This window comes from Burkholderia sp. BCC0398 (genome assembly GCF_902833245.1).
Taxonomy (GTDB): Bacteria; Pseudomonadota; Gammaproteobacteria; order Burkholderiales; family Burkholderiaceae; genus Burkholderia; species Burkholderia sola.
Genome location: NZ_CADFEM010000002.1, coordinates 113,913 through 168,003 on the forward strand (window position 1 = coordinate 113,913; position 54,091 = coordinate 168,003).

General features: G+C 67.2%; 59 protein-coding genes, 1 tRNA gene, 1 pseudogene and 1 riboswitch (2 of these 62 only partly in view). Of the genes and pseudogenes, 30 read left to right on the plus strand and 31 right to left on the minus strand.

All coding sequences use genetic code 11. The annotated features are described in order from the left end of the window. The 3 genes in view from HWX76_RS04350 to HWX76_RS04360 are tightly spaced (at most 28 nt apart) and all read right to left on the minus strand, a layout consistent with a single transcriptional unit that may run on beyond the window. On the minus strand, positions 1 to 401 hold the 5' end (the start) of the coding sequence (locus tag HWX76_RS04350) for an aromatic acid/H+ symport family MFS transporter (RefSeq protein WP_050011725.1). The gene continues 958 nt to the left of window position 1, outside the view; only the first 401 of its 1,359 coding nucleotides appear in the window; its start codon is at positions 399 to 401; the stop codon falls past the left edge of the window. After that, complete coding sequence (locus HWX76_RS04355) at positions 398 to 628, minus strand: DUF2783 domain-containing protein (RefSeq protein WP_050011726.1); 231 nt, start codon at positions 626 to 628, stop codon at positions 398 to 400. The genes HWX76_RS04350 and HWX76_RS04355 overlap by 4 nt, the downstream gene beginning before the upstream one ends. A gap of 28 nt (positions 629 to 656) precedes the next feature. After that, complete coding sequence (locus tag HWX76_RS04360; protein WP_176015555.1) at positions 657 to 2,309, minus strand: FAD-dependent oxidoreductase; 1,653 nt, start codon at positions 2,307 to 2,309, stop codon at positions 657 to 659. Between the two features lie 361 nt (positions 2,310 to 2,670). Here HWX76_RS04360 and HWX76_RS04365 point away from each other — a divergent pair, with 361 nt between their 5' ends. Continuing rightward, positions 2,671 to 3,474 carry an EAL domain-containing protein gene (locus HWX76_RS04365; RefSeq protein WP_050011728.1) on the plus strand — a complete coding sequence of 268 codons (804 nt, stop codon included), beginning with the start codon at positions 2,671 to 2,673 and terminating at the stop codon, positions 3,472 to 3,474. 175 nt (positions 3,475 to 3,649) lie between these two features. Here HWX76_RS04365 and HWX76_RS04370 read toward each other — a convergent pair whose 3' ends face one another. Beyond that, a complete protein-coding gene (locus HWX76_RS04370) occupies positions 3,650 to 4,060 on the minus strand; it encodes a GFA family protein (RefSeq protein WP_050011729.1) in 411 nt (136 codons plus the stop codon). A gap of 145 nt (positions 4,061 to 4,205) precedes the next feature. Further along, positions 4,206 to 4,997 carry an IclR family transcriptional regulator gene (locus tag HWX76_RS04375; RefSeq protein WP_050011730.1) on the minus strand — a complete coding sequence of 264 codons (792 nt, stop codon included), beginning with the start codon at positions 4,995 to 4,997 and terminating at the stop codon, positions 4,206 to 4,208. 176 nt (positions 4,998 to 5,173) lie between these two features. Between HWX76_RS04375 and HWX76_RS04380 the strand changes: the two genes are divergently transcribed. Then, positions 5,174 to 6,361: an acyl-CoA dehydrogenase gene (locus HWX76_RS04380; RefSeq protein ID WP_050011731.1), complete on the plus strand. Its 1,188-nt coding sequence runs from the start codon at positions 5,174 to 5,176 to the stop codon at positions 6,359 to 6,361. A 122-nt stretch (positions 6,362 to 6,483) separates the two neighbouring features. On the opposite strand, the gene HWX76_RS04385 is transcribed toward HWX76_RS04380, so the two are convergent. Further along, positions 6,484 to 7,122, minus strand: a complete 639-nt coding sequence (locus tag HWX76_RS04385) for a peroxiredoxin (RefSeq protein ID WP_006476788.1) — start codon at positions 7,120 to 7,122, stop codon at positions 6,484 to 6,486. Between the two features lie 317 nt (positions 7,123 to 7,439). Between HWX76_RS04385 and HWX76_RS04390 the strand changes: the two genes are divergently transcribed. From HWX76_RS04390 to HWX76_RS04400, 3 genes are all read left to right on the plus strand, one after another. Beyond that, the gene (locus tag HWX76_RS04390; RefSeq protein WP_006494044.1) at positions 7,440 to 7,742 is read left to right on the plus strand and encodes a YqjD family protein; all 303 of its coding nucleotides are present in this window, start codon (positions 7,440 to 7,442) and stop codon (positions 7,740 to 7,742) included. 120 nt (positions 7,743 to 7,862) lie between these two features. Continuing rightward, positions 7,863 to 8,252 carry a phage holin family protein gene (locus HWX76_RS04395; RefSeq protein WP_050011732.1) on the plus strand — a complete coding sequence of 130 codons (390 nt, stop codon included), beginning with the start codon at positions 7,863 to 7,865 and terminating at the stop codon, positions 8,250 to 8,252. 43 nt (positions 8,253 to 8,295) lie between these two features. Then, on the plus strand, positions 8,296 to 8,739 hold the full coding sequence (locus tag HWX76_RS04400; protein WP_050011733.1) for a DUF3318 domain-containing protein: 444 nt from the start codon (positions 8,296 to 8,298) through the stop codon (positions 8,737 to 8,739). Between the two features lie 52 nt (positions 8,740 to 8,791). Here the strand turns inward: HWX76_RS04400 and HWX76_RS04405 are convergent, their stop codons facing one another. The 7 genes from HWX76_RS04405 to glyA all read right to left on the minus strand — a co-directional run bounded on the left by HWX76_RS04405 (position 8,792) and on the right by glyA (position 13,586). After that, positions 8,792 to 9,238 carry a type IV pilin protein gene (locus HWX76_RS04405; RefSeq protein WP_124593900.1) on the minus strand — a complete coding sequence of 149 codons (447 nt, stop codon included), beginning with the start codon at positions 9,236 to 9,238 and terminating at the stop codon, positions 8,792 to 8,794. Next, positions 9,235 to 9,762 (minus strand): pilus assembly protein, encoded by a 528-nt coding sequence (locus HWX76_RS04410; protein WP_176015610.1) that lies wholly within the window; start codon positions 9,760 to 9,762, stop codon positions 9,235 to 9,237. Before HWX76_RS04410 ends, HWX76_RS04405 begins: the two co-directional genes overlap by 4 nt. 143 nt (positions 9,763 to 9,905) lie before the next feature. Then, entirely contained in the window at positions 9,906 to 10,739 is an 834-nt protein-coding gene (locus HWX76_RS04415) for a PilW family protein (RefSeq protein WP_089488189.1), read from the minus strand. Next, positions 10,729 to 11,130 carry a hypothetical protein gene (locus HWX76_RS04420; RefSeq protein WP_080334150.1) on the minus strand — a complete coding sequence of 134 codons (402 nt, stop codon included), beginning with the start codon at positions 11,128 to 11,130 and terminating at the stop codon, positions 10,729 to 10,731. The genes HWX76_RS04415 and HWX76_RS04420 overlap by 11 nt, the downstream gene beginning before the upstream one ends. 5 nt (positions 11,131 to 11,135) lie before the next feature. Then, positions 11,136 to 11,699 (minus strand): GspH/FimT family pseudopilin, encoded by a 564-nt coding sequence (locus HWX76_RS04425; RefSeq protein ID WP_050011737.1) that lies wholly within the window; start codon positions 11,697 to 11,699, stop codon positions 11,136 to 11,138. Positions 11,700 to 11,852: 153 nt separating this feature from the next. Next, entirely contained in the window at positions 11,853 to 12,332 is a 480-nt protein-coding gene (gene nrdR / locus HWX76_RS04430; protein WP_050011738.1) for a transcriptional regulator NrdR, read from the minus strand. Between the two features lie 6 nt (positions 12,333 to 12,338). Further along, entirely contained in the window at positions 12,339 to 13,586 is a 1,248-nt protein-coding gene (gene glyA, locus HWX76_RS04435; RefSeq protein ID WP_050011739.1) for a serine hydroxymethyltransferase, read from the minus strand. Between the two features lie 137 nt (positions 13,587 to 13,723). Continuing rightward, a riboswitch (ZMP/ZTP riboswitch) is annotated at positions 13,724 to 13,824 on the minus strand. A 180-nt stretch (positions 13,825 to 14,004) separates the two neighbouring features. Between glyA and HWX76_RS04440 the strand changes: the two genes are divergently transcribed. From HWX76_RS04440 to HWX76_RS04480, 9 genes are all read left to right on the plus strand, one after another. Continuing rightward, a complete protein-coding gene (locus tag HWX76_RS04440; protein ID WP_050011740.1) occupies positions 14,005 to 14,751 on the plus strand; it encodes an SDR family NAD(P)-dependent oxidoreductase in 747 nt (248 codons plus the stop codon). A gap of 108 nt (positions 14,752 to 14,859) precedes the next feature. Continuing rightward, a complete protein-coding gene (gene ybgC, locus HWX76_RS04445; RefSeq protein ID WP_050011741.1) occupies positions 14,860 to 15,345 on the plus strand; it encodes a tol-pal system-associated acyl-CoA thioesterase in 486 nt (161 codons plus the stop codon). A gap of 144 nt (positions 15,346 to 15,489) precedes the next feature. Then, positions 15,490 to 16,167, plus strand: a complete 678-nt coding sequence (tolQ, locus tag HWX76_RS04450; protein ID WP_006476795.1) for a protein TolQ — start codon at positions 15,490 to 15,492, stop codon at positions 16,165 to 16,167. Positions 16,168 to 16,177: 10 nt separating this feature from the next. After that, on the plus strand, positions 16,178 to 16,627 hold the full coding sequence (gene tolR / locus HWX76_RS04455; protein ID WP_050011742.1) for a protein TolR: 450 nt from the start codon (positions 16,178 to 16,180) through the stop codon (positions 16,625 to 16,627). Beyond that, entirely contained in the window at positions 16,624 to 17,679 is a 1,056-nt protein-coding gene (tolA, locus tag HWX76_RS04460; RefSeq protein WP_050011743.1) for a cell envelope integrity protein TolA, read from the plus strand. Before tolR ends, tolA begins: the two co-directional genes overlap by 4 nt. A gap of 109 nt (positions 17,680 to 17,788) precedes the next feature. Next, positions 17,789 to 19,084, plus strand: a complete 1,296-nt coding sequence (gene tolB, locus HWX76_RS04465; RefSeq protein WP_050011744.1) for a Tol-Pal system beta propeller repeat protein TolB — start codon at positions 17,789 to 17,791, stop codon at positions 19,082 to 19,084. Between the two features lie 17 nt (positions 19,085 to 19,101). After that, on the plus strand, positions 19,102 to 19,614 hold the full coding sequence (gene pal / locus HWX76_RS04470; protein WP_050011745.1) for a peptidoglycan-associated lipoprotein Pal: 513 nt from the start codon (positions 19,102 to 19,104) through the stop codon (positions 19,612 to 19,614). 19 nt (positions 19,615 to 19,633) lie between these two features. Then, a complete protein-coding gene (ybgF, locus tag HWX76_RS04475) occupies positions 19,634 to 20,383 on the plus strand; it encodes a tol-pal system protein YbgF (protein WP_006484965.1) in 750 nt (249 codons plus the stop codon). Between the two features lie 108 nt (positions 20,384 to 20,491). Next, positions 20,492 to 20,568: transfer RNA gene (locus tag HWX76_RS04480), tRNA-Lys, on the plus strand. Between the two features lie 128 nt (positions 20,569 to 20,696). Here the strand turns inward: HWX76_RS04480 and HWX76_RS04485 are convergent. The 7 genes from HWX76_RS04485 to yiaA all read right to left on the minus strand — a co-directional run bounded on the left by HWX76_RS04485 (position 20,697) and on the right by yiaA (position 26,870). Beyond that, positions 20,697 to 21,644 (minus strand): fatty acid desaturase family protein, encoded by a 948-nt coding sequence (locus HWX76_RS04485; RefSeq protein ID WP_050011746.1) that lies wholly within the window; start codon positions 21,642 to 21,644, stop codon positions 20,697 to 20,699. Beyond that, positions 21,641 to 22,246, minus strand: coding sequence for a phosphatase PAP2 family protein (locus HWX76_RS04490; protein ID WP_235356142.1), 606 nt, complete (start codon positions 22,244 to 22,246; stop codon positions 21,641 to 21,643). The genes HWX76_RS04485 and HWX76_RS04490 overlap by 4 nt, the downstream gene beginning before the upstream one ends. An 8-nt stretch (positions 22,247 to 22,254) precedes the next feature. After that, entirely contained in the window at positions 22,255 to 23,412 is a 1,158-nt protein-coding gene (locus tag HWX76_RS04495; protein ID WP_176015556.1) for a hypothetical protein, read from the minus strand. Continuing rightward, positions 23,409 to 24,158, minus strand: a complete 750-nt coding sequence (locus HWX76_RS04500; protein ID WP_050011749.1) for a hypothetical protein — start codon at positions 24,156 to 24,158, stop codon at positions 23,409 to 23,411. The genes HWX76_RS04495 and HWX76_RS04500 overlap by 4 nt, the downstream gene beginning before the upstream one ends. After that, entirely contained in the window at positions 24,155 to 25,162 is a 1,008-nt protein-coding gene (locus tag HWX76_RS04505) for a hypothetical protein (RefSeq protein ID WP_176015557.1), read from the minus strand. The genes HWX76_RS04500 and HWX76_RS04505 overlap by 4 nt, the downstream gene beginning before the upstream one ends. 61 nt (positions 25,163 to 25,223) lie before the next feature. Then, positions 25,224 to 26,288, minus strand: coding sequence for a glycosyltransferase family 2 protein (locus tag HWX76_RS04510; RefSeq protein ID WP_089488622.1), 1,065 nt, complete (start codon positions 26,286 to 26,288; stop codon positions 25,224 to 25,226). A 138-nt stretch (positions 26,289 to 26,426) separates the two neighbouring features. After that, positions 26,427 to 26,870, minus strand: a complete 444-nt coding sequence (gene yiaA / locus HWX76_RS04515) for an inner membrane protein YiaA (protein ID WP_050011812.1) — start codon at positions 26,868 to 26,870, stop codon at positions 26,427 to 26,429. A 271-nt stretch (positions 26,871 to 27,141) separates the two neighbouring features. Between yiaA and HWX76_RS04520 the strand changes: the two genes are divergently transcribed. The 5 genes and pseudogenes from HWX76_RS04520 (at position 27,142) to HWX76_RS04540 (ending at position 30,890) form a co-directional block, all read left to right on the plus strand. Continuing rightward, a complete protein-coding gene (locus HWX76_RS04520; protein ID WP_027788276.1) occupies positions 27,142 to 27,471 on the plus strand; it encodes a carboxymuconolactone decarboxylase family protein in 330 nt (109 codons plus the stop codon). Between the two features lie 201 nt (positions 27,472 to 27,672). Beyond that, positions 27,673 to 28,506: a class II glutamine amidotransferase gene (locus tag HWX76_RS04525; protein ID WP_050011751.1), complete on the plus strand. Its 834-nt coding sequence runs from the start codon at positions 27,673 to 27,675 to the stop codon at positions 28,504 to 28,506. A 572-nt stretch (positions 28,507 to 29,078) separates the two neighbouring features. After that, positions 29,079 to 29,642, plus strand: coding sequence for an adenylyl-sulfate kinase (gene cysC, locus HWX76_RS04530; protein ID WP_050011752.1), 564 nt, complete (start codon positions 29,079 to 29,081; stop codon positions 29,640 to 29,642). Between the two features lie 85 nt (positions 29,643 to 29,727). Continuing rightward, positions 29,728 to 29,889 (plus strand): annotated as a pseudogene (locus tag HWX76_RS04535) (mannose-1-phosphate guanylyltransferase/mannose-6-phosphate isomerase); the annotation flags it as partial. Positions 29,890 to 30,077: 188 nt separating this feature from the next. Next, positions 30,078 to 30,890 (plus strand): mechanosensitive ion channel family protein, encoded by an 813-nt coding sequence (locus HWX76_RS04540; RefSeq protein WP_050011753.1) that lies wholly within the window; start codon positions 30,078 to 30,080, stop codon positions 30,888 to 30,890. A gap of 89 nt (positions 30,891 to 30,979) precedes the next feature. Here the strand turns inward: HWX76_RS04540 and HWX76_RS04545 are convergent, their stop codons facing one another. After that, entirely contained in the window at positions 30,980 to 31,663 is a 684-nt protein-coding gene (locus HWX76_RS04545) for a DedA family protein (protein ID WP_050011754.1), read from the minus strand. Positions 31,664 to 31,846: 183 nt separating this feature from the next. Between HWX76_RS04545 and mutL the strand changes: the two genes are divergently transcribed. Together mutL and miaA are read left to right on the plus strand one after the other, a co-directional pair. Continuing rightward, a complete protein-coding gene (gene mutL / locus HWX76_RS04550) occupies positions 31,847 to 33,865 on the plus strand; it encodes a DNA mismatch repair endonuclease MutL (protein WP_050011755.1) in 2,019 nt (672 codons plus the stop codon). Then, the gene (miaA, locus tag HWX76_RS04555; protein WP_176015558.1) at positions 33,862 to 34,836 is read left to right on the plus strand and encodes a tRNA (adenosine(37)-N6)-dimethylallyltransferase MiaA; all 975 of its coding nucleotides are present in this window, start codon (positions 33,862 to 33,864) and stop codon (positions 34,834 to 34,836) included. Before mutL ends, miaA begins: the two co-directional genes overlap by 4 nt. 4 nt (positions 34,837 to 34,840) lie before the next feature. Here miaA and tetR read toward each other — a convergent pair whose 3' ends face one another. Further along, positions 34,841 to 35,473: a tetracycline resistance transcriptional repressor TetR gene (gene tetR / locus HWX76_RS04560; RefSeq protein WP_050011757.1), complete on the minus strand. Its 633-nt coding sequence runs from the start codon at positions 35,471 to 35,473 to the stop codon at positions 34,841 to 34,843. A gap of 56 nt (positions 35,474 to 35,529) precedes the next feature. On the opposite strand from tetR, the gene tet reads away from it, so the two are divergent. Further along, a complete protein-coding gene (gene tet, locus HWX76_RS04565; protein ID WP_204383848.1) occupies positions 35,530 to 36,729 on the plus strand; it encodes a Tet(A)/Tet(B)/Tet(C) family tetracycline efflux MFS transporter in 1,200 nt (399 codons plus the stop codon). Positions 36,730 to 36,824: 95 nt separating this feature from the next. Here tet and purM read toward each other — a convergent pair whose 3' ends face one another. Further along, positions 36,825 to 37,880: a phosphoribosylformylglycinamidine cyclo-ligase gene (gene purM / locus HWX76_RS04570; protein ID WP_050011759.1), complete on the minus strand. Its 1,056-nt coding sequence runs from the start codon at positions 37,878 to 37,880 to the stop codon at positions 36,825 to 36,827. Between the two features lie 253 nt (positions 37,881 to 38,133). Between purM and hda the strand changes: the two genes are divergently transcribed. Genes hda through panB form a run of 6 tightly spaced genes read left to right on the plus strand, consistent with a single transcriptional unit; the run spans position 38,134 to position 43,233 of the window. Then, on the plus strand, positions 38,134 to 38,868 hold the full coding sequence (gene hda / locus HWX76_RS04575) for a DnaA regulatory inactivator Hda (protein ID WP_034200992.1): 735 nt from the start codon (positions 38,134 to 38,136) through the stop codon (positions 38,866 to 38,868). An 11-nt stretch (positions 38,869 to 38,879) separates the two neighbouring features. Continuing rightward, the gene (locus tag HWX76_RS04580) at positions 38,880 to 39,557 is read left to right on the plus strand and encodes an HAD family hydrolase (RefSeq protein WP_050011760.1); all 678 of its coding nucleotides are present in this window, start codon (positions 38,880 to 38,882) and stop codon (positions 39,555 to 39,557) included. A 5-nt stretch (positions 39,558 to 39,562) separates the two neighbouring features. Beyond that, positions 39,563 to 41,113: a polynucleotide adenylyltransferase PcnB gene (pcnB, locus tag HWX76_RS04585; protein WP_050011761.1), complete on the plus strand. Its 1,551-nt coding sequence runs from the start codon at positions 39,563 to 39,565 to the stop codon at positions 41,111 to 41,113. A gap of 35 nt (positions 41,114 to 41,148) precedes the next feature. Then, complete coding sequence (gene folK, locus HWX76_RS04590; protein ID WP_034187173.1) at positions 41,149 to 41,691, plus strand: 2-amino-4-hydroxy-6-hydroxymethyldihydropteridine diphosphokinase; 543 nt, start codon at positions 41,149 to 41,151, stop codon at positions 41,689 to 41,691. Beyond that, positions 41,688 to 42,374, plus strand: a complete 687-nt coding sequence (locus tag HWX76_RS04595) for a deoxynucleoside kinase (protein ID WP_050011762.1) — start codon at positions 41,688 to 41,690, stop codon at positions 42,372 to 42,374. The genes folK and HWX76_RS04595 overlap by 4 nt, the downstream gene beginning before the upstream one ends. A 43-nt stretch (positions 42,375 to 42,417) precedes the next feature. Continuing rightward, complete coding sequence (gene panB / locus HWX76_RS04600; RefSeq protein WP_089488184.1) at positions 42,418 to 43,233, plus strand: 3-methyl-2-oxobutanoate hydroxymethyltransferase; 816 nt, start codon at positions 42,418 to 42,420, stop codon at positions 43,231 to 43,233. A 437-nt stretch (positions 43,234 to 43,670) separates the two neighbouring features. Here the strand turns inward: panB and HWX76_RS04605 are convergent, their stop codons facing one another. The 5 genes from HWX76_RS04605 to grpE all read right to left on the minus strand — a co-directional run bounded on the left by HWX76_RS04605 (position 43,671) and on the right by grpE (position 50,083). Next, complete coding sequence (locus tag HWX76_RS04605) at positions 43,671 to 45,596, minus strand: bifunctional anthranilate synthase component I family protein/class IV aminotransferase (RefSeq protein WP_176015559.1); 1,926 nt, start codon at positions 45,594 to 45,596, stop codon at positions 43,671 to 43,673. 4 nt (positions 45,597 to 45,600) lie between these two features. Beyond that, positions 45,601 to 46,737, minus strand: a complete 1,137-nt coding sequence (gene dnaJ, locus HWX76_RS04610; protein WP_050011765.1) for a molecular chaperone DnaJ — start codon at positions 46,735 to 46,737, stop codon at positions 45,601 to 45,603. A gap of 253 nt (positions 46,738 to 46,990) precedes the next feature. Then, positions 46,991 to 48,943, minus strand: a complete 1,953-nt coding sequence (gene dnaK / locus HWX76_RS04615) for a molecular chaperone DnaK (protein ID WP_089488182.1) — start codon at positions 48,941 to 48,943, stop codon at positions 46,991 to 46,993. A 161-nt stretch (positions 48,944 to 49,104) separates the two neighbouring features. After that, positions 49,105 to 49,527, minus strand: coding sequence for a thioredoxin family protein (locus HWX76_RS04620; protein WP_089488181.1), 423 nt, complete (start codon positions 49,525 to 49,527; stop codon positions 49,105 to 49,107). Between the two features lie 10 nt (positions 49,528 to 49,537). After that, positions 49,538 to 50,083, minus strand: coding sequence for a nucleotide exchange factor GrpE (grpE, locus tag HWX76_RS04625; RefSeq protein ID WP_050011768.1), 546 nt, complete (start codon positions 50,081 to 50,083; stop codon positions 49,538 to 49,540). A gap of 353 nt (positions 50,084 to 50,436) precedes the next feature. Between grpE and HWX76_RS04630 the strand changes: the two genes are divergently transcribed. After that, positions 50,437 to 50,598 carry a hypothetical protein gene (locus tag HWX76_RS04630; protein WP_162838112.1) on the plus strand — a complete coding sequence of 54 codons (162 nt, stop codon included), beginning with the start codon at positions 50,437 to 50,439 and terminating at the stop codon, positions 50,596 to 50,598. Here the strand turns inward: HWX76_RS04630 and HWX76_RS04635 are convergent. The 3 genes from HWX76_RS04635 to hrcA all read right to left on the minus strand — a co-directional run bounded on the left by HWX76_RS04635 (position 50,570) and on the right by hrcA (position 53,341). Further along, complete coding sequence (locus HWX76_RS04635) at positions 50,570 to 50,977, minus strand: RNA-binding S4 domain-containing protein (RefSeq protein ID WP_043189537.1); 408 nt, start codon at positions 50,975 to 50,977, stop codon at positions 50,570 to 50,572. The two genes, HWX76_RS04630 and HWX76_RS04635, sit on opposite strands and share 29 nt — an antisense overlap. Before the next feature lie 135 nt (positions 50,978 to 51,112). Next, complete coding sequence (gene hemH, locus HWX76_RS04640; RefSeq protein ID WP_176015560.1) at positions 51,113 to 52,177, minus strand: ferrochelatase; 1,065 nt, start codon at positions 52,175 to 52,177, stop codon at positions 51,113 to 51,115. A 141-nt stretch (positions 52,178 to 52,318) separates the two neighbouring features. Further along, positions 52,319 to 53,341, minus strand: a complete 1,023-nt coding sequence (gene hrcA, locus HWX76_RS04645) for a heat-inducible transcriptional repressor HrcA (RefSeq protein ID WP_011544637.1) — start codon at positions 53,339 to 53,341, stop codon at positions 52,319 to 52,321. Between the two features lie 131 nt (positions 53,342 to 53,472). Between hrcA and HWX76_RS04650 the strand changes: the two genes are divergently transcribed. Then, on the plus strand, positions 53,473 to 54,091 hold the 5' portion of the coding sequence (locus tag HWX76_RS04650) for an NAD kinase (protein ID WP_050011770.1). 284 nt of this gene lie beyond the right edge of the window; only the first 619 of its 903 coding nucleotides appear in the window; its start codon is at positions 53,473 to 53,475; its stop codon lies off the right edge, out of view.

A 54,091-nucleotide genomic window follows, 5' to 3' on the forward strand; every position in this document is an offset into this window, starting at 1 on the left:
GGCATGATGCAGCCGAGGCCGAGGCCCGTGACGAAGCGCAGCGCCATCAGCACGGGGATCGAGCTCGCGAACGGTGTCGCGAGCATCGTCACCGCGAAGAACAGCGTCGAGCCGATCAGCACCGGGCGCCGCCCGATCCGGTCGGCCAGCACCGACAGCCCGAGCGCGCCGAGCAGCATCCCGAACAGGCTCGCGCTGAACACGGGGCCGAGCGCCTGCTTCGGCACGCCCCATTCGGCGATCACGCTCGGCGCGACGTAGCCCATCGCCTGCGCATCGAAACCGTCGATCACGAGGCACAGCCCGCACAGCGCGAGCAGCATCGCGTGAAAGCCCGGGCGATGGGTCTCGTCGATCACGCGCTCGACTTCGAGCACGCGCGTATCGGCCGCCGCGCTCATTGCTCGACCTCGGCGGCCGGATGCACGGGCGGCGTCACGCCCTGGCGCGCGAGCGCCATCGCTTCGCGCAGCACGTCGGCGTCGCCGACCTGGTTCGCGAGCAGCAGGATCAGCTTCGCGTTGACGAGCTGGCTGTCGGCATCCGACAGGTCGCGATGCATGTCGATCAGCGCTTCGTAGAACGCGTCGGGGTCGGCCAGGCGCGGGCGGGTGTCGAGTGGGGGCATGACGGTGTCTCCGGTGTCTTTATCGTATTCAGCGTGCGCAGGTCGCGCGCGCCAGTGCGTCGGCGATCGCCTGACGGTCGAGCGTGCGCGTGCGTGCGCACACGTGCTGGTCGGGACGCAGCAGGTAGAACGTGCCGGGCTGCGCGTCGTAGCGCCGCGCGGCGAGGCCGTCGACGTCCTCCACGACGTCGATGCCGGCCACCGGCTGCGCGTGCCCGGCCGGCACGACGAGGACCGGCCGCACCGGCAGCGCGAGGCCGTCGACGGCCTGCGCGAGCGCGGCCGCGTCGCCCGGCAAGCCGAACAGCACGCCGGTAAAGCCACCGCACAGATGCTGCAGCAGCCAGCCCGGCGCACCCTGCACGCGCACCGGCGCATCGGCCGCCGCCGCGCCCGGCCGCATCGCGCCTGCAAACGTGTCGCCGTTGCGGTCCGGCGTGTTGAGCGGCGAATCGGCCAGCACGGCCGGCACCGACAGGCGCCCGCTGTTCACCAGCTTGCGCGCGAACTCGCAGTCGCGCGCAAGCTTCAGCGTCGCATCGCGGAACACGCGCGACACCGCGCTCTTCGGCGTGATGAAGTCGGTCGAGCGCGTCGAGTTGCGGATGTTCTCGTCGGCCGCGAACTCGCGCTCGCTTGCATAGGTGTCGAGCAGGCGATCGTGTGCACGGCCGTCGAGCACCAGCTTCAGCTTCCACGCGAGGTTGTCCGCATCCTGCACGCCGCTGTTCGCGCCGCGCGCGCCGAACGGCGACACGCCGTGCGCGGAATCGCCCGCGAACAGCACGCGGCCGTGGCGGAACGTGTCCATCCGCTGGCAGCGGAACGTGTAGACGCTCACCCACTCGAGCTCGAACTCGACATCCGGCCCGAGCAGCGCCCGCACGCGCGGAATCACGCGCTCCGGCTGCTTCTCGGCGACCGGATCGGCATCCCAGCCGAGCTGGAAGTCGATGCGCCACACGTTGTCCGGCTGGCGATGCAGCAGCACCGACTGGTTGCGGTGAAACGGCGGATCGAACCAGAACCATCGCTCGGTCGGAAACTCCGCCTTCATCTTCACGTCGGCGATCAGGAAGCGGTCCTTGAACGTGCGGCCGCGGCTTTCCAGGCCCATCATCGTGCGCATCGGGCTGCGCGAGCCGTCGGCCGCGATCACGTACTGCGCGCGCAGCGTCGCGACGCCGTCCGGCGTCTCGATCGTCAGCACCGCGTGTTCGGCCGACTGGTCGACGCCCGTCACCTTGTGCTTCCAGCGGATGTCGATGTTCGGCAGTTCGAACGCGCGATCGGCCAGATAGCCTTCGACGTAGTACTGCTGCAGGTTGATGAACGCCGGGCGCGCATGCCCTTCCTCGGGCAGCAGGTCGAACGCGTAAAGCTGCTCGTCCTGCAGGAACACCTTGCCGACGTGCCAGCTCACGCCCTTGTCGACGAAGCGCTCGCCGCAGCCGAGCCGGTCGAAGATCTCGAGCGTGCGCTTCGCGAAGCAGATCGCGCGCGAGCCGGTCGACAGCGTGTCGTCGTCGTCGAGCAGCACGACCGGCACGCCGTGCTGAGCGAGATCGATCGCGGCCGCGAGGCCCACCGGGCCCGCGCCGACGACGATCACCGGGTGGACGGCCGCGTCGTGCACGCGGGCGCGGTACTCGAATTTCAGCGTCTGGTAATCGATGCTCATGGTCGCCATCCGCGCGTCAACCGCGCCGTGCGCGCACCGCCGCGCCCGTCGTCCCGTCCGTCTGCCGCCGGCGCGTGCGCCCGCCTGTCCTGTCAACCGCCACGTCTCGCTCCTTGCTCCTGTTGATTCTTGAACGGCGCCGTTTCTCGGCGCCTGCCTGCCGCGTTTCTTGATCGGCGACAAATCCTGGATTTACGAATAGTAAAACCAATTACGAATAGTGAAATCAACGTAAACCCTGATCGCGCGCTCGGGAACGGGATAACCATATGAGTGAAACGGCAAGCCGAGCGCGGCGCGCACTGCTAATATCAAGTCAACGAGGCGGCCCTTTCGGCCGCCATTTTTCCTTTTCACGCCGATGATTCCGCCTACCATCCCCGAGCTGGTCACCCGTGCCGGGCAACTGCCGTATCTGCGGGAGCACCTCGCGCTTGCAGAAGGCGGGACCGCGTGCGCGAACCTGCCCGAGCGCACGCTCGCCAGCGCGTACGAGCCGATCTACGACGTGACGATGCCCGGCTCGCCGCAATCGACGTCGTTCGCCGACGCGATCGAGCGCTACGGCGACGAGCTCGGCTTTCAGGCCGTCACGCTCGTCACCGGCGCGCAGCACGATCCGGTCGACGCGGCCGTCGACGACCAGACGCTGGTCGCGATCGACCGCCTGTCGCGCGCGCTGCACGCGATCAATTTCTTCGGCGCGCAGCGCCACGGGCTGCTGTTCCTGCGCGTGCACGAGCGGCTGCTCAAGAGCGTGAAGTACGACCACGGCAAGCATTTCTCGTCGGTGCTGCAGCGCTTCGGGCTGCCGACCGAGCGGATCGTGATCGAGCTGCCGGCGGTCGCGGTCGCCCACAAGACGTTCCTCGGCTACCTGACGCGCAGCTACCAGCATCACGGTTTCAAGGTCGCGGACAAGCTGCCCGACCCCGGCCGCATCCTCGCGGTCGAATCGGATATGGCGCGCCCCGACTACATCAAGATGGATGCGGGCATCGCATTGCGCGACGGGATGGTCAAGGCGCTCGTCGCCTATGCGCAGCGCGTGCGGATTCCGCTGATCTTCGACGGCGTCATCGACGAGACGCAGTGCGAGCTGCTGCGCCAGCACGACGTGCGGTTCATGCAGGGGCCGGTGTTCGCGAAGGTCGTGACGGTCTGAGGGATCGGCGGGGAAGGCGCCCGGGAGCGGCACGCCGGATGGCGGACTCCGGTGTCGTGTTGCTCAGGGAACCGGGTTTCAGCACGTAACGTGGCGCGGCGGCCAGTTCCTTGTTCGTTCGTTCACGCAGAAAGGTCGAAGGCGCTTGTGCGCGCGCTCGACACCGATGTGCGGCCTATTCTCTACCACCGTCGTCGTACTTCGGTAGATCGTCGTCGATCCCGATGCCCGGGAAACGGTCGCCGTACCAGACGTGCCACGCCGGACGCAGCCGCGACGGCTCGTCGAGCGTCGCGTAATTGATCTCGACCGTCCGCGGCGCGTCGGCGCGCCGGTATTCGAGCTGCGCGCCGCAACGGCCGCAGAAGCGCCGCTCGCCCCATGCGCTCGACGCGTAGACGGCCGGTTCGCCCTGCAGGTATTCGAATGCGTCGATCGGCACCGATGCCGATGCGACGACCGCCGCGCCGGTCGTGCGCTGGCAGAGCCGGCAGTGGCAAAAGCCGGCATCGGTCGGAACGTCGGCGATACGGTAGCGGATCGCGCCGCACGCGCATCCGCCTTCCATCGGTTCGGGGTGCGCCATGGCAGGCCTCGTCGTCGGGAAGCAGGCGAACGATGATGAGCGCGGTTCGCCCGTCGCGCAATACGCGACGGCAACGCGTCCGCTCCCCGCACTCGCCGCGAACAAACCGGTTGGCGCGCGACGGCAACACCCGCGCGATGGTTGCTCAGACCGTCTGCCCGAGCCGCTGCGCGAGCGCCTTCAGTCGCGGCCCGACCTGCATGCGAAACACGTCCTCGTCCATCGACGATGCGGGGCCGCTGCAGCTCAGGATCAGCCAGCGCCCCTCGCGCGGCTCGCGAAATGGGACGGCCGCCGCGTTCACGTCCGTATGCCACGCGCGGAACGAATAGCAGCATCCGCCTTCGGAGAACTCGGCCACCGCGTGCTGCGCGGCCACGACGAGTGCATCGGCGTCGGCCGCGCCGCCGGCCGCGCGATGCAGTTCGGCATAGAGCGCGCGGCGCACGTCCTCCGGCTGCACGGCCAGGTATGCGCGCCCCATCGAGCTCGTCAGCATCGACAGCCGCGAGCCGGGCGCGAGCCCGAGCGTCAGCGCGGTCTCGCTGCGGATCGTCTCCAGATAGATCATGTCGAGCCCGTCGCGGCAGCCGAGCGACACGGCCGCGCCGATTTCGCGCGCGAGCGCCTGCATGTGCGGCCGCGCGAGATCGATCGTCCCCGAGCCCGACAGCAGCGCGTAGCCGAGCGACAACACGCCGGCGTCCAGCGCATACTTTCCGAGCGTCTCGTCGTAGCGCAGATAGCCGAGCACGGTCAGCGTATAGGCGAGCCGGTTCACCGTCGCCTTCGGCAGGCCCGTGCGTTCCGCGAAATCGCGGTTGCCCAGCATCGTCTCGCCGGGCCGGAAGGCGCGCAGCAGGTCGAGCCCGCGCGCGAGCGCGACGACGAACTTGCGCTCGTCGATGGGGGTGTCGTCGATGGTTGAAAGTGTCATCCGGTGCTACACTGAGGTCGATTTGCAAAACATTGTTCCGCATAGCGGAACGCAAGTCAAGCGAACTTCAGGTATCAGCCCGGAGCAAGCGCCGAAGCGCCAACTCGGGCCGACCGCAAAGCATGGGGCCCGAGTAAGCGCTGAAGCGCTAACTCGGGCCGACAGGAGATGAGACGATGAGTGCTGCAACTTTTCATTGGGACGATCCGCTGCTGCTCGACCAGCAACTGACCGAAGAAGAGCGGATGGTCCGCGATGCCGCGCAAGCGTACGCACAGGACAAGCTCGCGCCGCGCGTCACCGAAGCGTTCCGCCACGAACGCACCGACGCGGCCATCTTTCGCGAAATGGGCGAGGTCGGCCTGCTCGGCCCGACGATTCCCGAGGAATACGGCGGCCCCGGCCTCAACTACGTGAGCTACGGGCTGATCGCGCGCGAAGTCGAGCGCGTCGATTCGGGCTACCGGTCGATGATGTCGGTGCAGTCGTCGCTCGTGATGGTGCCGATCTTCGAATTCGGCTCCGACGCGCAGAAGCAGAAATACCTGCCGAAGCTCGCGACCGGCGAATGGATCGGCTGCTTCGGCCTGACCGAGCCGAACCATGGCTCCGATCCGGGCAGCATGGTCACGCGCGCGAAGAAGGTGCCGGGCGGCTACTCGCTGTCCGGCGCGAAGATGTGGATCACCAACTCGCCGATCGCCGACGTGTTCGTCGTGTGGGCGAAGCTGGAAGAGAACGGCAAGGACGCGATCCGCGGCTTCATCCTGGAGAAGGGCTGGAAGGGCCTGTCGGCGCCGGCGATCCACGGCAAGGTCGGGCTGCGCGCGTCGATCACCGGCGAGATCGTCCTCGACGAGGTGTTCGTGCCCGAAGAGAACCTGATGCCGAACGTGAGCGGCCTGCGCGGCCCGTTCACCTGCCTGAACTCGGCGCGCTACGGGATCGCATGGGGTGCGCTCGGCGCGGCCGAGTCCTGCTGGCACACCGCGCGCCAGTACGTGCTCGACCGCCAGCAGTTCGGCCGGCCGCTCGCCGCGAACCAGTTGATCCAGAAGAAGCTCGCCGACATGCAGACCGAAATCACGCTCGGCCTGCAAGGCGTGCTGCGCCTCGGCCGGATGAAGGACGAAGGCACGGCGGCCGTCGAGATCACGTCGATCATGAAGCGCAATTCATGCGGCAAGGCGCTCGACATCGCGCGGCTCGCGCGCGACATGCTCGGCGGCAACGGCATCTCCGACGAATTCGGCGTCGCGCGCCATCTCGTGAACCTCGAAGTGGTCAACACGTACGAAGGCACGCACGATATCCACGCGCTGATCCTCGGCCGCGCGCAGACGGGCATCCAGGCATTCTTCTGACGATCCGGCCATCACGCGGACGGCGGCGATGCCGCGCACGCGCCGCCAGGTAAAAGGCCCGCCCGGCATCGCTGCCGGGCGGGCCTTATGTCATCGGAGCCGCGGCTCCGGGCCGCCGATGCTTACTTGTTCGGCTGCGGCGTCAGGCGCAGATACGGACGCACCGCGTTGAAGCCCTTCGGGAAGCGTTTCTTCAGCTCTTCAGGATCCTGCAGCGACGGCACGATCACGACGTCATCGCCATCCTTCCAGTTGCCGGGCGTCGCGACCTTGTAATTGTCGGTCAGTTGCAGCGAATCGATCACGCGCAGCACTTCGTCGAAGTTGCGCCCCGTGCTGGCCGGATAGGTGATCGTGAGCCGCACCTTCTTGTTCGGGTCGATCACGAACAGCGAACGCACCGTCAGCGTTTCGTTCGCGTTCGGGTGAATCATGTCGTACAGCTGCGACACCTTGCGGTCCGCGTCGGCGATGATCGGGAAGCCCACGACCGTCGACTGCGTTTCGTTGATGTCGTTGATCCAGCCCTTGTGCGATTCGACGCCGTCGACCGACAGCGCGATCACCTTCACGTTGCGTTTCTCGAATTCGCCCTTCAGCTTCGAGGTCAGCCCGAGTTCGGTCGTGCACACCGGCGTGTAGTCGGCCGGATGGGAGAACAGCACGCCCCAGCTGTTGCCGAGCCACTCGTGAAACTTGATGGTGCCCAGGCTCGATTCCTGCTCGAAATCCGGTGCGATGTCACCAAGACGCAGACTCATGATGTTCCCTCCTCGAACGATGCTGGTTGAAACCGCGCGCCGGACAGCGCGGGGCAGTCCATCAGCTTACGGGAAGCCATGGGTCGTGCGAACGAATATTCCGTTTGATATTCATACTTTTTTGTCATTTTTACCCGGCGTCGTGGCAGGACGGTGGGCGGCAAGGGAAACTTTTCAATCCTTTGTCGCTCTGTTCATGATTACAAGTCGTTTACCATGCAGTCTTGCGCGGCCGCCGTGTGTCTTCCCGGCTCGCCAGCAGGCAGGGGTTTCGCTACGATGTGAACCTGCAGCATGACAGCACGAAGGGAGTTGCAATGTCGGAAATCAACAAGGAGAAACTGATGTCGGATATCAAAACCGTTCTCTCGGACGCCGAAGACCTGCTCAAGCAAGCAGCGAGCAGCACGGGCGACCGTGCGGCCGAGCTGCGCGAGAAGGCCATGTCTCGCCTGAAGCAGGCCAAGGAAAAGGCTGCCGACGTCCAGGTCGTGGTGGTCGAGAAAGGCAAGAAGGCCGCGCGCGCGACCGACGACTACGTGCACGAGCATCCGTGGACGTCGATCGGCGTGGCCGCCGGCGTCGGCGTGCTGATCGGCTTGCTGATCAACCGCAAGTAACGCGCTCTGCGCCGTTTCGTCCCGCGGGCCGCGTCGCGCGGCCCGCGGGCGTCGAAGCCAGCCGGCCTGCGCCGGCCGGCTTGGTCCTAGCTGCTTAGTGCACGCGCAAGCCTCTCATCCATGACGACAGACACCTCCTCGCAGCCGTCCGGTCAAGGACCGCTGCGCCGCCTCGTCGGCTCCGCGATCGGCCTTCTGCAGACGCGCCTCGAACTGGTGGGCATCGAGCTTGCCGAGGAGAAGGAGCGCCTGATGGGCGTGCTGTTCCTCGGCCTCGCCGCGATGATGCTCGCGACGATGGCGCTCATCAGCCTGACCGTGTTGATCGCGATCGCGTTCTGGGATACCTACCGCTGGCAGGCGCTCGCCGCGATCACCGCGCTGTATGCCATTGGCGGCATCGCATGCGCGCTGAAGGCGCGCTCGGGCCTGCGCGACGCGCCGACCGTATTCGAGGCGACGCTCGCCGAGCTCGAGAAAGACCGCGACCTGTTCCGCGGCAAGCCGTGAGCGCCCTCGCGCTCGTCCCTTCCACCTACTTCGCCGACGCGCCATGAGCCAGAACATCACGGGCAATCCCTCCCGCTCCCATTCGTCGCGATCGAACTGGAGCGCGTCGCAGCACCGCGCGCTCCGCAAGGAATTGCTGATCCTGCGATCCGAAGTCGAGCGGCTCGAATTTGCGGAGGCCGCCGCCGAAATGCGCCACGCCGTCACGCGCTTCAGCTGGCTCAAGGTGTTCATCCCCGGGTTGTCGACCAGCAGGTTCGGCCAGTCGGCCAAGAACCTGAACGCAAGCCTCGGCCAGCTCGTCAACCAGTATCCGATGCTGAGTTCGCTCGCATCGCTCGTGCTGGCGAAACCCGTTCGCTCGCTGCTGCGCGCGAGCACGGGCCCCGCGTTGAAGTGGGGCACGCTCGGCTTCGCCGCATGGGAGGTCTACCGGATCTGGAAGCAGTCCCGCGACGAGCGCGGGCTCGACCCACGCGACGACTGACCGTCGGCATCCCGCGCGCGGCCATGCGCCGCTGCGCACCCTCCTGGCGAACTCAGCGCAGGCCCCAGCAGACAGCGCCCGGTTCGTCGACACCTTCGCTTCCTGCATTGCCTTTCGTCCCGTCCGAGCGCAGCGTGAACGTGCCGCATGCATCGTCGCGCATCGGCCCGGTGTCGAGCGGCGTCGCCGCCAGTTCGTAGCTCACCGGCGAGTCGTCGCCATCCGGCCGCCCGAGCGTCAATCGATACACGGCATGCCCGTCCGGCGGCGCCTGCGCGAGCGCGTCCGGCAACGCCGCGGGCGGCGCGCCGTCCAGCGTTTCAAGATATTGGGCCGCACGGTACAGCGCGGACACCGCCGACGCGCGGTGAACCCGCACGACATGCTCGCGATACGACGGGATACCCCACCCGGCCAGCACCGCGACGATCGCGAGCACGATCATCAGCTCGATCAGCGTGAAGCCGGCCGCTCGGCACAGCGGCAGGCGGCCGTTCATCGAAGCACCGCCGCGACACGACGCCAGCGCAGCACGACGACGTGGCCGTCGCGTATCGCGACCTGGTGTTGCAGCCACACGGCGCTCGACGCGTGCGCGCCGACGCCACGCGCGGTGACAAGGTAAGCGCGGTCGCCGGCCTGCGCTGACGGACGCCGCCACGCCTCGATCAGGCATCGCGGCGGTTGCGCGGCCATCGGCCATTCGGCGAAAGGCGCGAACGCTTCGGCAGCCGCCAGCGGCGGCATGCGCCGCCAGGCGTCGGGCTCCGCATGCGAGTCGCTTTCGTTCACGTACGGTGCCGAGCTGCGCAACAATCGCGCGGTGCACGCGGCCAGCGCGGCATCGGCCGCGTGGAATGCGATCAGCCGATCCGACAACGCACGGGTGCGGCGCGACTCCGTCAATGCGGCGTCGAACCATGTGCCGGTCAGTGCCGCGACTGCTGCGCCGACCGCGATCACCGCGGGCAATGCAAGGCCTGCATCGCGACGCCACGCGCGGCGAGCGGGCCGGAAACGCATATGGGGCTCGCGCGGGGTCATCGCCTGAACGCCGACGCATGCGGCCTGCTGCGGGTCGCCTCCGCTCGCGACGGTGCGCTCGGGCGCGTGGCCTCTCTCGATGCATCGCGAGATGTCGTCCCGCACGCACTGTGCTGCGCCGCTCATCGCGCCACCTCGCTTGCTCGGGTTGCATCATGTAACGCAGCGTCGGGTGCGAGCGCGACGTTCCGCAACGCGACGATGCGATCGAGCGTCAAACGTGCGCGGCCGTCCGATGCAACGGCGGCGCGGCCGTCGCAGTCGATATGCGGCGTCGGTTCGCGCATCGGCTCGCCGCGCGCCCGCACGCAGACATGCACGGCCACGACCTCGCGCCAGTCGTCCGCACGCATCGCATCGGCGTCGACGAACTGCGTGGCGCCGCGACGCAAATAGCGCAGGCGCAACTGATCGATTCCCGCCGCGACAGGCTGCGGCGTGCCCGGACGGCCGCTTCCTTCGCAATACAGTTCGGGCTCGCCCGTCGACGGGCTGACATGCGCATCGAAGCGATTCTCCACCGGCGCAGCTTCGCCCGGCTCGCCGACACCCTGCCCGAGGCAATCCGACGTCTGGCCGTTCACCGTCGTCCACGTCGATACCGCATCGCCGACATACCGGACCAGCAACGCGTCCGACGACAGGCGCACGGGCTCGCAGCGCACCTGTGCGCCGCTACCCCGCACGCGCGCCGCCGAACACCCGAACACCGGCGGCAACGACGATGGCGCTTGTGCATCGAGCGGCAGGAATCCTGCCATCTGGATCTGTTGACCGATCAGCATCAGCGCGGTCGCTGCCGCGTCGCGCATCCTGAACCCGTCTTCCGCGCGCCGCTGCGCAATGCGCTGCGCGTGGTACAGCGCACCGGCCGCCGCGAGCACGAGGAGCCCGACGGTCATCGCGATCAGCACTTCGAGCAGCGTATGGCCACGCGTACGGCGATCAGCGTTCATCGCCCGCCCGCTCGCGAAATGGAATGCGGACACACGACGGCGGCCGCGTCGACATTCCCGCGCCATCGCAGCGCGCCGACGCGCGTCCATCGCCGCCCCGCCACCGGACAACCGCGTAGCGCACACCGCCCGGCCCGCCGTCGAGCATCATCGCGCCGCCCGGCAACGAGGCGGCCGCGAGCGCCGCGAGACCGTCGCCGGCCGCCGCGGGAGCATGCAGACGCTCGATACGCGCATCGGCCAGCCACAGCGCGCGTTCGCGCCAGATCGTCGCGCGCTGCGCACGCGCCATCGCGAGCTGGCTGCCGGCCACTGCGAGCATCACGGTGGCGAGCAGCGCGATGGCCAGCGTCGCCTCGATCAACGACGTCCCGCGCATGGCATTGCGCATCGCGATCACGCCGCGTCGCAGCGGCCGGCGACCAGCCGCGCGCGACCGCCTGCCGCAATCCGCACGCAACGCGACGCGCGCGCGTCGTCGGCGCCGGACACGCTGCGCCGTGGACGCACCTCGAAACGCCGGATGCCGCCGATCGACTGACCGACCGGCGGCGCAAATGCGAGCTCATGCGCGGCGCCCGCGACGGCCACTTCGGCATCGCGCGGGTAGCGTCGCAGCACACGCGACTGCCCGTCGACTTGCCCGCTGACGATCCAGTCGCACGACCATTCGGCCGGATCGCATTGCTCACCGGCACGCAGACAGGCGCCGTTGCGCCCGGCGCGGCACAGCGTGACGCGCGCGCCGAGACGCGTTGCCTCGGCACGCGCAAACGACAGCGCACCGAGCAGCGCGCGCGAACGGGCATCCACGCGTTCGCGCATGCGCCACTGGTCGAACGTGGGCACCGCATAGAGCGCGAGCCCCGCTGCCAGCGACATGGCGACCATCAGCTCGACGAGCGTGAATCCGCCCGACCGTTGCACCACATTCTTAAAGGGTTGAGCGCCCGGTTCCATCGCAATCGTCCTCCGCCACGGTGATGCGACGACTGTAGCGGCGCGTGCGGATGTGCGCCATTGGCCGAACGGCCGACTGGCGACATGCGATCGCAACCGACACAATCGGCGCAAATCGAACCAATGGAGCAGACGATGAACGAACGCAGCGCGTCAGCGCTTACGTGGGGTCTTGGCGGGAGAGGCGCGACGGAACTCTTCGATCACGTCGGCAAATTCGGAAACGTCCTCGAACTGGCGATACACCGATGCGAAGCGCACATAGGCGATCGTATCGAGGCCGCGCAACTCGTTCATCACGAGTTCGCCCAGCTTCTCGCTACGCACTTCGCGCTCGCCAGTCGCGAGCAGTTGATACTCGATGCGGGCGACCGCCGCGTCGATCGCGTCGGCGGCAACCGGCCGCTTGCGCAGCGCGAGTTGCATGCTGGCGACGATCTTGCGACGGTCGAATTCCGTGCGGCTGCCGTCCTTCTTCACGACGAACGGCAGGGACAACTCGACCCGCTCGTACGTCGTGAAACGCTTGTCGCAAGCCGAGCAGCGCCGGCGCCGCCGAATCGCGGCGCCATCTTCGGACACGCGCGAGTCCACGACCTGCGTGTCGTCATGCCGGCAGAACGGGCAGCGCATCGGCGATCAGCGATAGACCGGGAAACGCTTGGTCAGCTCGGCGACCTGCGCGCGCACGCGTTCGATCGTCGCTGCGTCTTCCGGATTCTCGAGCACGTCGGCAATCAGGTTACCCACCTGCTCGGCTTCCGCCGGCCCGAAACCGCGCGTCGTCATCGCCGGCGAACCCAGGCGCACGCCGCTCGTCACGAACGGCTTTTCCGGGTCGTTCGGGATCGCGTTCTTGTTCACCGTGATGTGCGCCGCGCCGAGCGCCGCTTCCGCTGCCTTGCCCGTGATGTGCTTCGCGCGCAGGTCGACCAGCATCACGTGGCTTTCCGTGCGGCCCGACACGATCCGCAGCCCGCGCTTGACCAGCGTTTCGGCCAGCACGCGTGCATTCTCGACCACCTTCTGCTGATATTCCTTGAACTCGGGCGACAGCGCTTCCTTGAACGCCACGGCCTTCGCCGCGATCACGTGCATCAGCGGGCCGCCCTGGATCCCCGGGAAGATCGCCGAGTTGATCGGCTTCTCGTACTCGGCCTTCATCAGGATCACGCCGCCGCGCGGGCCGCGCAGGCTCTTGTGCGTCGTCGTCGTCACGAAATCCGCGTGCGGCACCGGGTTCGGATACACGCCCGCCGCGATCAGGCCCGCGTAGTGCGCCATGTCGACCATCAGGTATGCGCCGACCGACTTCGCGATCTTCGCCAGACGCTCGAAATCGATCTTCAGCGCGAACGCCGACGCGCCCGCGACGATCAGCTTCGGCTTGTGTTCCTGCGCGAGTTGCTCGGCCGCTTCGTAGTCGATGTCTTCGTTTTCGTTCAGGCCGTAGCTCACCACGTTGAACCACTTGCCCGACATGTTCACCGGCGAGCCGTGCGTCAGGTGGCCGCCATGCGCGAGGCTCATGCCCATGATCGTGTCGCCCGGCTTGAGCATCGCGAAGAACACGCCCTGGTTCGCCTGCGAACCCGAGTTCGGCTGCACGTTCGCGGCTTCCGCGCCGAACAGTTGCTTCACACGGTCGATCGCCAGCTGCTCGACCACGTCGACGTACTCGCAGCCGCCGTAGTAGCGCTTGCCCGGATACCCTTCCGCGTACTTGTTCGTGAGCTGCGAGCCTTGTGCGGCCATCACGGCCGGGCTCGTGTAGTTTTCCGACGCGATCAGTTCGATGTGATCTTCCTGGCGGCGGTTTTCCTGCTCGATCGCCGCAAAGATTTCGGGATCGACGTTCGCAATGGTGCTTTGGGCTCTGTCAAACATACGGTTTCCGTTAAGTGTGTACAGGTTGACCGGAGCGGCCGAGTACGGTGCGCTGCTGGCGAGACCAGCTCGACGTGGCGGAAGAATCCGTATGACGCGAGGCAGGACAGCCACCGGCGATGCACGCGACGGCGCACAACGGCTGCCCAGGCGAACGGCAAAAACGGCGCCCCGCGCTTCACGGTGGGATGCTCCACCTTGAACCCGAAGGGTTCTATCGCCAGTCACGCAGGGGTGATGAGCGCATTAGTGTATTGGATGCGTCATGAATAGGCAACCGCACGGCAGTGGCCTCCAAACAATGAGGGCCGGACTCTACGCGCCCGTGCCGGAACGCTTCGCCGTCTTGCCGCGGTGCGGCATTCTCAGTAGGCTTGCGGGATTCCACCCGCTATTCCGTTACCGACCAGGAGCAGCAATGATCGTGTTCGTCACAGGGGCGTCCGCCGGCTTCGGCGCCGCCATCTCCCGCGCCTTCGTCAAGGGCGGCCATCGCGTCGTCGCCACCGCACGCCGCAAGGATCGTCTCGACGCGCTCGCGGCCGAACTCGGCGACGCGCTGCTGCCGTTCGAGCTCGACGTGCGCGACCGCGCGGCCGTCGAAGCCGTGCCGGCCGCCCTCCCCGCCGAATTCGCCGCGCTCGACGTGCTCGTCAACAACGCCGGCCTCGCGCTCGGCGTCGAGCCGGCCCAGAAGGCGAGCCTCGACGAGTGGCAGACCATGATCGACACGAACTGCTCGGGCCTCGTGACCGTCACGCACGCGTTGCTGCCCGGCATGATCGCGCGCGGTCGCGGCCATATCTTCAATCTGGGCTCGGTGGCCGGCACCTATCCGTATCCGGGCGGGAATGTATACGGCGCGACCAAGGCTTTCGTCAGACAATTCAGCCTGAACCTGCGCACCGACCTGATCGGCACGCCGTTGCGCGTAACCGACATCGAGCCGGGGCTGTGCGGCGGCACGGAATTCTCGAACGTCCGCTTCCGCGGCGACGATGCAAAAGCGGCGAACGTCTATCAGAACGTCCAGCCGCTCACGGCCGAAGACATCGCCGACACGATCTACTGGATCGCCACGCGCCCCGCGCACGTCAACATCAATACGATCGAGATGATGCCGGTCGCGCAAGCCCCGGCCGGCCTCACGGTCCATCGCGGCTGACACGTCGCCCGCAGCCGCGGGCCCGGCTCCGGCCGGCCCGCGGTGTGCCACGACGCACTACATTCCGTTACGAATCGGTTACGAATCCCATCTTTGCCTTCCGGTAGAATGCGCGCCATGACTCAGCCTACCCGCTCCCCGGAAGCGCCGTCCGGCTTTACCTGGCCGGTGCGCGTGTACTACGAGGATACCGATGCAGGCGGCATCGTCTTCTATGCCAACTACCTGAAGTTCTTCGAGCGCGCCCGCACCGAGTGGCTTCGCGCATGCGGCGTCGACCAGCGTCGGCTCTCCGACGAGACCGATGCGATCTTCATCGTGCGCAGCACGTCGCTCGACTACCGCGCGCCGGCGCGACTCGACGACACGCTGACGATCACGAGCCGCCCCGGACGCATCGGTCGCGCATCGGTGGAATTCACGCAGGAAGCCTGGTGCGGCGACACGCTGCTCGTGGCCGGGCAGATCCGCCTCGGCTGCGTCGACCGTCACGGCATCCGGCCCGCGGCCATCCCGCCGGCCGTGCTCGACGCGCTGCAACGCGGGCCCGTCATCGACGCGGGGCAGACTGGTTTGTCAACGAAGCTCGCATGAGCGCCGTTTAGACACAGCCTATGAACTTGCCGTTCTGATTCGATACTAAGCAAGGTTCGGCGTCAGGCCTCGCCGGCGCGCCGCGCCGCACGCACACCGGACGCCCTTGCCGGGCACTCCCGAAGGGACGTTACTCAAACCTCTATGAATACTGTTCAAGACCTGTCGATCATTTCCCTCGTCCTCAACGCGAGCGTGCTGGCCCAGGCCGTGATGGGGCTGCTGCTGCTGCTGTCGCTGATGTCGTGGACCTTCATCTTCCGCAAGTGGTTCGCGATCCGCCGCGCGCGCGCGCAGACCGAACGCTTCGAGAAGGATTTCTGGTCGGGCGGCGACCTGCAGGCGCTGTATCAAAGCGCGGCCAACAACCGCCACACGATCGGTGCGCTCGAGCGGATCTTCGAATCCGGGATGCGCGAATTCCTGAAGGCGAAGGAAAAGCGCCTCAGCGATCCGGGCCTCGTGCTCGACGGTGCGCGCCGCGCGATGCGCGCGTCGTTCCAGCGTGAAATGGACGTGCTCGAAGCCAATCTCGCGTTCCTCGCGTCGGTCGGCTCGGTCAGCCCGTACATCGGTCTGTTCGGCACGGTCTGGGGGATCATGAATTCGTTCCGCGGCCTCGCGAACGTGCAGCAGGCCACGCTCGCGAATGTCGCGCCGGGCATCGCCGAGGCGCTCGTCGCCACCGCGATCGGCCTGTTCGCCGCGATTCCGGCGGTGGTCGCGTACAACCGCTACGCGCACGACATCGACCGCCTCGCGATCCGCTTCGAGACCTTCATCGAAGAGTTCTCGAACATCCTGCAGCGTCAGGCCCAGTAAGGAGCGCGCCATGGCAGGAAGTCCCATTCGATCCAGCATGCGCGGCGGCCGCTCGCGCCGCGCGATGGCCGACATCAACGTCGTGCCGTACATCGACGTGATGCTGGTGCTGCTCGTGATCTTCATGGTCACCGCACCGCTCGTCGCGCCGTCGATCATCAACCTGCCGACCGTCGGCAATGCCGCGCCGCAGGAGCAGACGCCGCCCGTCGTCGTCAACATCAAGGCCGACCGCACGATGAGCGTCAAGTACAAGGGCGACTCGGGCGCGACCCAGGAAGACACGATGACGAAGGCCGAGCTCGACAGCTTCATCACGGCCCGGCAGGCCGATCACCCTGACCAGCCGGTCGTGATCGCAGCCGACAAGACCGTGCAGTACGATGCCGTCATGACCGTGATGTCCGATCTGAAGGCGCGCGGCGTCAAGCGCGTCGGCCTCCTCGTCAAATCGCAATGAACCGGCAGCAATCCACGCGCAGGTCCGCCTACCCGCTCCAGCCTCCCCGGGAGCGCGGGACGTGGCGCGCGTTCGCGCTCGCCGCGCTGATGCACGTGCTGCTCGCGCTGTTCCTCTATCACGGCGTGCAGTGGCAGAACAGTACGCCGGCCGGCGCCGAGGCCGAGCTGTGGACCGAAGTGCCCGACGTCCCCGCGCCGCGGCCCGTCGTCACGCCCACGCCGCCCGCGAAGGTCGCTCCGCCCCCTCCGCCGGTGCGCGACGAGCAGGCCGACATCGCGCTGCAGCAGAAGAAGCGGCAGCAGGAAGCGGCCGCGCGCGCGGCGCAGCTCGAGCAGCAGCGCCGCGCGCAGCAACTGAAGGCCCAGCAGGAAGAGGAAGCCCGGCGCGCGCAGCTCGCCGCGCAACAGGCCGCCGCGCTCGCCGCCCAGAAAGCCGCGGAACGCGACAAACAGAAGCAGGCCGACAAGCTCAAGCAACAGCAGCTCGCCGAGCAGCAGAAGCTCGAACAGCAGAAACTCCAGCAGCAAAAGCAGGCGCAGCTCGAAGCGCAGCAGGCGGCGAAGGCGAAAGCCGACGCAGCCGCGAAGGCCAAGGCGGAAGCCCAGGCCAAGGCGAAGGCCGAAGCCGCGGCGCGCGCGAAGGCCAATGCGGCGGCGAACGCGAAGCTGGACCGCGAGCGCAGCGCGCGCCTCGCGCAGATGCAGGGGCTGTCGGGCGCCGGCGAAGGCGGTGGCGACGGCCTCGCGAAAAGCGGCACCGGCACGGGCTCCGGCGGCAATGCCGCGACGCCCGGCTATGCCGACAAGGTGCGCCGCCGCGTCAAGCCGAACATCGTTTGGGGCGGCGAACGGGCAGGCCTGACCACCGTCGTCAAGATTCGGTGCACGCCGTCCGGTGACGTATTGAGCGCATCGGTCTCCCGCTCGAGCGGGAATTCGGGGTGGGATCAAGCCGTGGTCAATGCGATCCACGCATCGGTCCCGTTGCCGCCCGATTCTAACGGTCGGACCCCGTCCGACATTACGATTACCTTCAAGGCAGCGGAGTGAAACGAAATGCGCTTACACTCCGGGCGTCGCTGTCGGACGGGAACGAATCGGGTATTTTTACTGTCTCTGCGGTTGCGCAGCGATCCAAGCCATACGGGAAGCAAGAAGCATGAGTTTGATGACAAAGCTAGGTTTCAGGGCACTCGTGGCCTCGTGTCTGATCACGGCGGGCAGCGCCGCTAACGCCCAGGTCAACGTGCTGATCACCGGCGTCGGGTCGACCCAGTTCCCCATTGCCACCGCGAATTTCACGAACGAGGCGAACCTGCCGCAGCAGGTCACGTCGATCGTGCGCGCCGACCTCGCCCGCAGCGGCAAATTCACCAACATCGACGCCGGCAGCACGCCCGTGCCCGAGACCGCATCGGTCGATCTCGGCGCATGGAAGGCCAAGGGCGCGAATGCGTTCGTCGCCGGCAGCGTGAACCGCGACGCGAACGGCCAGTACAAGGTCAACTTCATCCTGTACGACACCGTGAAGCAGCAAAGCCTCGGCGGCCTGTCGCTGACGGCCACCGACACCACGCTGCGCACGGCCGGCCACAAGATCGCCGACTACATCTACCAGAAGCTGCTCGGCGTGCGCGGCGTGTTCGCCACGCGCCTATCGTACGTGATCAAGACCGGCAACCGCTACCAGTTGCAGATTTCGGATTCGGACGGCCAGAACGCGCGCATCGCGCTGTCGAGCACCGAACCGATCATCTCGCCGGCGTGGTCGCCGAGCGGCACGAAGGTCGCGTACGTGTCGTTCGAGCGCAAGAAGCCGATCGTCTACATCCACGACCTGCCGACCGGCCGCCGCTACATGGTCTCCGACCAGAAGGGCAACAACAGCGCACCGGCGTGGTCGCCGGACAGCAACACGCTCGCCGTCGCGCTGTCGCTGACGGGCAATACGCAAATCTATACGGTCAACGCGAACGGCGGCGGCCTGCGCCGTCTCACGCAGAGCAGCTCGATCGACACCGAGCCGTTCTACTCGCCGGACGGCCGCTGGATCTACTTCACGAGCGACCGCGGCGGTGCGCCGCAAATCTACCGGATGCCTGCACAGGGTGAGAGCGCCGGCGCCGCGCAGCGCGTGACCTTCACCGGCAGCTACAACACGAGCCCGCGCGTGAGCCCGGACGGCAAGCTGCTCGCTTACATCTCCCGCACGGGTGGGGGCTTCAAGCTGTACGTTCAGGATCTGCAGAGTGGCGCGGCGAACGCCATCACGAATACCAATCGCGACGAATCGCCGAGCTTCGCGGCAAACGGCCAGTACCTTCTGTACGCCACCCAGTCGGGTGGCCGCAACGTGCTGGCTGCAGTGCCCTCCGACGGCAGCGCGCCGCCGCAGATCCTGTCCGTCCAGGGCGGCTCCGTTCGCGAGCCGTCGTGGGGGCCCTTCATGCAATGACCACAAGGAGAGTAACCATGATGTCGAATAAAGCTCGTCTGGCCCTGGCCGTGATGATGATCAGCGCGCTTGCAGCGTGCAAGTCGGGCGTGAAGCTCGACGACAAGGCGAACAACGCGGGCGCAATCGGCACGCAGCCGAGCGCCGACAACGTCGCGCAAGTGAACGTCGATCCGCTGAACGACCCGAACAGCCCGCTCGCGAAGCGCAGCATCTACTTCGACTTCGACAGCTATTCGGTGAAGGATGAGTACCAGCCGCTGATGCAGCAGCACGCGCAGTACCTGAAGAGCCACCCGCAGCGCCACGTGCTGATCCAGGGCAACACCGACGAACGCGGCACGAGCGAGTACAACCTCGCGCTGGGCCAGAAGCGTGCGGAAGCCGTCCGCCGTGCGATGGCCCTGCTCGGCGTGAACGACTCGCAAATGGAAGCCGTGAGCCTCGGCAAGGAAAAGCCGCAGGCAACGGGTCACGACGAAGCATCGTGGGCGCAGAACCGTCGCGCCGACCTCGTCTACCAACAGTAAGTAACGGAAGAATCGCCGTATGACGCACCGTTCAACCTGGCTGCGCGTTGCCGCAGCATTCTGCGTCGCGGGCGCGGCGTGGTCGGCCGCGCCGGCGCACGCCGGCATGTTCGACGACAACGAAGCACGCCGTGCCGTGCTCGATCTGCGCAGCAAGAGCGACAACCTGTCGAGCCAGTTGTCGGCCGCCCAGCGTACGATCCTCGATCAATCCGGCCGTATCGACCAGCTGAACCAGCAGGTCGCGACGCTGCGCGGCGAGAACGAGGATCTGACGAACCGGCTGACGACGCTCGAGCGGCAGCAGAAGGAGTACTACCAGGATCTCGACACGCGGCTCAAGAAGTTCGAGCCGCAGCAGGCGACGATCGACGGTGTCGAAGGCACCGTGCAGCCGGGTGAAACGGATGCGCTCAGCGCGGCGCAGCAGCAGTTCCGCAACGGCAACTTCAAGGCGGCGGCGGCTTCGTTCCGCGCGTTCATCGCGAAGTATCCGCAGAGCCCCTATCAGCCGACCGCGCAGTACTGGTACGGCAACGCGCAATACGCGCTGCGCGACTACCGTGGTTCGACCGCGACGTGGCAAGGGATCGTCAGCAAGTTCCCGCAACACCCGCGCGCGGCCGACGCCCTCGTGGCGATCGGCACGAACCAGCTCGAACAAGGCCAGAAGGCGGCCGCGAAGAAGACGTTCGAGCAGGTCGTGTCGCAGTACGCCGGCTCGAACGCGGCGCAGACGGCGCAGGGCAAGCTCGAAACCATCAAATAATTATCGTGACGGGTTGTTGACAGCCCTGTAACCCGTCGCTATAATCTTTTGCTCTTTAGGTCGTTGCCCAGGTTGTTGAAGCAACGAACCGACAGGTTTCAAGAACGTGGGGTGGTAACTCAGTTGGTTAGAGTATCTGACTTTTAATCAGAGAGTCGAGGGTTCGAGTCCCTCCCACCCTACCAACTATCTTTGATAGTGTAAAAAAGCCTCCCTCGCGGAGGCTTTTTTGCGTCTGTCGCCGCACCGTTCGAGCAGAATTCCCGACGATGCTCGTCACACACTCGGCCGCGCGCAACCTGAGCCCGACCGATCACCGCGCACTCACGTCCCGCAGTACCGCACCATATCCGGCATACAGATTGCCGTCGGGCAGCAACCGCAATTGCGCGAGTTGCCGATGCACGACCGGCAAGTTATGGAACGGCATCCGCGTGAACAGATGATGTTCGATATGGAAATGAATCGCATGCGGGCCGAACAGGAACGTCTGCCATGAACGCCGGACGATCGTGCGTGCGTTGCGGCTTTGATCGGCGCCGGCCGGCAACCCCGCGTGCTCGAAGATCGCGCGCACCTGCCCGGCGAACGGCAACAAGGTGACGGACGGCACGATCCACAACGCGACGTACAGCAGCGGATGTCCGGCCAGCGCGAGCGCGCCGAACAGCGCGCCGTTGCCGGCCAGCATCGACGCGATCTCCCACGCCGCATACGCACGCGATTTTTCGACCTTCGGCAACGCATGCGCGAACGCGCCGCGCGCGAGCTTCACGACGCTCGTCACGTAGCCGACGCCGCACGCATACGCGAGCAGGCGGACGATCAATCGCCCGCGCGTCGCCGGATAGTCGTGCACGCCGAACAGCAGCGCGACGGGGTCGTCCGCTTGCATCGGCGCGCGATGGTGCTTCAGATGGCCCGCCCGATACGTGCGCAGCGACAGCCATAGCGGGCCGGCCGCGAGCAGTTGCCCGAGCACGTCGTTGACGCGCCGGTTCCGTGCAAGCAACCCGTGCGCCCCTTCGTGCATCATGACCGCGAGCGCGAGCTGGCTGCGCGCGATCACGATCGCCGCGCACGCGTAGGCCAGCGGATGCGCAAACGCGATCGCAGCGGCAAACGCGGCGGCAATCATCAGCCAGTCACCCGCCAGCGCCATGCCGACACGCGCCGCGCTCACGCGAAACAGCCCCGGATCGGGTACGAACCGGGCGAGCCCGACGTTCGGTCCGGCGCGGTGAACGTGCGCCTCCGTCATGCGAGCCTCCTGCGCGGCAAACGCCGCTCGACCCACAGCGTACTGACCGCCGCGAGCACGAACCCGCCCAGCACGTCCGCGACCGTATGCTGCTTGAGCGTCAGCGTCGACGCGCAGATCAGCAGCCCGATCGCCGCCGCGACGATCCGGCGCCGGTCCACCAGCATCCGGCACGCGAGACACGTCACCGCGACATGCAGGCTCGGGAAGCCGTTGGCCGCAAGATCGAGCGCCCACATGCGCGCCAGACGCCGACGCACGAATGCATTGCCGATCTCGGCGATGTCGGGCCGCGGCACGGCTTCCGGAAACATCAGGAAGCAGGCCACGCCGAGCACGAACGCGATCAGCACGGCGTCCCTGAACGCGGCGAACGCGGACGGTCGCGCGTACGCGGCGAGCGCAATCACGAACGGAAAGAACGCGACATAGACGAACCACGACCATGCGATGAACGGAATCCGCGCATCGATCGCCGTGGCCAGCACGTAGCGCGGCGTGACGCCGCGCTCCAGCAGAAAGAAGATCGCGAGGCCCGCGACCAGGCCGAATGTCGCGGCCAGCATCTGCCGGACATCGGGCCGGCGATCGTCCTGAAACATGCGCGTATTCATCGCGGCGCTGGTGCCTCGCATCGGGTTGCCGCGTCGGCCGCTCGCGCATGCGGACCCAGCGCGAGGAGGTGCGATGTCCACGCGTCGACACGCGCACGCGCATGCTCGCGGCCCGCTCGCGTCCCCGCCGGCGTACCGGGATCGCGCATCAGTTCGATCGACGCCTGCCCGACCTCGCGCCGGAATGCCGCCGCATCGCCCCGCCATGTGACCACGCGGTGCACGAGTTGCAGCCGTGCCGCGCGCGCGGCGTTGCTCGCCTGTTCGGGCTGATCGGTCTGCACGAGCAGGATCGGACGGCGATACACGCGCGCAATCGACAACGCGGCCATGCCGGGCGCCGATACGATCAACGGCGCATGCGCGGCGCGCGTCGGCCAGTCGGCGTCGACGCCGGTCCAGCCGTCGTGTCCGGCGTAGCCCTCGCCCACGCGGTGGGCGGCGAGCCCCGCGTCGCGCATGCCGGCCGACAACGCATCGGCGAGCGCGACGTCGCGAAAGTGCGGATTCAGATAAACGGCCGCCGCAACGCGTTCGTGCGCCGGCCGTTCGGCGACGATCGGCACCGGCGTCGGCAGCCGGCGATGCCGGTGCGAGCGCGGCACATCGTCGGCGAAGCCGTACGCGAAATCGTGCTCGATACGGCCCAGCGCCGCATCGATCTGCCAGTCGACGATCCGCGCGAAAGCGCGCGCCAGCACGCGCGGCAGTCGTGCATCGAAATTCGCGGTCAACGCGCGGCGCAGGCTGCCGCCATACACGTGGACGACGCGACGCCGCCAGCCCGGCACCGCCCCCATGAACAGCAGCGCCGGATGAAACGAGTCGTTGACCACGAGATCCGCATCGCGAACGATCGCACGCAGCCGCACGATGTCGCGCAGCATGCGGGTCGGCCTGAACACGTAGTGCGCGACATTGCGATCGGTCGCGTCGCGCAGCATGTTCTGCCGCTCGTCGAACTGCACCGCGTAGTGCCGCGACAACACGTCCGCGTCGATGCCGAACGCGGCGAGAAATGCCTGCCCGGCGTCGGACGTCGTCAGCACGTCGACCTGCGCGCCGGCCGCGCGCAACGCATGCACGAGCAGTTGCGCGCGCATCAGATGGCCGCGCGCGTCGGCGGTCGCGAGATAGACGATGCGCGGCATCATGCGCGCGGACGAAGCGACTGGAGCCAGCCGGCCGCGACCATCGCCAGCGCGCCCGTCACGCCGAAACCGGCTTCGATCGCGCGGATCTCGTCCAGCAACGCGGCGAGCGACGCGGCCTCGGACGGCTCGACGAGGCGGCGCAGCGTATCGGCGCAAAGCCGGACGTGGCGCGTCTCGTCGGCGAGCACGCGCGACAGCAACGGATACAGCGGATGCGTGTCGCCGATCGTCGCGCAGTGGCGCGCGAGCACGCGCATTGCCATCTGTTCCGCGCACAGGCCGGTCGCATACGCGGGCACGAGTACGCCTTGCGCGAAATGCGGCGCGTAGCGCTGCGCCAGACGCCGCCATCGCACGATCTTGCGCCGGCTCAGCCAGTCGGGTTCGTGCGGGCCGGTCGACACGTCGACGCCGCGCCGGCGCAACGCATCGGCAAATGCGGCCGCGTGGCGGCGCTCGTCCGCGAGATGCTGGTCGATGCGCGGCGCGAGCCAGTCCGGCGGCTGTCCGGTCCAGTCCTCATGCAGCGCGCACTCGGTCGCTTCTTCGCCGATCAGGTACATGCGCAGCATCCAGCGCTCGCCATGCATGCTGCGATGCAGTTGCCGGATCGCCGCCCGCTTGATGCGATCGACGAGATACGCGCGCATCCGCGCCGTACCGCGTGGCACGGGCGCATCGAGACAATCGAAGCGCTCGCCGTGCCCGGCCTGCGACGACACCGGCAATTCGCTTGCCGCGGTCATGCCGGCTCGCCCCGCGCGGATGAAGATGGCGTCGCGGCAGCCGCCGGATCGCGACGCCAGCCGAGGATCAGGCCGACGAAGCTTTCCTGCATGAACGCATGCGCAGAGGCTGCCGCGCCCGCGAACGCTTCCTCGCGGCCATTCACGCGCAGATAGCCGCTGCCGTCGCGCGCGCCGAACTCGATCCGGTCGTTCTTCCGAAAGCCGCGCTCGCGCACGTCCTTCACGAGTGCGCTGCCATCGAGGCCGAACAGGAACAGCTCGCGCTGTGCGACCCACACCGGAATGCGATTGCTCAGCGCGTCGAAGCGGATCGACCACGTGCCGGACGCGAGCGCGCGATCGACGTCGGCATCGTGCGGCGCGTTCGACGTGAAGCTCGCGCGCGCGACCGCCTTCGTCAGGCCGCCGACACCGAGCGCGATCGTGATGTCGTCCGCCAGCGGCTGCTTCGGATCGGTCGCACTCACCTTCACAAGATGGCGCGCCAGCCGCGAAGCGAGCGACGGATGCGCGAACAGCGCAAGCGTTTCGTCCGGCGTGAGCACGTCGCGCTCACGATCGCCGTCCTTCACGCGCACACGATACGGATCGATCCGCACATCGGTGAACGAGCCGTGCACGGGCGCATGGACGTACACGTCGCGGTCCCATTTCCGGCCGTCGCGACGCAGCAGAACGTGCACGCTCAACGGCACGCGCCGCCCGTCGGCATCGACGCCCGTGCCTTGCAGCAGCACGTCGCCGAACACGTCCTTCGTGCGGCGGTTCGCATCGCTCGAGAAGACGATCGCATGCGCATCGGTGTCGATGCTCGCGTGACCGTCGGGCGCATCGAGCGCGATGCGATTGCAGTCCGACGCGGCCGCATTCGCGAACGGGCAGCCGCTTCGCGACATGAAGTGATAAATCCCGCGCCCCGCACGATCGACCGGTGCGGCATTGGCGCCGACGCTGGCGGCAAGCAGGGCGAGACAGGCAATGCGAGTGGCGAGTGAGGGCATGGTCGTCGTCGGAACAGAATCAGGATGTCGAAGTGTCGTGGCCGCGAGGCGCGGCGCCGTTTCAATGACGGTGATAGGACAGCGCATCGAGATCGCGCCGGGTCGATGCGCGTCCCGTGAGCCCGAAACCGCGCGCGAGCGCGCCGAGCGTATCGACGGCGGACGCGGCGATCGTGACGCCGGCAGCCGCGAGATAGCGCGCGGCGCCCAGTCGCGGCAACTGCTGGCGATCGAGCGCGCGCAGGCTGTAGCCGAGCCGCATCGCCATCACGCAGAACGGGCCGAGCGGGCCGCTGCGGCCGAGCCACTGCCATCGACGCGGCAGGTACGCGTGCACGAGATACGGCGTCAACCCGACGCTGTCCTCGCCGCGCATCCAGCGCAGCTTCAGCGACTCGCGATGCGTGTCCGGCAGCCGATGCTCGGTATGCGCGGCCGGCGCGAATTCGACGGCCACGCCGGCCGCCTGCATCCGCAGCCCCATCACCTGGCAATGCGCGCGATAGACGCCGTCGAGCGGCTCGTAGCGGAACTGCGCGAACACGTCACGCCGGAACGCGACGTTGTTCGCGTAGAAGTTGCGCGTCGCGCCATCACGCAGCGGGCTCGGGAAATACATGAAATCGATCGACGTCAGCGCGATGCCGAGCACGTTGGGCGCGTAGCTGGTCCGCCCCGCCACCGCGACGGGCGCGTCGCCCGCGTCGCGCGCGAACGGCGCGAGCAGGTGCTCGAGCCAGTCGTCGGCCGGCCGGCAATCGGCATCGCCGAATACGACGATGTCGCAGCGATCGGCATCGACGCGATCGAAGCCGTCGTTCTTCGCATCGTAGTAGCCGGTGCTCGCGCCGATCTCGACGAAGTCGATCGGGCGGTCGGCCAGCGCGGCGATTTCCGCGCACGCGTCGGCGGGCAGGCCGTCGTGCGTGATGATCCATTGCGCAAGGGCGGCCGGCGGCACGGTCTGTTTCGACAGCGCCGCCACCAGGCGTTTCAGGCTGCCGACGGCCTGCGCAAGGCCCGCGCCGCCGCGCAGGTTGTTGGTCTCCAGCACAAGCGCGGCCCGCGCGGCTACGGAACGGGCGGTCGCGTGCGTCCGCGCTGCGGTGTCGGTCAGGTTCGGCATCCGGAATATCTCCATCGTCATGCGCGACGACATGGACAAAACGAAAGGACGGCGGGTCTGCGGCACGCCGGCGAATGCGGGCGGCGCGGACATCGTCGCGCAGCGGGCGGCCTCGGCGGGCGCCCGCTGCGCGTGCCGTCACTCCTGGATCGACGGCGCGGAATCGGCGTCGGTATAGCGCGGCTTCGCGTTCTGCAAGTCGCGCGTGTTCTTCTGCACGGCCACCGAGCCGAACAGCGCGAGCACGAACGACATCGCGTAAAAGCCCTTTTCGCTCAATTGCAGCGTCGCGTTGAAGAGACCGACGATCAGGAGCGCGATCGACAGCAGCAGCGCGATCCAGCTGAGACCGTAGTAGATGCCGGTGACGGGAATGCCTTCGGCGCGGTCGCGCACGCTCTTCTGCAGCGAGATCGCCGCATAGAGGCCGAACACCAGCACGGTGAAGTAGTAACCCTTCTCGTTGAGCTGCATGCCGGCGTTCCAGAGCCCGATCAGGAAGGCCGCGAAACCGGCGATCAGCGCGGCCCACGATGCGGCCACGAACGCGAACGACGGCTGCTGGATGGTGGTCTGGTTCATTGCGTTGCCCTCTCTTTCTTGTTGTTCGAAATCGTTGTCATTGACCTGCGTTTTGCGCATGGTAGCAGCTTTGGCGCGCGTCACGACGGCCCCGCCGCACATTCGCCGCAAGCGCGAGCCGCGGTTGATGCAATGCATCCGTGAGACGATTGCGCTGAAAATTGACACCCTGACGTATCCACACTCTCCTCGACAGCGATCAGAATAGCGTTGCATCGCCCGAGATCGCGGCGCCCGCCGCCCTCCTCACTCTTCTCGACAAGGACGCATCATGCTGAACTGGAACGAATACCGGAAGGAACTCTCGACGCGTATCGGCGACATCGCCAAGCTGTCGCCCGATACGCTGGCCGGCTACCAGGCGCTGGCCGGCGCCGGCGCCAAGACGGGCCATCTCGACGCGAAAACGCGCGAGCTGATCGCGCTCGCGGTGGCCGTCACGACGCGCTGCGACGGCTGTATCGCCGTGCATACGGCCGAAGCGGCCAAGCATGGCGCGACCAAGGAGGAAGTGGCGGAAGCGCTCGGCGTCGCGATCGCGTTGAATGCGGGCGCGGCGCTCGTCTATTCGGCGCGCGTGATGGACGCGCTCGGCGACTGAGCCGGCGCGGTGCGGCACGATCGTCGTGCCGCACCCCATTCATTGTTGCGTTGCGCTGCGTGGCGCCCGGCCGCCGGCTGGGCGATTGCGCATCGCGCGTACGGGCCTGCCATGTGTGACGAATGTGGCGACTCGCGTGGACGCGTAAGCGTCGCGGAGTCGGCTACCATGCGCGAACGATACATCGTGAAGGAGCGCTCCATGTGCCGCTGGCTCGCTTATACGGGTAATCCGATCCATCTGGAAACCGTGCTGTTCCGCGCGAAGCATTCGCTGATCGACCAGAGCCTGCATTCGGAGCTGGGCGCGACGACCACCAACGGCGACGGCTTCGGCATCGGCTGGTACGGGCATCCCGACGAACTTCCGTTCCGCTATCGCTCCGTGCATCCCGCCTGGAACGACCGCAACCTGCGCGAGGCCGCGCGTGCGATCCGCTCGCCGATGTTCATCGCGCACATTCGCGCGGCGACCGACACGCCCGTGCAGGAAACCAACTGCCATCCGTTCCGCCACGGCCGCTGGCTGTTCGCGCACAACGGGCTGATCCGCGACTTCCACAAGCTGCGCCGCGACCTGACGATGAAGGTCGATCCCGCGCTGTTCCCGACGCTCGAAGGCTCGACCGACTCCGAACTGATGTTCCGCCTCGCGCTGACGTACGGTCTCGAGCAGGCGCCGCTGCCGGCGCTCGAACGGATGGTCGGCGTGGTGGAGGAAACCGCCGCGCGGCATCGCGTCGCCGATCCGCTCAACATGACGATCTGCGCGACCGACGGCGAACGGATCGTCGCGGCGCGCTATTCGAGCGAACGGCAATCGCGCTCGCTGTTCCACAGCACGTCGTTCAAGCACCTGCACGCGCTGTATCCGCATAACCCGCGCATCGCGGAAGCCGGCGACGATGCGTTCATGGTCGTGTCGGAGCCGCTCGTCGACCTGCGCGGCGCGTGGGAGGAAGTGCCGGAGGGCATGGCGATCGTCGCGCACGGCGCCGATGTGCAGCAGCGGCCGTTCGGGCCGCGGCACAAATGACGTGCCGCAGTCCTGACGAAATCCAGCGTATTCAGGTAGCCGATACTTCAGCGCGACAGGGCAATCGCGGCGATCCGGCTTTCAACGGGGCCGGCGCTCGGTGCTGCCGACGCAATCGGAAGGGACGCCAATCGTCGCCCGGCAAATAAGGTCGGAAAACATGCCCTCGGATAATTCCCCAATTCGATAATAAGTGACAGAGACGCGTCACAAAGCAGCCCGTGCTGGCTATTGCGATATTTCGCCGAATAAAAAATTAATGCCCTTGTGACTTCATGTCGACCCCCGAATCCAGGTCGATAAATCGACATGCGGTCGAGAACCCTGTCGACCACGCACATTATTTCGAATCATTACAACGGGCCGGCAATCATTACCGGACGGACGCGGTGCGCACACCATCGCGCCGCTTGAAGGCAAGCGCTTATTCCCGATCAAAATATTCAACTTACCAATTTTTAAAGGCGCCGTTACAATTCGGCGACGAATGAATTCGCATCAATAATGTACGACGCCGTTACCGGCACATCGAATCCGAGATGACGCAAGATCGCTCCAATTCCCGCCCTGTCATGTCGACGGGCAATCAATCCGTGCTTTCCAGCATGAAGCAGGACCATGCGTTCGTGGTATGGCTCACCGGGGTGTCCGGTGCCGGTAAATCGACGCTGTCGAATCTTCTGAAGGAACAGCTCGATGCACACGGCCTTCGGACTTTTCTGCTGGACGGCGACCAGCTTCGCGAAGGATTGAACCAGGATCTCGGATTCAGCGACGCAGACCGCCACGAGAACATTCGTCGGACGGCCGAGGTCGCGCGCCTGATGGTGGCTGCCGGGCTCGTCGTCATCGTTGCGCTGATCTCGCCGTTTCGGGACGCACGCGCCAAAGCGCGCGCCCGCTTCCCGCAGGGCATGTTTTTCGAAGTCTTCGTCGACGTTGCGCTGGATGTGGCGGAAGCGCGCGACCCCAAAGGGCTCTATGCGCGGGCAAGGCAAGGGACGCTTCGGCAGTTCACCGGCATCGAATCGACCTATGAAAAACCGGTATCTCCCGACGTGCACGTCCGGACGGGCGAAGCAGGTCCGCGGGAATGCGTGCACGCGATCATGCAGAAATTGCCGTTGAACGGCTGATGCACGTCGTCGACCGTCGTCCGCTGCCCGTCGTGAACCTCCATCGCCGCGAACATCGCGCCATCGTCGGCCACCGCGGCGCGACCTGACCGAAAACCAGTCGACCTACATCCCGCTCGGCGCGACCCACCGGCTGACGAACCCCAGCACGATTCCGCTCGAACCGATCGAAGTCCAGTCGGGCGCATATCTCGGCGAAGACGACATCGTCCGCTTCGAGGACACCTACGGGCGCGCAGCGCGGTGAGCGACGCTACACCGGCGCGCGCCACGACAGGCCGGACCTCGAACGGGCGGCACGCACCCACGTCCTGCCCGCTTTTCATTACGTCAACCAATGTCAGCCCGGTTGCCCGCGCTTCACAGGTCAGGTTATAAAAGCGCCTCCCATTCCGGCGCATGCGCCGCCCTTTTACCCTCGACTTCGGAGAACGCGTGATCGATCTCGCCACCGCCCAGCAATTCCTGATGACCCGCGGCCTCGACTTCGGCCTCAACCTCCTCGCCGCGATCGTGTTGTGGTTCGTCGGCCGCTGGGCGATCCGCATCGGTACCCGCCTGCTCGGCAAGGTCGTTCGCCGCAGCGGCAAGGTCGACCCGACGCTCACCGACTACCTGACCTCCGTCGTCGGCGTGCTGCTGACGATCCTGCTGATCCTCGCGATCCTGCAGATCTTCGGCGTACAGACGACCTCGTTCGCCGCGCTGCTCGCCGGCCTCGGTCTCGCGATCGGCACCGCCTGGGGCGGCCTGCTCGCGCATTTCGCCGCCGGCGTGTTCATGCAGGTGCTGCGCCCGTTCAAGATCGGCGACGTAATCAGCGCGGGCGGCGTCACGGGCACCGTGAAGGAGCTCGGCCTGTTCGGCACGACGATCATCACCGCCGACAACATCGTGACGATCGTCGGCAACAACAAGATCTTCTCGGACAACATCGCGAACTACAGCGCGACGCCGCACCGCCGCGTCGACCTGACCGCGAAGATCGCGCACAGCGTCGACGCGGCCGATGCGATCAACCGCCTGAAGACGCAGATCCAGCTGGTTCCGAACGTGCTGAAGGTACCGGCGCCGGACGTCGGCGTGCTGCAGTTCACGCCGGAAGGCCCGCTGCTGTTCGTGCGCCCGTCGACTCAGCCGGAGAACTACTGGCAGGTGTACTGCGACACCCACCGCGTGATTCTCGACACGTTCCGCGAAGCCGGCTATCCGACGCCCGAAACGCCGGTCTCGCAACGCAACGCGTGACGAAAGCAGCGGCCGAACCGCACGGACGAAAAAAAAAGCGTGGCAGCCGTAAACTGCCACGCTTTTTCATTGCGCCGAAGCGCGCCGCGTCAGCGCCCGCCCGCCTTCGGCGTCCCGTCCGAGCGTCGCCCGCGCACGAGCTTCCATACCGCGCCGAGCGCGACCGGCACGATTGCCGCGCCGATCCCGACCAGCACGATCACGTTCAGGTACTGGCGGACGAACGGGATGTTGCCGAAGAAATAACCGAGCAGCACGAGCAGCAGCACCCACACCAGCGCGCCGATCACGTTGAACAACTGGAAGCGCCCGACGCTCATCGACGACGCCCCCGCGACGAACGGCGCGAACGTGCGCACGACCGGAATGAAGCGCGCGAGCACGATCGTCTTGCCGCCGTGCTTGTCGTAGAACGAGTGGGTCTTCTGTAGCGCGGCGCGATCGAGGAAGCGCTCGAGCACCGGGATATGCGTATTGAACACCTTCGGGCCGACCCAGCGGCCGATCAGGTAGTTCACGGTGTTGCCGGTAATCGCCGCGACGAGCAGCAGCACGATCAGCGCGCCGACGTTCATTTCGCCCGTCGCCGCGAACGCGCCGCCGATGAACAGCAGCGAATCGCCGGGCAGGAACGGGAACACGACGAGGCCCGTCTCGCAGAACACGATCAGAAACAGCACGAGATAGACCCACGCACCGTACTGCCGGATGAAATCGCCGAGGAAAGCGTCGATATGCAGGACAAGGTTGACGAAATGAAGCAGCGTATCCAAATGCGATTCCTCGAAGGCGATGGGGCCGGAACGGCCGGAACAGGCCAGACATGGCCGAGGCGGCCGCCAGCCAAGGCGGCGCGTGCAACGGGGTGATGATACCGAAACTACCTTAAGGCTCCGTGAAAAAACGTAACGGTCGGCCGCCCCGGCATGCGTTCGCGGCCTCGCTATAATTCGGCCATGTCCGATATCACCGAAACGGCCGCGGGCGCCGCGCCCGCCCCCGCCGCGCGCCCGCTGCGCGCGATCCAGCCCCTGCCCGACCAGCTGATCAGCCAGATCGCCGCCGGCGAGGTCGTCGAACGCCCGGCGTCGGTCGTCAAGGAACTGCTCGAGAACGCAATGGATGCCGGCGCAACGACGCTGCGCATCGTGCTGGAAGAAGGCGGCGTCAAGCGCATCTCGATCACCGACGACGGCTGCGGGATTCCGCCGGACGAACTGGCGCTCGCGCTGATGCGCCACGCGACCAGCAAGATCCGCTCGCTCGAGGAGCTCGAGGCGGTCGCGACGCTCGGTTTTCGCGGCGAAGCGCTCGCGTCGATCGCGTCGGTCGCCGAGATGTCGATCACGAGCCGGACGGCCGATGCCGCGCACGCGATGAAGATCGACGCGCAGACGGGCGTGCTGTCGCCCGCCGCCGGCTCGATCGGCACGACGATCGAGGTGCGCGAGCTGTACTTCAACACGCCCGCGCGACGCAAGTTCCTGAAGAGCGAGCAGACCGAATTCGGCCACTGCCTGGAAATGATCCGCCGCGCGGCGCTCGCGCGGCCGGACGTCGCGATCTCGGTGCTGCACAACGGCAAGGCCGTCGAGCACTGGAATGCGACCGAGCCCGCACAGCGCGTCGCGAAGATCCTCGGCGACAGCTTCGCGACCGCGCACCTGCCGCTCGACGAGCAGGCCGGCCCGCTCGCCGTGTACGGCTGCGCCGGCTTGCCGACCGCGAGCCGCGGGCGCGCCGACCAGCAGTATTTCTTCGTGAACGGCCGCTTCGTGCGCGACAAGCTGCTGACGCACGCGGTGCGTGCGGCCTACGAGGACGTGCTGCACGGCGACCGCTATCCGTCGTACGTGCTGTTCCTCGACCTGCCGCCCGAAGCCGTCGACGTGAACGTGCATCCGTCGAAGATCGAAGTGCGGTTCCGCGATTCGCGCTCGATCCACCAGTACGTGTTCCATGCGGTCCAGCGGGCGCTCGCGCGCCATGCGGGCGCGTCGCCGGAAACCACGGCGGGCGGCCATGCCGCGCATCTCGAACCCGCGCCGCGCGGGCCGTCGTCGTTCCTCGACACGCCGCTCGGCCAAAGCCCGGGCCACGCGACAGGCGGCAGCGGCGGAATCGGCGGCAGCGGCTTCTCGTCGTCGTCATCGTCATCGTCATCGTCGTCCGGCAACACGTGGATGCGTCAGGCGCGGATGACGCAAGGCACGCTGCCCGTCGCGCAGCCGCTCGCGCTCTACGACGCGCTGTTCGGCCGCAAGGACAGCGGCGCGGGCACGCCGGACGGCACGACGCTCATCGCCCGCGATGCGGCCGATCCGGCCGACACACCGGTCGCGCCGCTGCCGGGCTTCGCCGCGTCGCCGCTCGCGGCCGGCGCGCACGACGACCAGCCGCTCGGCTTCGCGCTCGGCCAGATCCACGGGATCTACGTGCTGGCACAGAACGCATACGGCCTCGTGATCGTCGACATGCACGCGGCGCACGAGCGGATCCTGTACGAGCAGTTCAAGAACGCGCTCGCCGACCGCACGGTCGCCGTGCAGTCGCTGCTGCTGCCGATCTCGATGACGGCCACGCCGGTCGAGATCGGCACGGTCGAGGAAGAACGCGACACGCTCGAATCGCTCGGCTTCGACCTTGCGGTGCTGTCGCCGACGACGCTCGCGATCCGCGCGGTGCCGGCGCTGCTGAAGGACGCCGACCTGCAGTCGCTGGCGCGCGCGGTGCTCGCCGACCTGCACGCGTTCGGCGGCTCGCGCGTGCTCACCGAGCGCCAGCACGAACTGCTCGGCACGCTCGCGTGCCATCACGCGGTGCGCGCGAACCGGCGCCTGACGCTCGACGAAATGAACGCGCTGCTGCGCCAGATGGAGGCGACCGAGCGCGCGGACCAGTGCAATCACGGCCGGCCGACCTGGTATCAGCTCACGCTGAACGATCTCGACCGTCTCTTCATGCGCGGGCAATGAGCGCTGCTTCGCCCTCCCGTCCGACGACGATCGCCTGCCTGCTCGGCCCCACCGCTTCGGGGAAGACCGCCGCGGCGCTGGCGCTCGCCGCGCGCCGCCCGATCGAGATCGTCAGCGTCGATTCGGCGCTCGTCTACCGCGACATGGATATCGGTACCGCGAAACCGTCGCGCGACGAGCGCGCGCGCGTGCCGCATCACCTGATCGACATCATCGACCCGGCCGACGCGTATTCGGCTGCGGAATTCCGCGCGGACACGCTGCGCCTGATCGGCGAGATCGTCGCGCGCGGCCGCACGCCGTTGCTCGCGGGCGGCACGATGCTGTACTACAGGGCGCTGACGCAAGGGCTCAACGACCTGCCGGGCGCCGATCCGGAGGTCCGCGCGGCACTCGACGCCGACGCCGCGCGCGATGGCTGGCCCGCGCTGCACGCGCGGCTCGCGCAGGTCGACCCCGACACGGCCGCGCGGCTTGCGCCGAACGATTCGCAGCGGATCCAGCGTGCGCTCGAAATCTTCATGTTGAGCGGGCAGCCGATGTCGGCGCTGCTCGCCGCGCCGCGCCGCACGGACGATGCGGCCGCCGCATACCGCTTCGTGCCGGTCGCGCTCGAGCCGTCGGACCGCGCGGTACTGCACGCGCGGATCGCGCAGCGCTTCGACGCGATGCTCGACGCGGGCTTCATCGACGAAGTCGAACGGCTGCGCCGCCGCGACGATCTCCATCCCGACCTGCCGTCGATGCGTTGCGTCGGCTACCGGCAAGCATGGGAATTCCTCGACGGCGACACCGACTACCGGACGATGCGCGACAAGGGCATCTTCGCGACACGTCAGCTTTGCAAGCGCCAGATCACGTGGCTGCGCGCGATGCCGGAGCGGATCGTCGTCGATTGCATCGCGCCGGATTCGACGGCCCGCGCGCTCGACGCGCTTGAACGCGTCCTGGACGGTCGCACGCCGGGCTGACCACTCAGCCGGCCTGACGCGCCGCCAGGCGCGCGCGGGCGCCGTCGACGATCCACGCGATACCGCGCTCGAACGCTTCGTCGTCGCTGCGCTCGCGCAGCGCGGCCCAGCCTTTCGCGAACAACGGATACTCGGCCGCATCCGGCAGCGGCGCATCGGCACCTGCCCCCGGCCCCGCCTGCTCTTCCAGCACCCATCCGACCACGAAGCGGCCGATCGCGACCATCACGTCGACCGCCTCGTCCGGCGCGAACCCCGCGTCGCCCAGCAGCGCGACCTTGCGTTCGATCGAGCTGAAATGCAGCGCGCGCGGCCGCGTGCCGGCGTGCAGGCGCGCGCCGTCGCGGTAGGCCAGCAGCGCGCGGCGGAAACTGCGCGCATTCTCCGCGAGCCACGCATCCCACACGTCGCCCGGCCGCGGCAGCGACGCGCCGTGACGCTCGAGCATGATCGCCTCGGCCATCGCGTCGAGCAGCTCGGCCTTGTTCCTGAAATGCCAGTACAGCGTCGGCGACTGCACGCCGAGCCGTTCGGCGAGCCGCCGCGTCGACAGCCCGTCGATCCCCACCTCATTCAGCAAATCGAGCGCCGCGCGCAATACCGTGTCGCGCGTCAGCCGCGCGCCTGTGTCCTTCATCTCTATCACCGATAGGGAAACTGTGGAATACTTCGCACTCTATCATCGATAGAGTGATACCCTTGAATCCGTCCCTTATTGCCATCCTGGCCACGGTCCTGCTCGACGCGATCGGCGTCGGGATCGTGATGCCGATCCTGCCCGGGCTGCTGCGTTCGCTCGCCGCCGCGGGCAGCACCGACACCCACTACGGCATCCTGCTCGCGCTGTACGCGTTCGCGCAGTTCCTGTGTGCGCCGCTGCTCGGCACGCTGAGCGACCGTTTCGGCCGCCGCCCGGTGCTGCTCGCATCGCTCGCGGGCGCCGCGCTCGACTATCTGCTGATGGCGCTCGCGCCGACACTCGCGTGGCTGTACGTCGGCCGGCTGATCGCGGGCATCAGCGGCGCGAACGTCGCGGTCGCGACCGCGTACGTGACCGACGTGACGGCCGAGCCCGACCGCGCACGGCGCTTCGGCCAGCTCGGCGCGATGATGGGCATCGGCTTCATCGCCGGCCCGCTGATCGGCGGGCTGCTCGGCGCGCTGCACCTGCGTGCGCCGTTCGTCGCGGCCGCGTTGCTCAATGCGCTGAATCTCGTGCTCGTATGGCGCGTACTGCCGGAATCGCGGCCGCGTTCGGCCCGCGAAGGCCGGACGGCCAGCGCGCTCAATCCGTTCGCGAGCCTGCGACGGCTGAGCGGTGCGCCCGCGCTCGCGCCGCTGGTCGGCATCTACGTGATCGTCGCGCTGGTGTCGCAGGCGCCCGCGACGCTGTGGATCCTGTACGGCCAGGAACATTTCGGCTGGTCGACGCCGGTCGCGGGGCTGTCGCTCGCCGGTTACGGCGCGTGCCACGCGCTCGCTCAGGCATTCGCGATCGGGCCGCTGATCGCGCGGCTCGGCGAGCGGCGCGCGCTCGCGTTGGGTCTTGCAGGCGATGCGCTCGGGCTGGCCGTCATCGCGTTCGCGACCGCCACATGGGTGCCGTTCGCGCTGCTGCCACTGTTCGCGGCCGGCGGCATGACGCTGCCGGCGTTGCAGGCGATGCTCGCGCGGCAGGTCGACGATGCACGCCAGGGCGAACTGCAGGGCACGCTGGCGAGCGTGGCGAGCCTGATCGGCGTCGCGGGGCCGCTGGTCGTCACCGCGACCTACGCGGCGACGCGTGCGACGTGGCCGGGCCTCGTGTGGGCCGCGGCCGCGCTGCTGTACCTGTTCGTGCCGCCGTTGCTGGCCGGCGCGCGGCCGGCGAGCGCGCCGCGAGCGTCCGCGTAAGCGTCGACGCGCGTCCGACCGCCACGCGGCGCCCGAAAAAAAACCGCCCGGATCGACTCCGGGCGGCTTTTCCTACTGCATCTGCCTGCGGTGCGTCAGACCACGACCGTCTGTGCCTCGCCTTCGCGGGTCGCCCGCACGGTGCCGATCTTCCACACCTGTTCGCCGGCGGCGGTCAGGTCGGCGATCGCTGCGTCGGCATCGGCCGCCGAGACGATCACGGCCATCCCGATCCCGCAGTTGAACACGCGGTGCATTTCCGCGTCGGCGACGCCGCCGTGCTCCTGCAGCCACTTGAACAGCGGCGGCAACGGCCATGCGTTCTGGTCGAGCTCGGCGGTGAGGCCTTCGCGCAGCACGCGCGGGATGTTCTCGACGAGGCCGCCACCGGTGATGTGCGCCATGCCCTTCACCGACAGCTTCTGCATCAGCGCGAGCAGCGGCTTCACGTAGATGCGCGTCGGCGCCATCAGCGTATCGGCCAGCGAGCGGCCGTGGAAATCGGCCGACAGGTCCGGATTCGCGCGCTCGATGATCTTGCGCACGAGCGAGAAGCCGTTCGAGTGGATGCCGCTCGATGCGAGGCCCAGCACCACGTCGCCTTCGGCGATCGTGCTGCCGTCGATGATCTTGCTCTTCTCGACCGCGCCGACCGCGAAGCCGGCCAGGTCGTATTCGCCGTCCGGGTACATGCCCGGCATTTCGGCCGTTTCACCGCCGATCAGCGCGCAGCCCGACAGTTCGCAGCCGTGCGCGATGCCCTTGACGACGGTGGCGGCCGTATCGACGTCGAGCTTGCCGCATGCGAAGTAGTCGAGGAAGAACAGCGGCTCGGCGCCCTGCACGAGGATGTCGTTCACGCTCATCGCGACGAGATCCTGGCCGACGGTGTCGTGTTTGTTCAGATGAAAGGCCAGCTTGAGCTTGGTGCCAACGCCGTCGGTGCCCGACACGAGCACGGGCTCCTGGTACTTCTTCGGCACTTCGAACAGCGCGCCGAACCCGCCGATGCCGCCGAGCACGCCGTCGCGCAGGGTTTTCTTCGCAAAAGGCTTGATCTTGTCGATGAGCGCGTCGCCTGCGTCGATGTCGACACCTGCGTCGCGATAGGACAGACCTTGAGCGTCGGGAGCGGATTTCGGAGGATTCATGGGGGAATGCGAGAAGGTCGGTAAAATGCGATTTTACCCGAAGCCGGCCCGTTGGCCGGAATTCCCAGCACCGAATCGTCAGGGATTGCATCTTGGTCGACACGTCCCCGTTTTCATCGCCGGGCGAAGCGCGCCGAAACCCGCGCCGCGCCGCCGTGCGTACGGTCGCGCGTGAAGCCAGCCGAGGCGCCTTCCCCCGCGCGTGCCCGGCGTACGGCACGCGTTTTTTCAACCGATCCGCATTGTGACTGCTGTGTCCCGTCAACTGACGCTCGATCTCGGCACGCCGCCGCCCGCCACGTTCGACAACTTCATCATGAACGAGGAGAACGACGAGCTCGTCTCGCGCCTGCAGAAGCTCGATCTCGCGCTCGCGGCCGGCCCTGTGCCGGACCGGTCGTTCTATATCTGGGGCGAGCCCGGCAGCGGCCGCACCCATCTGCTGCAGGCGCTCGTGAGCGACGCATCGTACGGCTATGCGCGCTACCTGACGCCGCAGAGCCCGCTCGGCGCCTTCACGTTCGACCCGCGCATCGGCATCTACGCGATCGACGACTGCGACCGGATGAGCGACACGCAGCAGGTCGCGCTGTTCAACCTGTTCAACGAAGTGCGCGCGCATCCGTCGAGCGCGTTCGTCGCGGCGGGCCCGGCGGCGCCGCTCGCGCTCGACGTGCGCGAGGATCTGCGCACGCGCCTCGGGTGGGGGCTCGTGTTCCATCTGTCGCCGCCGTCCGACGCAGGCAAGATCGCAGTGCTCAAGCTCGCCGCGAAGGAACGCGGGATCGCGCTCACCGACGACATCGCCGCGTACCTGCTGACCCATTTCCGCCGCGACATGCCGAGCCTGATGGCGTTGCTCGACGCGCTCGACCGCTTCTCGCTCGAGCAGAAACGCGCGGTCACGCTGCCGCTGCTGCGCCGGATGCTCGCGCGTCCCGGCGACGACATCACACCACCGGGCACGGGCCCGAACCGCTTCGAGTAAAATGCGCTTCCATGACTAATCTGGCACTCTTTGACCTCGATCACACGCTGATCCCGACCGATAGCGACCACGAATGGGGTCGCTTCATGGTGAAGCTCGGCATCGTCGACGCGGAAAGCTTCTCGCGTCAGAACGACCAGTTCTTCGCCGACTACAAGGCCGGCCAGCTCGACATCCATGCGTACCTGTGCGCGATGCTCACGCCGCTCGCGAAGTATTCGCGCGCGCAACTCGCCGAATGGCACGAGCAGTACATGCACGAGGTGATCCGCCCCGCGATGACGCCCGCTGCGCTCGAACTGGTACGCAAGCACCTCGATGCGGGCGACCTGTGCTGCGTCGTGACCGCGACCAACGCATTCATCACGCGCCCGATCGCGACCGCGTTCGGCGTCGACACGCTGATCGCGTGCGAGGTCGAAACGACCGACGGGCATCCCGATTCGCCGTACACGGGCCGACCGACCGGCACGCCGAGCTATCGCGAAGGCAAGATCGTGCGCACCGAAGCATGGCTCGCGTCGCTCGGCAAGCACTGGGACGACTTCGAACACAGCTACTTCTACAGCGACTCGCACAACGACATCCCGCTGCTCGAGAAAGTCACCGACCCGATCGCGACCAACCCTGACGACACGCTGCGTGCGCATGCAAGCACCCGCGGCTGGCGTATCCTCGATCTCTTCTGAACGTCGTGATCAAAAAATTCATTCGAAAGCTGCTCGGCCAGGACGAAACCGAGCAAACGTCCCCCGCGGCGGCCCCGGCCGACGAAGCGGCCCCTGCTGCCCCGCGCGCGCCGAAGGGCGCCCGCGGCGGCGGCGCGAAGAAACCGCGCAGCAACCATGAGCCGACCGTCGTGCCGGCCAGCGTGCACGGTATCAACCCGGCGCTGATCTCGAAGAACGCGGTGCGCGTGACCGACACGCTGCAGCAGGCGGGTTTCCGCGCGTTCATCGTCGGCGGCGCGGTGCGCGACCTGCTGCTCGGCATCGCGCCGAAAGACTTCGACGTCGCGACCGACGCGACGCCGACCGAGGTGCAGCGCCTGTTCCGCCGCGCGCGCCTGATCGGCCGCCGCTTCCAGATCGTCCACGTGCAGTTCGGCCAGGAACTGATCGAGGTCTCGACGTTCCGCGCGCTGGTCGACGCACCGCCCGAGGCGGCCGCGGCGGCGGCCACGGCCGAGCCGCCGAGGCGCCTGAAGCGCGACGAACTCGATCGCCGCACGCACGCGGTCGATGCGAGCGGCCGCGTGCTGCGCGACAACGTGTGGGGCGAGCAGCACGAGGACGCCGCGCGCCGCGACTTCACGATCAACGCGATGTACTACGACCCGTCGACGCAGACGGTGCTCGACTATCACGACGGGATGGCCGACGTACGCGCCCGCCTGCTGCGGATGATCGGCGATCCGGCCACGCGCTTTCGCGAGGATCCGGTGCGGATGCTGCGCGTCGTGCGCTTCGCGGCGAAGCTCGATTTCGAGATCGAGCCGCATACGCGCGAGCCGATCCACGCGCTCGCCGACCTGATCAACAACGTGCCCGCCGCGCGCCTGTTCGACGAAATGCTGAAGCTGCTGCTGTCGGGCCACGCGCTCGCGTGCCTGCAGCGGCTGCGCAAGGAAGGGCTGCACCACGGACTGCTGCCGCTGCTCGACGTCGTGCTCGAACAGCCGCAGGGCGAGAAGTTCATCACGCTCGCGCTGAACAACACCGACGCGCGCGTGCGCGCCGGCAAACCGGTGTCGCCGGGCTTCCTGTTCGCGACGCTGCTGTGGCACGACATGCGCCAGCGCTTCGAGCAATACACGGCGGCGGGCGAAATCCCGGTGCCGGCGCTCCATCGCGCGATGGACGACGTGCTCGACATGCAGACCGAGAAACTTGCGATCCACAAGCGCTACTCGGCCGACATGCGCGAGATCTGGGGCCTGCAGCTGCGCCTGGAGAAACGCTCGGGCCGCAGCGCGATGCGGCTGCTGGAACACCAAAGGTTTAGAGCGGGGTATGATTTCCTCCTGTTACGCTGCGAATCCGGCGAGCTCGAGACGGAAGTCGGACAGTGGTGGACGGATTTCATCGAAGGCGACGCGGCCGCTCGCGAGGCATTGCTCACGCAGGGCGGCTCGAAGGAAAAATCGCCCCGCAAGCGGCGCCGCCGCGGCGGTGCGCGAAACCGCCAGCAGGGCGAAGGTGCCGCCGAGCAGGCGCCAGATACCGCGAGCGGTTCCGACGACTGACGCGCGCGCCGGCGAACGACGTAGGAAGTGATGCCATGACGGTTGCATATATCGGACTGGGGGCGAATCTCGGCGATGCGCGCCAGACCCTGAAGGACGCGGTGGTGTGCCTCGCGCAGCAGCGCACCATCTCGATCCTCGGCAAATCGAGCCTGTATCGCACGGCGCCGTTCGAAGCGGGCGGCGACGACTACTACAACTGCGTCGTCAAGCTCGACACGACGCTGTCGGCCCGCGAGCTGCTCGCGCTCTGCCAGAAGATCGAACATCACTTCGGCCGCGAGCGCCCGTATCGCAATGCGCCGCGCACGCTCGACCTCGACATCCTGCTGTTCGGCGCCGATTCGATCGACGAACCCGACCTGATCGTCCCGCACCCGCGCCTCACCGACCGCGCGTTCGCGCTCGTGCCGCTCGTCGAGATCGAGCCGGCGCTCGACATCCCCGCGCGCGGCCGTGCCGACGCCTTTCTCGCCGCCGTCGCGGATCAGCGCGTCGAAAAGGTGCAAACCTGCCAGTGCCCGATGCAAAAGGCGCTCGCTGCCGGCGAAGACGCCGACAAGACCCGCTGCCGATGAACTCGACTCCGCTGACCGTCACCGCGCCCGACCTGCGCGCCCCGCACCGCTATCTCGTGATCGAAGGCCCGATCGGCGTCGGCAAGACGACGCTCGCGCGGCTGCTCGGCGAGCGCTGGTCGATGCAGACGCTGCTCGAGCGCCCGCAGGACAACCCGTTCCTCGAACGCTTCTATCGCGACACCGCGCGCTACGCGTTGCCCGTCCAGCTGTCGTTCGCGCTGCAGCGCGCGCAGCAGGCGCGCGAGCTGATCGGTGCGCTCGACACGGGCCGCCCCGTCATCGCCGATTTCATGCCGCAGAAGAACGACATCTTCGCGCGGCTGAACCTGCCGGAAGACGAGTGGCAGCTGTATCGCTCGGTCGCCACGCACGTCGACGTGCCGCAGGCGCCGTCGCCCGATCTCGTCGTCTATCTGCAGGCCAGCCCCGAAGTGCTGTTCTCGCGCATCCAGAAGCGCGGGACGCCGATGGAGCTGCAGATCAGCGACGCGTACCTGCGCTCGCTCGTCGACGCGTACAACGAATTCTTCTACCACTACGACCGCACGCCGGTGCTGACGGTCGCAGCCGAACACCTGAACCCGCTGGATTCCCCCGAAGATCTCGCCCTGCTGGTCGAGCGCATCGAGACGATGCGCGGCCGCAAGGAATTCTTCGTCAAGGGCGAGACGACGCGCTGACGCGTCCTCGCCTGTCGTTTCTCACCACCGACCCGGATTTCCCATGACCTATCTCCAGGAATCGAGCCGGCCTGCCGTGACGGTCCCCAAGCTGCAGGCAATGCGCGACGCCGGCGAGAAGATCGCGATGCTCACGTGCTACGACGCGAGCTTTTCCGCGCTGCTCGATCGCGCCGGCACCGACGTGCTGCTGATCGGCGATTCGCTCGGCAACGTGCTGCAGGGCCACTCGACCACGCTGCCCGTGTCGATCGACGACATCGCGTACCACACCGCCTGTGTCGCCCGGGCGCAGCCGCGCGCGCTCGTCGTCGCCGATCTGCCGTTCGGCACGTACGGGACGCCGGCCGACGCGTTCGCGAACGCGGTCAAGCTGATGCGCGCGGGCGCGCAAATGGTCAAGCTCGAAGGCGGCGAATGGCTCGCCGATACGATCCGCTTCCTCGTCGAACGCTCGGTGCCCGTGTGCGCGCACCTCGGCCTCACGCCGCAGTCGGTGCATGCGTTCGGCGGCTTCAAGGTGCAGGGCAAGACCGAAGCCGGCGCCGCGCAATTGCTGCGCGACGCGCGCGCGATCGAGGATGCCGGTGCGCAGCTCGTCGTGCTCGAAGCGGTACCGACGCTCGTCGCGGCCGAAGTCACGCACATGCTGAAGATCCCGACGATCGGCATCGGCGCCGGCGCCGACTGCTCGGGGCAGGTGCTCGTGCTGCACGACATGCTCGGCGTGTTTCCCGGCAAGCGGCCGCGCTTCGTGAAGGATTTCATGCACGGGCAGCCGACCATTCAGGCGGCCGTCGAAGCCTATGTGAGCGCGGTGAAGGATCGGTCGTTTCCGGGCCCGGAACACTCGTTCTGAGTGGGCCGGCAGCGCCATGGCGCACTGCCGGCGTTCGCTGCAGCACACTCGCTGAGCTGACCGGCAATGCAGTACGCCGTTTCTCGTACTGCATGACCGGACAACGCGTATTTTATAACTCGTCCTATTTCTACACGCCTTCGTCGCGGCGACCATCGAACCTTCGTCAATCGAAGGAGCGGCAAAAGATGGCTCATGTGTATGAAAAGGCGGCTGAACTCGTCGGGCCAAAGCTGGCAGGCGATGGTGAGGGCGTCGCGCTGGTCACGATCTATACTTCCGTCGGCCCTACCGCCATCTGGCGACCGAAAAAAAGCAGGCGGCGACCGGAGTATCCGCGTCGGAACCGTCATTGCAACTTTCGAGAACGACCGCTACCCGAGCCGATCACGCCGTCGTGCAAAGCTGGCAATGTACGCCGCAGAAGTAATTCGCGTTCAGGCCGGTGCGCAGCCGTGAATCAGCCGCGCTGCCATCGGCCCGCGCAACGCATTGCAGATCATCAGCTCGTCGGCGTTCAGCACATCGTCGAGCGTCAGCACACGCTCTTTGGCGCCTACTGCCGGATCGTCGAGTAGCACACCGCGCATCACGCCCGGCAGCACGCCGCACGACAACGGTGGCGTCACCCACACACCATTTAGTTTCACGAACACGTTCGAGCGCCCGCCTTCCGTCACCTCGCCACGCTCGTTGACGAACAGCATGTCGAACCCGCCGAGCGCCTCCGCCGCCTGCCACGCGCGGTCGTATTCGGCGCGGCGCGTGGTCTTGTGCAGCAGCAGCGCGTCGTCGGTGCGCGTCGGCGCGAAGCCATGCTCGGCTGCCAGCAGCACGCCGACCGGCCCCGCCGGCAGCGGCTTGAGCGGCGCCGCGATGATCTCGATCGTGCCGTCCTTCGCCAGCGCGAGCTTCATCCGGTACGCGCCGTCGCCGTCGAGCGCCGCGCAGCGTGCGTCGATCTCCCGGCGTAGCGCGTCAGCGTCGAAACGGAAGCCGAATGCGTCCGTGCTGCGTTGCAGCCGCGCGAGATGGCGATCGAGATGGCGGATGCCGTCCGTTCGCGTGGCAGCCGTCGTTTCGAACAACTGGAAGCCGGGGTCGGCGTCCGTCAGGAATCGTGCTTTCAATTGGCACTCCGCATATTCGTCGGCCGCGACGCTGTCGAGCACGATGCCCGCGCCGACGCCCATCGTGCCGCGTCGCCGGCCGGCTGCCGCGGTGGTGGTACCCGTGCCGTCCGTGTCATTGCTAGCGCCGTCCGCATCCAGCGTCAGCGTCCGAATCGCGACCGACAGGCAGAAATCGCCGCAACCGGCCGCGCCGTCGGGCGTTGCATCGCCCGCGTCTTCCTTCGGCGCATCGAGCCAGCCGATCGCGCCGGTATAGAGCCCGCGCGGCGTCGACTCGATCGCGTCGATCAACTGCATCGTCTTGTACTTCGGCGCGCCCGTGATCGATCCACAAGGGAACAGCGCGCGCAGCATCTGCGCGAACGTCGTGCCGTCGCGCCAGCCGGCCTCGACCGTCGACGTCATCTGCCACACCGACGCATACGGCTCGACCGAGAACAGCGCCGGCACCTTGACGCTGCCCGTGCGCGCGATCCGCGACACGTCGTTGCGCAGCAGGTCGACGATCATCACGTTTTCCGCGCGGTTCTTCGGATCGTTCGCGAGGAACGCGGCGGCGGCCGCATCTTCGCGCGGATCGGCCGAACGCGGTGCGGTGCCCTTCATCGGCCGCGCACGCAGTACATCGCCGTGCTTCTCGACGAACAGCTCCGGCGAGCACGATACGACCCATGCGCCGTCGGGCAGCGCGATCAGCGCGCCGTACCGCACCGGCTGGCGCGCGCGCAGCCGCCGGTACAGCGCGAGCGGCGTGCCGAACACATCGAAATTCAGCCGGTACGTGTAATTGACCTGATACGAATCGCCCGCACGCAGCGCGTCGTGCACCGCGGCGATCGCCGCGTCGAACGCATCGCGCGACACGCTCTTCGCGACATGCGCGACGCCCGCGATCGACGGCGTACCGCCGCCGTCCTGCTGCACGAGCCACGCGTCGACTTCGTCGCGCGACAGGCGCTCGCAGCGCGCATACAGCAAAAAGCGCAGCGGGGCATCGCCCGGCTGCGCTCGTTGCAGGTTGCGTCCGAATTCGTAATCGCCGACGACGACCGCATGCAGCCCGTCGCGCAGATCCTGCGCCACCGCCGCATCGATCGCGTCGAGCTGCGCCGGGTCCGTGCACACGCGTTCGTGCACGAAGCCCGAATACAAACGACTCGACCGCGCGGACGCGGTCGAGTCGCAATCGTCCAAGAGCGCGAACGACGCGCTCTCGTTGCCTTCAGTCATGCCATTACTCGAAGAAGCTCTTCACACGGTCGAACCAGCTCTTGCTCTGCGGGCTGTGACGCGCGCCGCCCTCGGCCAGCGACTTCTCGAACTGCTTGAGCAGGTCGCGCTGGGTGTCGGTCAGCTTCACGGGCGTCTCGACCTGCACGTGCACGTACAGATCGCCCGCGATGCTCGAGCGCAGCCCCTTGATGCCCTTGCCGCGCAGGCGGAACGTCTTGCCCGACTGCGTGCCTTCCGGCACCGGGAACGACGCACGGCCGGCCAGCGTCGGCACCTCGATCTCGCCGCCGAGTGCGGCGGTCGTGAACGGGATCGGCATCTGGCAGTGGAGATCGTCGCCGTCGCGCTCGAACACCGAGTGCGGTTTGATGTGGATCTCGACGTACAGGTCGCCCGGCGGCCCGCCGTTGATGCCCGGCTCGCCGTTGCCGGCCGAGCGGATCCGCATCCCGTCGTCGATCCCGGCCGGGATCTTCACTTCGAGCGTCTTGGTTTCCTTCACCTTGCCCGACCCGTGGCAATGCGCGCACGGCTCGGGGATGTAGGTACCCGTGCCATGGCACTTCGGGCAGGTCTGCTGGATGCTGAAAAAACCCTGCGACATGCGCACCGTGCCTTGGCCGTGACAGGTCGGGCAGGTTTCCGGCTTCGTGCCGGGCTTCGCGCCCGACCCGTGGCAGACTTCGCACGACACCCAGCTCGGCACGCGAATCTGCGTGTCGTAGCCGTGCGCGGCCTGCTCGAGCGTGATTTCCATGCTGTAGCGCAGGTCGGCACCGCGATACACCTGCGGGCCGCCGCGGCCGCCGCGCGCGGCGCCGCCCGCGGCTTGGCCAAAGATGTCGCCGAAGATGTCGCCGAACGCATCCGCGAAGCCGCCGAAGCCCTGTGCACCCGCACCGCCCATGTTCGGATCGACGCCCGCGTGGCCGTACTGGTCGTACGCGGCCCGCTTCTGACCATCCGACAGCATTTCATAGGCTTCCTTCGCCTCCTTGAAATGCTCTTCCGCATCCTTGCTGTCCGGATTGCGGTCAGGGTGGTACTTCATCGCAAGCTTGCGATATGCCTTCTTGATTTCGTCGTCGCTCGCATTCTTCGCGACGCCCAGAACCTCGTAGTAATCCCGTTTCGCCATATCGATTCACTGTGCCGCCACGCATCGCGCACGCGGCGGCTCCTTTCGCCCGCAGTAAAGTCTCTCGACTCGTCTGGCGCTGCACCGTCCGCGGACGGCTCGCGCAGCACCCGCCAAAAAACAAATGTGCCCGGAGGGCCGCGAAGCCCGCCAGGCGTGGAGTCGATCCGGCCATCCGGAAGGAAAGACAGACCGCTGTTCAGCCGCGCCGCGCGCGTGTCGCGCGCGGCGTGCGGTGCCATGGCAACCCGGCTTAGTCTTTCTTCACTTCCTTGAACTCGGCGTCGACGACGTCGTCGGCAGCCTGTTGCGCACCACCCGCATGAGCCGCGCCTTCCGTCGCACCGGCCGCGCCGGCCGCACCCGCCTGCTGGGCCTGCATGTCGGCGTACATCTTCTCGCCGAGCTTCTGCGAGACCTTGCCGAGCTCCTCGACCTTCGCGTCGAGCGCCGCCTTGTCGGCCGACGTGTCCTTCAGCGCGTCCTCGAGCGACTTCAGCGCCGCTTCGATCGCTTCCTTCTCGCCCGCATCCAGCTTGTCGCCGTACTCGGTCAGCGCCTTCTTCGTGCTGTGGACCAGCGCGTCGCCCTGGTTGCGCGAATCGGCCAGCTCGCGCAGCTTGTGGTCTTCCGCTGCGTTCGCTTCCGCGTCCTTGATCATCTGGTCGATTTCAGCCTCGGACAGGCCCGAGTTCGCCTTGATCGTGATCTTGTTTTCCTTGCCGGTCGCCTTGTCCTTCGCGCCGACGTGCAGGATGCCGTTCGCGTCGATGTCGAAGGTCACTTCGATCTGCGGCACGCCGCGCGGTGCCGGCGGGATGCCTTCGAGGTTGAACTCGCCGAGCAGCTTGTTGCCCGCCGCCATTTCGCGTTCGCCCTGGAACACCTTGATCGTCACGGCGCCCTGGTTGTCGTCCGCCGTCGAATACACTTGCGCGTGCTTCGTCGGGATCGTGGTGTTCTTGTTGATCATCTTCGTCATCACGCCGCCGAGCGTCTCGATACCGAGCGACAGCGGGGTCACGTCGAGCAGCAGCACGTCCTTGCGGTCGCCCGACAGCACCTGGCCCTGGATCGCCGCGCCGACCGCGACGGCTTCGTCCGGGTTCACGTCACGGCGCGGATCCTTGCCGAAGAACTCCTTCACCTTCTCCATGACCTTCGGCATGCGCGTCTGGCCGCCGACCAGGATCACGTCGTCGATGTCCGACACCTTGACGCCTGCGTCCTTGATCGCGATGCGGCACGGTTCGATCGTGCGCTCGACGAGGTCTTCCACCAGCGCTTCCAGCTTCGCGCGGGTGATCTTCAGGTTCAAGTGCTTCGGACCCGACGCGTCCGCCGTGATGTACGGCAGGTTGATTTCGGTCTGCTGGCCCGACGACAGCTCGATCTTCGCCTTTTCGGCGGCTTCCTTCAGGCGCTGCAGCGCGAGCACGTCCTTCGACAGGTCGACGCCCTGCTCCTTCTTGAACTCGCCGATGATGTAATCGATGATGCGCTGGTCGAAGTCTTCGCCGCCGAGGAACGTGTCGCCGTTGGTCGACAGCACTTCGAACTGCATTTCGCCGTCGACGTCCGCGATCTCGATGATCGACACGTCGAACGTGCCGCCGCCGAGGTCATACACGGCGATCTTGCGGTCGCCCTTCTCGACCTTGTCGAGACCGAACGCGAGTGCGGCCGCCGTCGGCTCGTTGATGATCCGCTTGACTTCGAGGCCCGCGATGCGACCGGCGTCCTTGGTCGCCTGGCGCTGGCTGTCGTTGAAGTACGCCGGCACCGTGATCACGGCTTCCGTGACCGGCTCGCCGAGGTAGTCTTCGGCCGTCTTCTTCATCTTGCGCAGCACTTCGGCCGACACCTGCGGCGGCGCGAGCTTTTCGCCGTGCGCTTCGACCCATGCATCGCCGTTGTCGGCCTTGATGATCGAGTACGGCATCAGGCCGATGTCCTTCTGGACTTCCTTCTCTTCGAAGCGGCGGCCGATCAGGCGCTTCACCGCGAACAGCGTGTTCTTCGGGTTGGTCACCGACTGACGCTTGGCCGGCGCGCCGACCAGCACTTCGTTGTCGTCCATGTACGCGATGATCGACGGCGTGGTGCGCGTGCCTTCCGAGTTCTCGATGACCTTGACCTGGTTGCCTTCCATGATCGCGACGCACGAGTTCGTGGTGCCGAGGTCAATACCGATGATCTTTCCCATTTTTTCCTAATCTCCAGAAATGCTTGTTTGCTGCACGAAACCCCGCGTTTTGGGCGGTTTCGCACGCCAGAATTCAACTCTGTTCCCGAAATGCGTCCGTCCGATCCGTTTTCAAGACCCGACGAGCGATGCGGATATTAAATTTTTTCAATCGCCGCCGGCTAGCGGATCGCACCCGACGGATCGCCGCCCGACGGATCGCCGCCCGACACGATCTTCGCGCGTGCCGCCGCGACGGCCGCCTGGAACTGGGCGAGGCCATGCCAGCCCGTCGCGCGGCCCAGCCGCTTGCCGCGATGGAAGAAGAACCACGTCGGCACGCCGTGCAATCCGAAGCGGCGCCCCAGCTGATGATGTTCGTACACGTTGCAATGGAACCACTTCAGGTCCAGCGCGAGGATCGCGTCGGGCTGCGCGAGCATCGCCTTCTTCGCGATCTCGCAGTTGAAGCAGTCGACGCCCCAGAAGAACACCACGGCCAGCGCATCGCCCGCGCCGTCGATGGCCGCGTCGAACGTGCCGGCGTCGAGCGCCTGCATGTCGAACGCGTCGAACGCGGCCGGATCGACGCCGGCGGGCACCATCTCCGCTGCCTTACTTCGGCTGCGCGACGGTGACGAGCGCCGGGCGCAGCACGCGGTCGGCGATCATGTAGCCCTTTTGCAGCACCGTGACGACGGTGTTCGGCTCCTGCTCGGCCGGCACCATCGAAATGGCCTGGTGCTGATGCGGATCGAACTTCTCGCCGACCGGGTTGATCGCGACGACGCGGCCCTTCTCGAGCGCGCTCGTCAGCTGGCGCAGCGTCAGCTCGACGCCTTCGCGCACCTTCGCGATGTCGCCGGAGGTGTCGCCGACGGCCGCTTCCAGGCTGTCCAGCACGGGCAGCAGGTGTTCCGCGAAGCTTTCGATCGCGAACTTGTGCGCCTTCGACACGTCGTCCTGCGCGCGGCGGCGCACGTTCTCGGTCTCGGCCTTCGCCCGCAGGAAGCTTTCCTGAAGCTCGGCGACCTTGGCTTGAGCCTCCGCGAGCGCCGCGTCGGCAGCTTCGGCGGCGGGTGCGGCGCCTTGCGCCGCCTGCTTCTCGCTGCCGATGTCTTCGGCCGATTGGGTAGCCGGATTCTCTTGCGTGTTTTCCATGTCGCTGAAAGTCGATTAGAGGTTGAAGCCAAATCGGCGACCGCCGGACGTATACCCGGCGGCACCGCACATTACTGGTGCAAATAAGGGCGAAAACTACGGTTTCAAGAGGGTCATTCGCCAGCATTCGCCAATGCCGCGAAACAACCGGGCGTTTTCCGGGTGCAGGCGTCGCATAGTCCGCCGGATCGGGCGAAACGGCCTGTAACAACGCTTACCCGGCAAGTACTAGCTCCGCACAGGCCGGCTGCACTACACTCCATTCAAGCGTCGGAAAGCGTGTTTACCCCTAGCTGACCGTCGCGTGACATCCACCTGGCGCCGTTTTCACCCTTGTTCTCGAGGGGAGTACCGTGAAACTGACCTTTGCGATATCGGTGGTCGCGCTGGTACTCATCGCCGGCACCACCACCATCTGCCTGTCGGGAGCCGTCACCGATCGCACGACCGAATACGGAAGCGCGCGGGCGACGTTCGACCAGATGTTCAGCTCCCACCAGAGAATCTGTCGATGATGCGCCGGTCGCGTTTCGTCGGCCGGCCGTGCAGTTCGGCCGCCGGCTCGCGATACGTGCGGCGCCGCTCCAGTTCGGCAAGCCGCGCGGCCCGTCCCGCTTCCGTCTCCGCGTAGAGCGTCTGCGCGACGCTCGCGGGCCCGCGCACGTCGCACACGCCCAGCACGGCAATGTGCCAGACGATGCCGTCGATCGCAATCTCGACCTCGTCGCCCACCCGCACGTCCTTCGCCGGCTTCACCGCCGCGCCGCCGATCTTCACGTGTCCCTTGTCGACCGCATCGGTCGCGAGCGAGCGCGTCTTGAAGAACCGGGCCGCCCACAGCCATTTGTCGATGCGCAGCTTCGCGCCCGGCTCCGTGGAAATCTTGTAGTTCATGTCGGCCTCCGCCGGGTCGCCCCAAGGAGGGCGTAGCAGGGAATTCGCCGGGCATCGGTCTGCGCCTGCGTAGCCGGCCGGCTTATCGCCCCGTCGGAAAGCAGCGAACGTAGCGAGCGTGGGGATCGTTCCATCTCAGCCTACCGTTTCGGGCTGCGCGGCCTTGACCGGCCAGCCCTGCAGATTCTCCGCGACGATTTCGCCGAGCGCGCCGATCCACGCCGACGTGCCGTTCAAGCACGGAATCCGGTGGAAGGTCTTGCCGCCGCCGGCGAGGAATTCGTCGCGCACTTCCATGCCGATTTCCTCGATCGTCTCCAGGCAATCGGCCGTGAAGCCGGGACAGAACACGTCGGCCCGCCGCACGCCGGCCTCGCCGAACTCGCGCAGCGTCGGCGCGGTGTACGGCTGCAGCCATTCGGCCTTGCCGAAGCGCGACTGGAACGTGATGCGGCATTCGGTGCCCGACAGCCCGAGCGCGGCCATCAGCAACGCGCCCGTCTGCTGGCACTGCTCGTGATACGGGTCGCCGAGATCGAGCGTGCGCTTCGGCACGCCGTGGAAACTCAGCACGAGTTTGTCGCCGGCCGCGAAATCGGGCCGGCCGTGTTGCGTCCAGTACTGCCGAACCTGCTCGGCCAGCGCGTGGATATAGGCCGGATGGTCGGCGTAGTGCCGCACCGTGCGCACTTCCGGCTGATTGCGCATGCGCGCGAGCGCGGCGAACGCGGCATCGAACGCGGTGGCCGTGGTCGACGCCGAGTATTGCGGATACATCGGCATCAGCAGCACGCGCTCGACGCCCGCGCGCTTGAACTGCGCGAGCGCGTGCGCAAGGTTCGGGCTGCCGTAGCGCATCGCGTAGTCGACCATCACGTGATAGCCGTTCGACACGAGCAGGTGCCGCACGCTGTCGGTCTGGCGCTCGGTATACACGCGCAGCGGCGAACCCTCGGGCATCCAGACGGCCGCGTATTTCTTCGCGGACGCACGGCCGCGCAGCGGCAGGATCACCGTGCGCAGCAGCACCTGCCAGACGGCCTGCGGGATTTCGACGACCCGCGGATCCGACAGGAATTCGGCCAGGTAGCGCCGCACCGCGCGCGGCGTGGGCGCGTCGGGCGTGCCGAGATTGATCAGCAGCACACCGACGCGATGGGCGGCCGCGACGCTCGAAGGCGGCTCAAGATCGAAACGCATGGGCAAGAACGTGCTCGGGGCACGGGACCGGACGGCCCTCAATTATAGCGGGCCGTCCCGCTCGGGTCGGCTGGCCGTTCGGCCGACTGGCGGCGCGCACGGCGCCTCGGCACGATGGCGGGACGGCGTCGGCTGCCGCAGCTACTGCTGGCTCAGCGTGAGCGACAGCAGCCGCGCGGTGATGTCGACGATCGGAATCACGCGGTTGTACGCCATCCGGGTCGGGCCGATCACGCCGAGCGTGCCGACGATCTGCCCGTTCACCTCGTACGGCGCGGTGACGACGCTCATTTCCTCGATCGGCACGAGCGTCGATTCGCCGCCGATGAAGATCTGCACGCCCTGGGCGTGGCTCGACACGTCGAGCAACTGCAGGAGGCCCGTCTTTTGGTCGAATACGTCGAACAGCTTGCGCAGCCGCGCCATGTCGGACGAAAGATCCGCCACTTCGAGCAGGTTGCGCTCGCCGGAAATCAGCACGGTGTCCTCGGTGTCGGGCACCTCGGTACTGGCCGTCACGGCCGCGTGCATCAGCGTCGTCATGTCGCCGCGCAGCTGGTCGATCTCGTCGCGCAGGCGGCGGCGCACCTCGTCGAACGACAGGCCGGCGAAATGCGCGTTGATGTAGTTGGACGCCTCGGTCAGCTGCGACGGCGAATAGTCGCGCGGCGTCGCGAGCATGCGGTTCTGCACGTCGCCCTCGGGCGTGACGATGATCAGCAGGATGCGCTTGTCGGACAGGCGCATGAACTCGATCTGCTTGAACACGTGACTGCGGCGCGGCGTCAGCACGACGCCCGCGAACTGCGACAGGTTCGACAGCACGCTCGCGGCGGCGGCGACCACCCGCTGCTGCGGTTCGCCCGCCTGCAGCGTGTTCTGCACCTGGCGCGCGACGGCCTCGGCGTCGATCGGCGCCTCGACCGTCAGCATCGTATCGACGAACAGCCGGTAGCCGCGCGGCGTCGGCACGCGGCCGGCCGACGTGTGCGGGCTCGACACGAGGCCGAGCTCCTCCAGGTCGGACATCACGTTGCGGATCGTCGCCGGGCTCAGCTCGAGCCCGGAGTAACGGGACAACGTGCGCGAGCCGACCGGCTGACCGTCGGCGATATACCGTTCGATCAGGGTTTTCAGGAGGGTTCGTGCGCGAGGATCTAGCATGGTGGAAAATTTTAGCGCAACCGCGCCACCGCGGCGAGTGGCGTCAACTACCGTTGCGCGGGCCGGCCCGATCCGGCCCCGTCGGCGTACAGCCGGTTCTTTTCGTCCACGAGCTATGGTGTAATGCCGGCATGAAAACCGGTAATCAGTTCAGTACTGTCGCGCTCGTCGGCCGGAGCAACACGCCCGGCATCGCCGAACCGCTCGCCACGCTGGCGGACAGCATCGCCAGGCTCGGCTTCGAGGTCGTCTTCGAAGGCGATACCGCGCGCGAAATCGGCATCGCCGGCTACCCGGCGCTCACCCCGGCCGAAATTGGGGCGCGAGCGGACGTGGCGATCGTGCTCGGCGGCGACGGCACGATGCTCGGCATCGGCCGCCAGCTCGCGCCATACCGGACCCCGCTGATCGGGATCAACCACGGCCGGCTCGGCTTCATCACCGACATCGCGGCATCCGACATGCACGCGCTCGTCCCCGTGCTGCTGGCCGGCAAGTTCGAGCGCGAGGAGCGCTCGCTGCTCGAGGCGCGGATCATGCGCGACGGCGAACCGATCTACCACGCGCTCGCGTTCAACGACGTCGTCGTGAACCGCAGCGGCTTCTCCGGGATGGTCGAGCTGCGCGCGTCGGTCGACGGCCGCTATATGTACAACCAGCGTTCGGACGGCCTGATCGTCGCGACGCCCACCGGCTCGACCGCGTATGCGCTGTCGTCGGCCGGCCCGATCCTCCATCCGCAGCTGGCGG

What these genes read in the sequence shown, in the direction of transcription:
- tolR (WP_050011742.1), top strand. Translation starts at nt 16,178, where the DNA reads ATGGCAGGAAGTCCCATTCGATCCAGCATGCGCGGCGGCCGCTCGCGC.
- HWX76_RS04620 (WP_089488181.1), bottom strand. Translation starts at nt 49,527, where the DNA reads ATGGTGCCCGCCGGCGTCGATCCGGCCGCGTTCGACGCGTTCGACATG.
- yiaA (WP_050011812.1), bottom strand. Translation starts at nt 26,870, where the DNA reads ATGAACCAGACCACCATCCAGCAGCCGTCGTTCGCGTTCGTGGCCGCA.
- HWX76_RS04490 (WP_235356142.1), bottom strand. Translation starts at nt 22,246, where the DNA reads ATGTTTCAGGACGATCGCCGGCCCGATGTCCGGCAGATGCTGGCCGCG.
- HWX76_RS04365 (WP_050011728.1), top strand. Translation starts at nt 2,671, where the DNA reads ATGATTCCGCCTACCATCCCCGAGCTGGTCACCCGTGCCGGGCAACTG.
- HWX76_RS04495 (WP_176015556.1), bottom strand. Translation starts at nt 23,412, where the DNA reads ATGATGCCGCGCATCGTCTATCTCGCGACCGCCGACGCGCGCGGCCAT.
- ybgF (WP_006484965.1), top strand. Translation starts at nt 19,634, where the DNA reads ATGACGCACCGTTCAACCTGGCTGCGCGTTGCCGCAGCATTCTGCGTC.
- miaA (WP_176015558.1), top strand. Translation starts at nt 33,862, where the DNA reads ATGAGCGCTGCTTCGCCCTCCCGTCCGACGACGATCGCCTGCCTGCTC.
- HWX76_RS04605 (WP_176015559.1), bottom strand. Translation starts at nt 45,596, where the DNA reads ATGACTGAAGGCAACGAGAGCGCGTCGTTCGCGCTCTTGGACGATTGC.
- HWX76_RS04395 (WP_050011732.1), top strand. Translation starts at nt 7,863, where the DNA reads ATGACGACAGACACCTCCTCGCAGCCGTCCGGTCAAGGACCGCTGCGC.
- HWX76_RS04580 (WP_050011760.1), top strand. Translation starts at nt 38,880, where the DNA reads ATGACTAATCTGGCACTCTTTGACCTCGATCACACGCTGATCCCGACC.
- HWX76_RS04380 (WP_050011731.1), top strand. Translation starts at nt 5,174, where the DNA reads ATGAGTGCTGCAACTTTTCATTGGGACGATCCGCTGCTGCTCGACCAG.
- HWX76_RS04500 (WP_050011749.1), bottom strand. Translation starts at nt 24,158, where the DNA reads ATGACCGCGGCAAGCGAATTGCCGGTGTCGTCGCAGGCCGGGCACGGC.
- pal (WP_050011745.1), top strand. Translation starts at nt 19,102, where the DNA reads ATGATGTCGAATAAAGCTCGTCTGGCCCTGGCCGTGATGATGATCAGC.
- HWX76_RS04420 (WP_080334150.1), bottom strand. Translation starts at nt 11,130, where the DNA reads ATGCGCAATGCCATGCGCGGGACGTCGTTGATCGAGGCGACGCTGGCC.
- panB (WP_089488184.1), top strand. Translation starts at nt 42,418, where the DNA reads ATGACCTATCTCCAGGAATCGAGCCGGCCTGCCGTGACGGTCCCCAAG.
- folK (WP_034187173.1), top strand. Translation starts at nt 41,149, where the DNA reads ATGACGGTTGCATATATCGGACTGGGGGCGAATCTCGGCGATGCGCGC.
- HWX76_RS04505 (WP_176015557.1), bottom strand. Translation starts at nt 25,162, where the DNA reads ATGCCCTCACTCGCCACTCGCATTGCCTGTCTCGCCCTGCTTGCCGCC.
- tolA (WP_050011743.1), top strand. Translation starts at nt 16,624, where the DNA reads ATGAACCGGCAGCAATCCACGCGCAGGTCCGCCTACCCGCTCCAGCCT.
- ybgC (WP_050011741.1), top strand. Translation starts at nt 14,860, where the DNA reads ATGCGCGCCATGACTCAGCCTACCCGCTCCCCGGAAGCGCCGTCCGGC.
- dnaJ (WP_050011765.1), bottom strand. Translation starts at nt 46,737, where the DNA reads ATGGCGAAACGGGATTACTACGAGGTTCTGGGCGTCGCGAAGAATGCG.
- HWX76_RS04415 (WP_089488189.1), bottom strand. Translation starts at nt 10,739, where the DNA reads ATGAACGCTGATCGCCGTACGCGTGGCCATACGCTGCTCGAAGTGCTG.
- HWX76_RS04510 (WP_089488622.1), bottom strand. Translation starts at nt 26,288, where the DNA reads ATGCCGAACCTGACCGACACCGCAGCGCGGACGCACGCGACCGCCCGT.
- grpE (WP_050011768.1), bottom strand. Translation starts at nt 50,083, where the DNA reads ATGGAAAACACGCAAGAGAATCCGGCTACCCAATCGGCCGAAGACATC.
- HWX76_RS04360 (WP_176015555.1), bottom strand. Translation starts at nt 2,309, where the DNA reads ATGAGCATCGATTACCAGACGCTGAAATTCGAGTACCGCGCCCGCGTG.
- HWX76_RS04525 (WP_050011751.1), top strand. Translation starts at nt 27,673, where the DNA reads ATGTGCCGCTGGCTCGCTTATACGGGTAATCCGATCCATCTGGAAACC.
- HWX76_RS04405 (WP_124593900.1), bottom strand. Translation starts at nt 9,238, where the DNA reads ATGAACGGCCGCCTGCCGCTGTGCCGAGCGGCCGGCTTCACGCTGATC.
- tetR (WP_050011757.1), bottom strand. Translation starts at nt 35,473, where the DNA reads ATGAAGGACACAGGCGCGCGGCTGACGCGCGACACGGTATTGCGCGCG.
- mutL (WP_050011755.1), top strand. Translation starts at nt 31,847, where the DNA reads ATGTCCGATATCACCGAAACGGCCGCGGGCGCCGCGCCCGCCCCCGCC.
- tolQ (WP_006476795.1), top strand. Translation starts at nt 15,490, where the DNA reads ATGAATACTGTTCAAGACCTGTCGATCATTTCCCTCGTCCTCAACGCG.
- HWX76_RS04385 (WP_006476788.1), bottom strand. Translation starts at nt 7,122, where the DNA reads ATGAGTCTGCGTCTTGGTGACATCGCACCGGATTTCGAGCAGGAATCG.
- HWX76_RS04520 (WP_027788276.1), top strand. Translation starts at nt 27,142, where the DNA reads ATGCTGAACTGGAACGAATACCGGAAGGAACTCTCGACGCGTATCGGC.
- hemH (WP_176015560.1), bottom strand. Translation starts at nt 52,177, where the DNA reads ATGCGTTTCGATCTTGAGCCGCCTTCGAGCGTCGCGGCCGCCCATCGC.
- nrdR (WP_050011738.1), bottom strand. Translation starts at nt 12,332, where the DNA reads ATGCGCTGCCCGTTCTGCCGGCATGACGACACGCAGGTCGTGGACTCG.
- tolB (WP_050011744.1), top strand. Translation starts at nt 17,789, where the DNA reads ATGAGTTTGATGACAAAGCTAGGTTTCAGGGCACTCGTGGCCTCGTGT.
- HWX76_RS04400 (WP_050011733.1), top strand. Translation starts at nt 8,296, where the DNA reads ATGAGCCAGAACATCACGGGCAATCCCTCCCGCTCCCATTCGTCGCGA.
- cysC (WP_050011752.1), top strand. Translation starts at nt 29,079, where the DNA reads ATGTCGACGGGCAATCAATCCGTGCTTTCCAGCATGAAGCAGGACCAT.
- HWX76_RS04425 (WP_050011737.1), bottom strand. Translation starts at nt 11,699, where the DNA reads ATGGAACCGGGCGCTCAACCCTTTAAGAATGTGGTGCAACGGTCGGGC.
- HWX76_RS04410 (WP_176015610.1), bottom strand. Translation starts at nt 9,762, where the DNA reads ATGCGTTTCCGGCCCGCTCGCCGCGCGTGGCGTCGCGATGCAGGCCTT.
- HWX76_RS04440 (WP_050011740.1), top strand. Translation starts at nt 14,005, where the DNA reads ATGATCGTGTTCGTCACAGGGGCGTCCGCCGGCTTCGGCGCCGCCATC.
- HWX76_RS04375 (WP_050011730.1), bottom strand. Translation starts at nt 4,997, where the DNA reads ATGACACTTTCAACCATCGACGACACCCCCATCGACGAGCGCAAGTTC.
- dnaK (WP_089488182.1), bottom strand. Translation starts at nt 48,943, where the DNA reads ATGGGAAAGATCATCGGTATTGACCTCGGCACCACGAACTCGTGCGTC.
- glyA (WP_050011739.1), bottom strand. Translation starts at nt 13,586, where the DNA reads ATGTTTGACAGAGCCCAAAGCACCATTGCGAACGTCGATCCCGAAATC.
- HWX76_RS04355 (WP_050011726.1), bottom strand. Translation starts at nt 628, where the DNA reads ATGCCCCCACTCGACACCCGCCCGCGCCTGGCCGACCCCGACGCGTTC.
- HWX76_RS04635 (WP_043189537.1), bottom strand. Translation starts at nt 50,977, where the DNA reads ATGAACTACAAGATTTCCACGGAGCCGGGCGCGAAGCTGCGCATCGAC.
- HWX76_RS04595 (WP_050011762.1), top strand. Translation starts at nt 41,688, where the DNA reads ATGAACTCGACTCCGCTGACCGTCACCGCGCCCGACCTGCGCGCCCCG.
- HWX76_RS04390 (WP_006494044.1), top strand. Translation starts at nt 7,440, where the DNA reads ATGTCGGAAATCAACAAGGAGAAACTGATGTCGGATATCAAAACCGTT.
- purM (WP_050011759.1), bottom strand. Translation starts at nt 37,880, where the DNA reads ATGAATCCTCCGAAATCCGCTCCCGACGCTCAAGGTCTGTCCTATCGC.
- HWX76_RS04370 (WP_050011729.1), bottom strand. Translation starts at nt 4,060, where the DNA reads ATGGCGCACCCCGAACCGATGGAAGGCGGATGCGCGTGCGGCGCGATC.
- HWX76_RS04485 (WP_050011746.1), bottom strand. Translation starts at nt 21,644, where the DNA reads ATGACGGAGGCGCACGTTCACCGCGCCGGACCGAACGTCGGGCTCGCC.
- hrcA (WP_011544637.1), bottom strand. Translation starts at nt 53,341, where the DNA reads ATGCTAGATCCTCGCGCACGAACCCTCCTGAAAACCCTGATCGAACGG.